47 protein-coding genes, 1 pseudogene, 1 riboswitch and 1 other annotated feature (1 of these 50 running past the window's edge) are annotated in these 57,671 nt (G+C 34.8%); of the genes and pseudogenes, 20 read left to right on the top strand and 28 right to left on the bottom strand.

The features are described 5' to 3' along the window. The 3 genes from J6D32_RS02055 to J6D32_RS02045 form a co-directional block, all read right to left on the bottom strand. Positions 1–284, bottom strand: the 5' end (the start) of a protein-coding gene (locus J6D32_RS02055; RefSeq protein WP_006784303.1) for an ABC transporter permease. 1,156 nt of this gene lie to the left of the window's left edge; only the first 284 of its 1,440 coding nucleotides appear in the window; the start codon lies at positions 282–284; its stop codon lies beyond the left edge, outside the window. Then, entirely contained in the window at positions 284–1,243 is a 960-nt protein-coding gene (locus tag J6D32_RS02050; RefSeq protein ID WP_006784302.1) for an ABC transporter permease, read from the bottom strand. Before J6D32_RS02050 ends, J6D32_RS02055 begins: the two co-directional genes overlap by 1 nt. A 297-nt stretch (positions 1,244–1,540) precedes the next feature. Beyond that, a complete protein-coding gene (locus J6D32_RS02045; protein ID WP_009606821.1) occupies positions 1,541–3,496 on the bottom strand; it encodes a peptide ABC transporter substrate-binding protein in 1,956 nt (651 codons plus the stop codon). A 288-nt stretch (positions 3,497–3,784) separates the two neighbouring features. Here J6D32_RS02045 and J6D32_RS02040 point away from each other — a divergent pair, with 288 nt between their 5' ends. Further along, on the top strand, positions 3,785–4,309 hold the full coding sequence (locus tag J6D32_RS02040; protein ID WP_006784300.1) for a DUF3899 domain-containing protein: 525 nt from the start codon (positions 3,785–3,787) through the stop codon (positions 4,307–4,309). A gap of 204 nt (positions 4,310–4,513) precedes the next feature. Here J6D32_RS02040 and J6D32_RS02035 read toward each other — a convergent pair whose 3' ends face one another. The 4 genes from J6D32_RS02035 to clpB all read right to left on the bottom strand — a co-directional run bounded on the left by J6D32_RS02035 (position 4,514) and on the right by clpB (position 11,629). After that, positions 4,514–6,319 carry an ABC transporter ATP-binding protein gene (locus J6D32_RS02035; RefSeq protein WP_006784299.1) on the bottom strand — a complete coding sequence of 602 codons (1,806 nt, stop codon included), beginning with the start codon at positions 6,317–6,319 and terminating at the stop codon, positions 4,514–4,516. Between the two features lie 2 nt (positions 6,320–6,321). Continuing rightward, positions 6,322–8,127: an ABC transporter ATP-binding protein gene (locus J6D32_RS02030; RefSeq protein WP_155234975.1), complete on the bottom strand. Its 1,806-nt coding sequence runs from the start codon at positions 8,125–8,127 to the stop codon at positions 6,322–6,324. 255 nt (positions 8,128–8,382) lie between these two features. Then, the gene (locus tag J6D32_RS02025) at positions 8,383–8,754 is read right to left on the bottom strand and encodes a hypothetical protein (RefSeq protein ID WP_155234163.1); all 372 of its coding nucleotides are present in this window, start codon (positions 8,752–8,754) and stop codon (positions 8,383–8,385) included. 289 nt (positions 8,755–9,043) lie between these two features. Further along, positions 9,044–11,629 carry an ATP-dependent chaperone ClpB gene (gene clpB, locus J6D32_RS02020; RefSeq protein WP_287467233.1) on the bottom strand — a complete coding sequence of 862 codons (2,586 nt, stop codon included), beginning with the start codon at positions 11,627–11,629 and terminating at the stop codon, positions 9,044–9,046. 232 nt (positions 11,630–11,861) lie between these two features. Between clpB and J6D32_RS02015 the strand changes: the two genes are divergently transcribed. Next, the gene (locus tag J6D32_RS02015) at positions 11,862–12,680 is read left to right on the top strand and encodes a Cof-type HAD-IIB family hydrolase (protein ID WP_006784295.1); all 819 of its coding nucleotides are present in this window, start codon (positions 11,862–11,864) and stop codon (positions 12,678–12,680) included. A gap of 176 nt (positions 12,681–12,856) precedes the next feature. On the opposite strand, the gene leuS is transcribed toward J6D32_RS02015, so the two are convergent. Then, positions 12,857–15,292, bottom strand: a complete 2,436-nt coding sequence (gene leuS / locus J6D32_RS02010) for a leucine--tRNA ligase (RefSeq protein ID WP_006783417.1) — start codon at positions 15,290–15,292, stop codon at positions 12,857–12,859. Positions 15,293–15,554: 262 nt separating this feature from the next. Further along, positions 15,555–15,769: a binding site (T-box leader), on the bottom strand. A gap of 224 nt (positions 15,770–15,993) precedes the next feature. Between leuS and mnmL the strand changes: the two genes are divergently transcribed. Beyond that, positions 15,994–16,947, top strand: a complete 954-nt coding sequence (mnmL, locus tag J6D32_RS02005; protein ID WP_006783418.1) for a tRNA modification radical SAM protein MnmL/YtqA — start codon at positions 15,994–15,996, stop codon at positions 16,945–16,947. Continuing rightward, a complete protein-coding gene (mnmM, locus tag J6D32_RS02000) occupies positions 16,947–17,510 on the top strand; it encodes a tRNA 5-(aminomethyl)-2-thiouridylate-methyltransferase MnmM (RefSeq protein WP_006783419.1) in 564 nt (187 codons plus the stop codon). The genes mnmL and mnmM overlap by 1 nt, the downstream gene beginning before the upstream one ends. A 10-nt stretch (positions 17,511–17,520) precedes the next feature. On the opposite strand, the gene J6D32_RS01995 is transcribed toward mnmM, so the two are convergent. Continuing rightward, positions 17,521–18,558 carry a DUF2600 family protein gene (locus J6D32_RS01995; RefSeq protein ID WP_129821483.1) on the bottom strand — a complete coding sequence of 346 codons (1,038 nt, stop codon included), beginning with the start codon at positions 18,556–18,558 and terminating at the stop codon, positions 17,521–17,523. A gap of 405 nt (positions 18,559–18,963) precedes the next feature. Between J6D32_RS01995 and J6D32_RS01990 the strand changes: the two genes are divergently transcribed. The 3 genes from J6D32_RS01990 (at position 18,964) to J6D32_RS01980 (ending at position 22,152) form a co-directional block, all read left to right on the top strand. Next, entirely contained in the window at positions 18,964–21,090 is a 2,127-nt protein-coding gene (locus J6D32_RS01990) for an alpha-amylase family protein (protein ID WP_006783421.1), read from the top strand. A gap of 64 nt (positions 21,091–21,154) precedes the next feature. Then, positions 21,155–21,571 carry a YrvL family regulatory protein gene (locus J6D32_RS01985; RefSeq protein ID WP_006783422.1) on the top strand — a complete coding sequence of 139 codons (417 nt, stop codon included), beginning with the start codon at positions 21,155–21,157 and terminating at the stop codon, positions 21,569–21,571. A gap of 122 nt (positions 21,572–21,693) precedes the next feature. Beyond that, the gene (locus J6D32_RS01980) at positions 21,694–22,152 is read left to right on the top strand and encodes a universal stress protein (protein ID WP_006783423.1); all 459 of its coding nucleotides are present in this window, start codon (positions 21,694–21,696) and stop codon (positions 22,150–22,152) included. 323 nt (positions 22,153–22,475) lie between these two features. Here J6D32_RS01980 and tpiA read toward each other — a convergent pair whose 3' ends face one another. The 3 genes from tpiA to J6D32_RS01965 form a co-directional block, all read right to left on the bottom strand. Continuing rightward, positions 22,476–23,228: a triose-phosphate isomerase gene (gene tpiA / locus J6D32_RS01975; RefSeq protein WP_006783424.1), complete on the bottom strand. Its 753-nt coding sequence runs from the start codon at positions 23,226–23,228 to the stop codon at positions 22,476–22,478. Positions 23,229–23,260: 32 nt separating this feature from the next. Further along, positions 23,261–24,349: a glycosyltransferase family 4 protein gene (locus tag J6D32_RS01970; protein WP_006783425.1), complete on the bottom strand. Its 1,089-nt coding sequence runs from the start codon at positions 24,347–24,349 to the stop codon at positions 23,261–23,263. A gap of 162 nt (positions 24,350–24,511) precedes the next feature. Then, complete coding sequence (locus J6D32_RS01965; protein ID WP_006783426.1) at positions 24,512–26,437, bottom strand: response regulator; 1,926 nt, start codon at positions 26,435–26,437, stop codon at positions 24,512–24,514. Positions 26,438–26,853: 416 nt separating this feature from the next. Here J6D32_RS01965 and J6D32_RS01960 point away from each other — a divergent pair, with 416 nt between their 5' ends. The 6 genes from J6D32_RS01960 (at position 26,854) to J6D32_RS01935 (ending at position 33,979) form a co-directional block, all read left to right on the top strand. Next, positions 26,854–28,383 (top strand): spore germination protein, encoded by a 1,530-nt coding sequence (locus tag J6D32_RS01960; RefSeq protein WP_006783427.1) that lies wholly within the window; start codon positions 26,854–26,856, stop codon positions 28,381–28,383. A gap of 17 nt (positions 28,384–28,400) precedes the next feature. Next, positions 28,401–29,468 carry a GerAB/ArcD/ProY family transporter gene (locus J6D32_RS01955; RefSeq protein WP_009606822.1) on the top strand — a complete coding sequence of 356 codons (1,068 nt, stop codon included), beginning with the start codon at positions 28,401–28,403 and terminating at the stop codon, positions 29,466–29,468. Beyond that, entirely contained in the window at positions 29,465–30,679 is a 1,215-nt protein-coding gene (locus J6D32_RS01950; RefSeq protein ID WP_006783429.1) for a Ger(x)C family spore germination protein, read from the top strand. Before J6D32_RS01955 ends, J6D32_RS01950 begins: the two co-directional genes overlap by 4 nt. A gap of 242 nt (positions 30,680–30,921) precedes the next feature. Then, positions 30,922–31,734 carry a hypothetical protein gene (locus J6D32_RS01945; protein ID WP_006783430.1) on the top strand — a complete coding sequence of 271 codons (813 nt, stop codon included), beginning with the start codon at positions 30,922–30,924 and terminating at the stop codon, positions 31,732–31,734. A 107-nt stretch (positions 31,735–31,841) separates the two neighbouring features. Next, on the top strand, positions 31,842–33,152 hold the full coding sequence (locus J6D32_RS01940; RefSeq protein ID WP_006783431.1) for an MATE family efflux transporter: 1,311 nt from the start codon (positions 31,842–31,844) through the stop codon (positions 33,150–33,152). A 14-nt stretch (positions 33,153–33,166) separates the two neighbouring features. Then, positions 33,167–33,979: a MerR family transcriptional regulator gene (locus J6D32_RS01935; protein WP_006783432.1), complete on the top strand. Its 813-nt coding sequence runs from the start codon at positions 33,167–33,169 to the stop codon at positions 33,977–33,979. A gap of 24 nt (positions 33,980–34,003) precedes the next feature. Here the strand turns inward: J6D32_RS01935 and J6D32_RS01930 are convergent, their stop codons facing one another. The 4 genes from J6D32_RS01930 to J6D32_RS01915 all read right to left on the bottom strand — a co-directional run bounded on the left by J6D32_RS01930 (position 34,004) and on the right by J6D32_RS01915 (position 37,792). Beyond that, a complete protein-coding gene (locus J6D32_RS01930; RefSeq protein WP_006783433.1) occupies positions 34,004–34,558 on the bottom strand; it encodes a hypothetical protein in 555 nt (184 codons plus the stop codon). Positions 34,559–34,632: 74 nt separating this feature from the next. Beyond that, positions 34,633–35,646: a sensor histidine kinase gene (locus J6D32_RS01925; RefSeq protein WP_129821488.1), complete on the bottom strand. Its 1,014-nt coding sequence runs from the start codon at positions 35,644–35,646 to the stop codon at positions 34,633–34,635. Further along, positions 35,643–36,314, bottom strand: a complete 672-nt coding sequence (locus J6D32_RS01920; protein ID WP_006783435.1) for a response regulator transcription factor — start codon at positions 36,312–36,314, stop codon at positions 35,643–35,645. The genes J6D32_RS01925 and J6D32_RS01920 overlap by 4 nt, the downstream gene beginning before the upstream one ends. 527 nt (positions 36,315–36,841) lie before the next feature. Next, complete coding sequence (locus J6D32_RS01915) at positions 36,842–37,792, bottom strand: alpha/beta hydrolase (RefSeq protein WP_009606818.1); 951 nt, start codon at positions 37,790–37,792, stop codon at positions 36,842–36,844. Between the two features lie 169 nt (positions 37,793–37,961). On the opposite strand from J6D32_RS01915, the gene J6D32_RS01910 reads away from it, so the two are divergent. Next, positions 37,962–38,123 carry a DUF1540 domain-containing protein gene (locus J6D32_RS01910; RefSeq protein WP_006783438.1) on the top strand — a complete coding sequence of 54 codons (162 nt, stop codon included), beginning with the start codon at positions 37,962–37,964 and terminating at the stop codon, positions 38,121–38,123. A gap of 247 nt (positions 38,124–38,370) precedes the next feature. Here the strand turns inward: J6D32_RS01910 and J6D32_RS01905 are convergent, their stop codons facing one another. The 6 genes from J6D32_RS01905 to rlmD form a co-directional block, all read right to left on the bottom strand. Next, on the bottom strand, positions 38,371–38,715 hold the full coding sequence (locus J6D32_RS01905; protein WP_195944722.1) for a hypothetical protein: 345 nt from the start codon (positions 38,713–38,715) through the stop codon (positions 38,371–38,373). Positions 38,716–38,759: 44 nt separating this feature from the next. Continuing rightward, entirely contained in the window at positions 38,760–40,073 is a 1,314-nt protein-coding gene (locus J6D32_RS01900; RefSeq protein ID WP_287467229.1) for a HAMP domain-containing sensor histidine kinase, read from the bottom strand. Continuing rightward, positions 40,063–40,755: a response regulator transcription factor gene (locus J6D32_RS01895; RefSeq protein ID WP_006783441.1), complete on the bottom strand. Its 693-nt coding sequence runs from the start codon at positions 40,753–40,755 to the stop codon at positions 40,063–40,065. Before J6D32_RS01895 ends, J6D32_RS01900 begins: the two co-directional genes overlap by 11 nt. A 112-nt stretch (positions 40,756–40,867) precedes the next feature. Further along, positions 40,868–41,578 (bottom strand): 5'-methylthioadenosine/S-adenosylhomocysteine nucleosidase, encoded by a 711-nt coding sequence (gene mtnN / locus J6D32_RS01890; RefSeq protein ID WP_129821490.1) that lies wholly within the window; start codon positions 41,576–41,578, stop codon positions 40,868–40,870. Between the two features lie 298 nt (positions 41,579–41,876). Next, on the bottom strand, positions 41,877–43,148 hold the full coding sequence (locus tag J6D32_RS01885) for a tetratricopeptide repeat protein (RefSeq protein ID WP_006783443.1): 1,272 nt from the start codon (positions 43,146–43,148) through the stop codon (positions 41,877–41,879). 424 nt (positions 43,149–43,572) lie between these two features. Beyond that, positions 43,573–44,979: a 23S rRNA (uracil(1939)-C(5))-methyltransferase RlmD gene (gene rlmD, locus J6D32_RS01880; protein ID WP_006783444.1), complete on the bottom strand. Its 1,407-nt coding sequence runs from the start codon at positions 44,977–44,979 to the stop codon at positions 43,573–43,575. Between the two features lie 252 nt (positions 44,980–45,231). Then, positions 45,232–45,404: riboswitch (Lysine riboswitch) on the top strand. A 157-nt stretch (positions 45,405–45,561) separates the two neighbouring features. Here rlmD and J6D32_RS01875 point away from each other — a divergent pair. Next, a complete protein-coding gene (locus tag J6D32_RS01875; RefSeq protein ID WP_006783445.1) occupies positions 45,562–47,169 on the top strand; it encodes a Na+/H+ antiporter NhaC family protein in 1,608 nt (535 codons plus the stop codon). A 423-nt stretch (positions 47,170–47,592) separates the two neighbouring features. Continuing rightward, the gene (locus tag J6D32_RS01870) at positions 47,593–47,745 is read left to right on the top strand and encodes a hypothetical protein (protein WP_006783446.1); all 153 of its coding nucleotides are present in this window, start codon (positions 47,593–47,595) and stop codon (positions 47,743–47,745) included. A 633-nt stretch (positions 47,746–48,378) separates the two neighbouring features. Here J6D32_RS01870 and pdaA read toward each other — a convergent pair. Beyond that, entirely contained in the window at positions 48,379–49,167 is a 789-nt protein-coding gene (gene pdaA / locus J6D32_RS01865) for a delta-lactam-biosynthetic de-N-acetylase (RefSeq protein ID WP_006783447.1), read from the bottom strand. A gap of 191 nt (positions 49,168–49,358) precedes the next feature. Here pdaA and J6D32_RS01860 point away from each other — a divergent pair, with 191 nt between their 5' ends. Beyond that, entirely contained in the window at positions 49,359–50,288 is a 930-nt protein-coding gene (locus J6D32_RS01860; RefSeq protein ID WP_009607265.1) for a YihY/virulence factor BrkB family protein, read from the top strand. Between the two features lie 65 nt (positions 50,289–50,353). After that, positions 50,354–50,992, top strand: a complete 639-nt coding sequence (locus tag J6D32_RS01855; RefSeq protein ID WP_006783449.1) for a hypothetical protein — start codon at positions 50,354–50,356, stop codon at positions 50,990–50,992. Between the two features lie 12 nt (positions 50,993–51,004). Here the strand turns inward: J6D32_RS01855 and J6D32_RS01850 are convergent, their stop codons facing one another. Genes J6D32_RS01850 through J6D32_RS01840 form a run of 3 tightly spaced genes read right to left on the bottom strand, consistent with a single transcriptional unit; the run spans position 51,005 to position 54,881 of the window. Continuing rightward, positions 51,005–52,123 (bottom strand): GerAB/ArcD/ProY family transporter, encoded by a 1,119-nt coding sequence (locus J6D32_RS01850; protein WP_006783450.1) that lies wholly within the window; start codon positions 52,121–52,123, stop codon positions 51,005–51,007. A gap of 15 nt (positions 52,124–52,138) precedes the next feature. Next, positions 52,139–53,302 (bottom strand): Ger(x)C family spore germination protein, encoded by a 1,164-nt coding sequence (locus J6D32_RS01845; RefSeq protein WP_006783451.1) that lies wholly within the window; start codon positions 53,300–53,302, stop codon positions 52,139–52,141. 1 nt (position 53,303) lies between these two features. Next, on the bottom strand, positions 53,304–54,881 hold the full coding sequence (locus J6D32_RS01840; protein ID WP_055164949.1) for a spore germination protein: 1,578 nt from the start codon (positions 54,879–54,881) through the stop codon (positions 53,304–53,306). A gap of 162 nt (positions 54,882–55,043) precedes the next feature. Between J6D32_RS01840 and J6D32_RS01835 the strand changes: the two genes are divergently transcribed. Further along, entirely contained in the window at positions 55,044–56,621 is a 1,578-nt protein-coding gene (locus J6D32_RS01835) for a ClC family H(+)/Cl(-) exchange transporter (RefSeq protein ID WP_287467225.1), read from the top strand. Positions 56,622–56,700: 79 nt separating this feature from the next. Then, the gene (locus tag J6D32_RS01830; protein ID WP_039930959.1) at positions 56,701–57,051 is read left to right on the top strand and encodes a DUF5658 family protein; all 351 of its coding nucleotides are present in this window, start codon (positions 56,701–56,703) and stop codon (positions 57,049–57,051) included. 81 nt (positions 57,052–57,132) lie between these two features. On the opposite strand, the gene J6D32_RS01825 is transcribed toward J6D32_RS01830, so the two are convergent. Continuing rightward, positions 57,133–57,255 carry a hypothetical protein gene (locus J6D32_RS01825; RefSeq protein WP_006783455.1) on the bottom strand — a complete coding sequence of 41 codons (123 nt, stop codon included), beginning with the start codon at positions 57,253–57,255 and terminating at the stop codon, positions 57,133–57,135. Positions 57,256–57,379: 124 nt separating this feature from the next. Continuing rightward, positions 57,380–57,671 (bottom strand): annotated as a pseudogene (locus J6D32_RS01820) (hypothetical protein); the annotation flags it as partial.

Raw genomic sequence — 57,671 nt, 5'->3', positions numbered from 1 at the left:
CCTTTTTCAATTGCAACGCCAGTCGATTCTTCAATAATGATTGGAGTTTGATCATAACGAACAGCATTTCCATTTGAGTGTTTTGGTCCAATCATTTGTGCTAAGAATGAAACAACAACTAAAAGAATAATCGCATATAAAGAAATAATTGATGGCTTATTTTGGCGTAAACGGCGGAAAGCATCTTGCCAGAAGTTTAAACTTTCTGTCTTGATTTCATCCCCTTTTGCATGATTTAACTGCGCACGCTCAAATAATTCTGGATCAAATTTCTTAGAAATCATTATTTTCCACCTCCTGCAAGACGAATACGAGGGTCAATAATTCCGTATAAAATATCGATAATTAAGATGACAACAACGTATAAGAAACTATAGAAGAAAGCAATTCCAAGTGTTAAGAAATAGTCATTCATTGTAACCGCATCTAACATTAACTTACTTAATCCTGGTACTCCAAAGAATTGTTCAATAACTAAACTTCCTGTCATAATCGAAATTAACATCGGTCCAATAACTGTAATAACCGGAATTAAGGCATTACGTAAAGCATGACGTGTAATGACTTGTGATTTTGTTAATCCTTTTGCACGTGCTAAAAGAATATAATCTGTATTTAATACTTCAATTAATTCACTTCGCATATATCGCATTAATGATGCAATAACTGGTACTGCTAACGATAAGGATGGTAAAATTAATGATTTAAATTCTGCTAAACGTGTTACCCCACGAATTGGGTCGTATGATTGGTAAAGATAAGGTAACCAACCAAGTTTATTACAAATAAAATATTGTAAGAAAGATGCTAAAACGAAGGATGGAATCGAAACCCCTAGTACAGCAATAATCGTAATTAAATGATCCCAAACCGTGTTTCGGTTCATTGCGGCAATGGCTCCAAGGATAATTCCGACTGTTACCCCAACTACTAAGGCAATAGCCCCTGGTTTAATCGTATATGGAATACGAGATAAAACTAAATCCGATACTTCTTGGTTCTGTAACTTGAATGATGTCCCAAAATCTCCTTTTAACACACCTGTCATATAGCGTGTATATTGCACTGGAACTGGATCATTTAATCCGTATTTATTTTCAAGAATTGTCTTTTGTGCATCTGATAACTTTGGATCTTCAAAAGGTCCACCAGGCATCAGCTGTAATAACAGGAAGTTAACCGTTAAAACTAAAAATAGTGTGATGACGATATAACCAATACGTTTAATAATATATTTAAACATATTTTAACTCTCCCCTTTCTTTTTTAAGTTCAATATGTCTCCCACAACTAGCTATCATAATTTTTTGATTCTTATTAAAAAATAGATTTAAAAAGATTAATACGCATTAACTTTTTTTTAAATCTATTTTTTAAGCTAATTGATTTTAAATAAGCATAAGACTAAATGATTAGCCTTATGCTTGCTATTTGCTATTGAATAAATAGAATTTTTCATTTATTCAATAGCTGTTTTCATGTTTTAAAACTTAAAATTTAATTCACTGAGCTAGAATGATGACTTTTTTAAGCGTCATTTTTACTCAGCAATATCTGTCCACTTGAAGAAGTAGTCAGGTCCTACTTGTTGTGGCCAGTAATTTAATAATTTAGGATCGCGTAATCCAACACTTCCTCGTTGATATAAAGGAATGAAGGCTTGATCTTCACCTAATAAGATTTCTTCTGCATCTGCTAATGCTTTAAAACGTGCTTCTAAATCAGTTACTAAATCACCTGTTTTAGCTGCAGCGATTAATGCATCATATTCTTCATTAGAATAACCTAATTTATTTTGACCATTTCCAGTTGTAAACATATCTAAGAATGTCATTGGATCTGCATAATCAGGAGACCATCCAGACCATACCATATGGTAATCACCTGAAGTCGAACGAGCTAACTTTTCAGCAAATGGTAAAACTGATAACTTGATTGTTAAGTTCTCGTCACCTAAATTAGCCTCTAAGTCATTTTTAATAGCTGCCCCAACTTGAGCGGCACTATCACCTTCGAAGATAATGATTTCTAATTCTAATGCTTGTGTAACCCCTGTCGCTTCACGAGCTGCTGCCCATAATTTTGCTGCTTCTTCAGGATTATAAGAGTTGTATCCATTTGCATTTTCTTCATTTACATTACGGAAATCTACACCTTCATAAGCTGTATCTGCTGGTCCGTAAACAAAGTTTTTAGGTACAAAGTAATCTGCTGGTAATGAACCATTTGCGAATACATTGTCTGTGATAAATGCTTTGTTAATTGCCATATTAATTGCTTTACGAGCATCAGTGTTAGCAAGTAATGTTTTCTCAGGAGTCATAGCACCTTTACCGTTGTTAACTTCTAAGTAGAACATTCCAGTGTCCCCATAAGCAACGGCATCTGGACGTGAACCATAAGTTTGAACGTTAGCACCTGATAAACCAATTGATTGGATTGATCCTTCTAAGTATAATCCAACCGCTGTATTGTTATCGATACCTGGTACAACACGGAAATCTACACCATCTAATGCTACATTTTCACTATCCCAGTAGTTAACATTTTTCTCAATGTAGAAACGTTCAGAAATTTTCCAATCTTTAAATACAAATGGACCATTGTAAATAAAGTTATTAACATTTGTACCAAATTTATCTTCAGTTACTTCATTAACGAACGCTTCATTTACTGGATAGAATGAAGGGAATGCCATTAATGATAAGAAGTATGGCGTTGGAGTTTCTAACTCTACTTTTAATGTGTACTCATCAACTGCCGTTACACCTAATGCATCAATTAATTCAGACATATCAGTACGTGCTGCATCAACTGATGCAAAACCTAATGCTAAAATTGCTTCTTCAGCTGAAGCCATTTTCACTTCTAAGTCAGCTTTAGCTTCATCATATTGAGCTTGTGCTGTTTGTGTATCATTATCTTTATAATCGCTTAATTTTAAAGCTTCTAAATCTGATTTATATGTATCGTAAGATACGATTGATTCTGCTAATCCTAAAGCATCATTAGCTCCTTTGATTCCTGCAGTTTGAATCATGAAGTTATATTGAGCACCACTTGTTGGGTCAATTAGTTTTTTCCAAGAATAAACAAAGTCATTTGCTGTTACAGGAGCATAAACTGATCCATCAGCTTTAACCCAATTTGAATCTTCACGTAATTTGAATGTGTAAGTTAAACCGTCTTCAGAGATTTCCCAAGACTCTGCAGCTCCCGGTTCAATTGATCCGTTTTCTCCAAATACTACTAATCCTTCTAAGATATTTCCAAGCATTAAGAATGAAGCTGAATCTGTTGCAGCCCATGGTACTAATGATGGAATGTTAGAAGTTTGTAATAGTTTTAACACTTTTTTAGACGTTGAGTCTGTTGTTTGTGATTGAGTCGTACTCTCAGTACTCGGTGTTTCAGTTGCATTTTTATCAGATGAACATGCAACTAATCCGAAGGCACAGAAAGCAGCAGCAAACACAGTTAATAATTTCTTATTCATGTTACTTCCCCCTTCAATTTTGTTTCCAAAATTGGAATATTTTGTACCATATTTTGATACTTGTTACTATTTTATAATCGACTCCCCCATTTGTAAATCCCTTTTTCTGGTTTGAAAGCGTTATTTGTTAATAAAAAATAAATATACTGTATAAATTCACTAAAAATACCCAAAATATAAGTTTAAATTTTATAAATTAAATAAAAATGTCCTGAGTTATCTTTACTTTCATACACATTACTGTAAATATCTGTTATAATAGTCTAAAAATTTCAGAGGTGATGAGCTATGACACAAAGATATTCAGTATTTTTTAAATCCATTGCATGGATGCTTGGCATAACGACCTTCTTCTTAATGACACAAAGCATCGTGCGTTTTAACATTTTGGGGGAAATTAAAAGTTTATTTAATCATTTTTCAGTAACAGACTTATCGTTAATTTTCAAACAATTTGTTAGCCACTTTTCACTAATCAATATGATTAACACATTATTCCTAGTTGCACTACTATTTTTCTGCATCTACTGCTTTAAATGGATTTTAGATCAAGGTGCTTTCTATACGTTCCAATATTCATGGCAAAAAACAAAACGTTATGTCCTCTTTTTCTTACCAAAATATTGGCCAACGAAAAAAAATATCGATAAACAAAACGACTATGATGAAGAAACGGGTGAAAAAATTTTTCATACCTTCGAAGAATTCTATGAACATAAACAGGCCTCAAAATGGGAAGACATCAATCAACTCCTTCTTTCCTCAATCGTTTTAGTTATTTTTACAACTATCATTTCATTCATGATTATCTAAAATCACCACAAATAGCGTTACAACTCGACAAAACTTTTTGTTTTAGAATAAGTTCAGATAGATTTTCATGTTTGAATAACTCTTTCTTCACATATGTCTTCAAGGATAGGAGACCCAGTATTAAATATTAAATTGATTGATATTAAAGACATTTCTATTTCCATATAAAAAAGGTGAAGCGACATTAATCGCTTCACCTTTTTACTATTTTATTTTTTCAAATTGTCCCATATAAAGTTGATAGTAATCACCTTTTTGTGCAATCAACTGTGCATGCGTTCCTTTTTCAGAAATCTCACCATTTTTAAGTAATAAGATTTCATCCGCATTGACAATCGTTGATAAACGATGGGCAATAATGAAACTTGTTCGATCTTTTAGTAAAGTCTGAATCGCATCTTGAATAAGCTTTTCTGTTTCAATATCAATTGAAGCTGTCGCCTCGTCTAAGATTAAAATGGCTGGATCAGCAATCAAGGCTCTAGCAAATGAAATTAATTGTTTTTGCCCCGTTGATAAACCTGAACCGCCCTCACCAATGACAGTGTCATAACCATCAGCTGACTCCATAATAAACTCATGTGCATTGACAAGTTTTGCTGCTTCAATGATTTCTTCATCTGTTGCATCCAGCTTTCCATAACGAATATTTTCTTTAATACTTCCACTAAATAGTTGTGGCGTTTGTAGCACATATCCTAAATGAGAATGTAGCCATTCTTGAGATCTTTCGCGATAATCGACACCATCAATTAAAATTTGACCACTCGTTGGTTCATAGAAACGGCAAATCAAGTTAACGATCGTACTTTTTCCAGCACCTGTGGGTCCAACAATCGCTACACTGCTACCAGCTTTCACCTTAAGATTCATATGTTCCATTACTGTTTCACCAGATTTATATTTAAATCCAACATCAATCAGTTCAATATCTCCGTGAAGGGGTTCCCAGTTTTCTTTTTTTAGATTTCCAATTTGCCCATATTTTTTGATAACATCAGGTCGATCAATAATATCAGAGTCCGTGTTAATTAATGAGATAACACGCTCAGCTGATGCTTGAGCATCTTGAAAACGAGTTAATAAGTTGGCAAGTGTTCGAATCGGATCATAAAACAACGTTGAGTAAGAAATAAAGATGACTAAATCTCCGTATGACAATTTTCCATTAAACACGTCGAACCCACCTTTATATAAAATCAAGGCAATTCCTACGCTACCAAGAGCCACGATAATTGGATAATAAACTGCATTAATGATTGACGCTCTAACAGAACCATCGCGCATCTCTTTTGTCAAATGACTAAACTCATCTAAGTTATCATCTTCCGTTACTAATGTTTTCGTTGTCACCGCTCCCGTAATTCCCTCATTAAACGCACCCGTAATTTTAGAGTTCATTTTACGAACACGGCGATATTGTTTTAAAATGCGTGTTTGAAAGAAGTAACTCACAAGCGCTAGAATTGGTAACACGGCAATCGTAATAAGTGCTAATTGCCAGTTCATAATAAACATCGCAATCATGACGAAAATCATGACCATAGTTCCCCAAACAGCGTCCGTTAACCCCCAAGATAAAATTCCGCCAATTCGATTTGTATCTGAAGTTAAACGAGACATCAGCCATCCCACAGATGACGTGTCATAAAATGAAAAAGATAACTCCTGTAATTTCTTAAACGCATCTTGACGAATTCGATAACTAATATGTAATTGTAATCGGTCAGATAACATAATAAATGACCAAACAATAAATCCAAATAGCATAATGACAAGTAAATATAAAATTCCAAATCCTTTTAATCCATCTAAATTCCCCGTTAAAACATATTCATCAATCACCATCCCATTTAATTGAGGAATGGTTGTATCTAAAACAGCAAGTGTAATTGCCGTGATGAATAACAAGATGACATCTCGCTTCGCATCACTCATGTATGAGAGGACCTGTTTCCACGTTTTAAAATCGGCCTTTGTATACTCAGCTTCTTCAAACTCTTTCGCCATTATTACACCCCACTTTCTTCATTCATCAAGTTCAGAACTTCAGCTTCTTTTTGATTTTGAATTTCCCAGAAAGTTTGATATAAGCCTTCTTGATGAATAAGTTCTTCATGTGTTCCTCGTTGAATAATGTGTCCCTTATCTAGCACAATAATTTGATCGGCATCTTTTACCGTGCTGACACGATGCGCAATAATAAAAGTCGTCACATCTTTTGATCGCTCATTTAAGGCGCGACGAATTTCAATATCAGTTTCGGTATCGACTGCACTTAATGAATCATCGAAGATTAAAATAGGACATTCATTAATTAAAGCACGTGCAATTCCAACACGTTGTTTTTGTCCCCCTGATAAAGTAACCCCACGCTCTCCAACGATGGTATCATATCCATTTTCAAAATCTTCAATGACGTGATGAACAGATGCCAGTTTGGCAACGGATTGAATTTCATCTTCATGTGCATCTTTTTTAGCAATGGCAATATTTTGTTTAATTGTTTTTGAATATAAGAATAACTCCTGTAAAACAGCCCCAATATGAGCACGCATCCATTTATGATCGATTTTTTTTAGTTCAACGCCATCAATTTTAATTGAACCTTCCGTATAATCATATAAGCGTAACAATAAGTTCATTAGCGTTGTTTTTCCTGAACCTGTTCGCCCAATAATCGCAATAGTCTGACCTTTTTCGACTTTAAAGCTAATATCTTTTAAAATACGGTCATGATCTTCATATTCAAATCCAACGTGATCAAATTCGATAGATCCCGTGATTTGAGGTTTTTGAAGACCTTCTTCAAATTCAATCGGCTCATTTAATACTTCATTAATCCTTTTGACCGATATCGTCGTTTTTCCAAGATCGGTTAACACGCGTCCAAGTTGTCGAACCGGCCAAATAATCATCGATTCATACGAGATAAAGGCTTGGAGTGTTCCGAGGGTAATGTCACCTTTAATGGTAATATACGCTCCGTAGATAATGACGACAGCAATTTGTAAGAAACTTAAAAAGTCTGAACTTGACCAAAAGAGTGCATTTAGTTTGGTCATGACGTAGCTTTTCTCTTTTAACTCTTGATTACGTTTTTCAAATTGTTTAATTTCATATTCTTGGTTGCAGTAAGCTCTGACCACTCGAACCCCCGTTAAGTTTTCTTGTAACGTCGTTGAAAGTCTCGCTTCCGATTCATCGGCTTCTTTAAATGATTGCTTTACTTTTTTAAAGAAGATAAAGCAAAATCCAAATAAAACTGGCGTTAAGCAGACACTGACTAACGCAAACTTGACATTTAAAGATAACATAAACGAGAAGATAATAATAAAAATTAAAACGGCATATCCCATCTCCACAAGTTGAGAGGATAAAAATAGGCGTATCGTGTCAATATCTGATGTACAACGTTGAATTAAGTCCCCTGTTTCAACGCGCTTATGATACATAAAAGATAATTGTTGGATATGATGATACATTTTATCTTTTAAATTTTTCGCTAAATTTTCTGAAGCTTCTGCTGACCATTTTGCCTTTAAAAAGTTAAATAAGGCATTAATCACTGTAAATATCATAATTAAAGCTCCACACATTAATAACTGTCCTTTAAAACTTGAGACAGATAAAACAATATCCGATATAAAGGTTGGATTCCCTTCAGTTGTTTGTTTAATAACCATGTCAATCGCTGTTTGGCTGACCAGTGGAATTAACGTTGAAAACACAATTCCAAATGCAGTTGCCATTAAGGCTCCGACTACTTTTAGTCGTTGCCCTTCCATCCATTTAAAAATACTTTTAAACTCTTGCATCTTCCTCACCTGACTTTCTTAAACTACTTATGCAAGACTCCCTCTAAACTTTTAATGTAAAACCACTTTAAAATCATTTAATTTATTCATTATGATCGCCCCTTAATTATTCAAAATAACCATCATTTACCCATTATACACACTTTACTAAAATATGGAAGATGTTAATTCAAACATTTTCATTATTTTTAAAATCACATAGATTAAACAAAAAAAAGAGGTCTCAGAAGACCTCTTTTAATCATCATTTCTATTTTATTGTTCTAACATAATATCTTGAGTTTCTACAGCGACCTCTGCTGTTTCAACTTCGTCATTTTCTACTAATGGCGTGACTTCCTCAATCAATTGTGAAGACATTGGCACCGTATTAACAAAAGCGCACACTTTTTGAATTAGAAAACCAAGTCCCCCTAGACAACTTGCGTAAAAAGCATATGGTGTGACATTTGCCATATAATAATTCACAACATCTGATAAACTATCAGATATCACAAATCCCTGCTCCACAATTGAAGCCACATAAGCATAACAAGCATACACTTGATAAGCTCCAAATCCAAGCATAATAATCGCTAATAAATATAAGACAACTGACACCTTCGAAACTTTTTTAATATTTTTCATTGTATAAAACTCCTTCTTATATTTTTGCTACCCCTTAAGACTCTATTCTATATAAGTCCAGATAAGTTTTTCACACTTGTAAAAATTTTAACTGGACTATAGTGACGCCTAAGTGTCAAAAAGACTTCAGTACTAATACTGAGACTCATTTATAATAGTGAAATACATTTCTGTTTGTATATATATAACGAACTATTTTTTAGTATACGTGATAACCCTTAAATTTATCTTAAAGTTTAAATAATGAAAAAACTCATAAAATCAATTTGATTTCATGAGTTTTTTGAATTTATTTTTCGAATTTTAAAACAATTTCTCCATCTTGTACATCAACAACCACCGTTGTATCCATTTCAATCTGACCTGCGATTAAAGCACGTGCTAATTTTGTTTCAATCGTACGTTGAATGAATCGTTTTAATGGACGTGCTCCGTACACAGAGTCAAATCCAGCACTTGCAACATACTCATGAGCAGCATCCGTTAACACGACATGAATTCGTTGCTCTGTTAAACGGGCATTTAACTGTGCAATAAATTTATCCACGATTTGATAAATAATAGATGATGATAATGGATTAAATGTAATGATTTCATCAATTCGGTTTAATAATTCTGGTTTAAAGTATTCACGTAAAACGTCAAGCACTTGTTCTTGAGCCTGTTCAAAGTCAGGATTTTCAAGCAAGATATGTGATCCAATATTTGATGTCATAATAATGATTGTATTTTTAAAGTCAACTGTTCGTCCTTGTGAGTCTGTAATACGTCCATCGTCAAGGATTTGAAGAAGAATATTGAAGACATCTGGATGTGCTTTTTCAATTTCATCAAGTAAAACAATTGAATAAGGTTTACGACGAACTGCTTCTGTTAATTGTCCACCTTCTTCATAACCAACATAACCTGGAGGAGCTCCGACTAAACGAGAGACAGCATGTTTTTCCATGTGTTCACTCATATCAATTCGCACAATATGCTCTTCACTATCAAATAAGAATTCAGCTAAAGCTTTTGCAATCTCAGTTTTACCAACCCCAGTAGGTCCAAGGAATAAGAATGAACCGATTGGACGATGTGGATCTTTGATTCCGGCACGCGCACGAATAATGGCATCTCCTACTAAATCAATCGCCGCATCTTGTCCCATAACACGACGTCTTAAATCCTCTTTTAAATTTAATAATTTTTCACGTTCTCCTTGCACAAGTTTCGCAACTGGAATACCTGTCCAACGAGAAATAATTTCACCAATCTCTTCTTCTGTGACATTTTCACGAAGTAATCGATTTTCTTTTCCAGCCTCATCTTGTTGCATGGCTTCTACTTCAGCAATTTGTTTTTCAAGTCCTGGAATTTTACCATATTGTAATTCCGCTGCTTTTTCATATTCACCACGAGCTTGAGCATCTTCTAATTGACGGCGAGCAAGTTCAAGTTCTTTTTTCAAATCGGCAACCCCATGAATCGCTTGTTTTTCTTTTTCCCATTGTAATTTTAAAACATTTAATTCATCTTTTAAGTCCGCTAATTCTTTTTGAAGGGTATGAAGACGTTGTTTACTGAATTCGTCTGTTTCTTTTTTTAACGCTGCTTCTTCAATTTCTAACTGCATGACACGACGGTTAATGCGATCAAGTTCTTCTGGTAATGAGTCAATCTCAGTACGAATTGTTGCACAAGCCTCATCAATTAAATCAATTGCTTTATCTGGTAAAAAGCGGTCAGTTATGTAACGATCTGATAGCGTAGCGGCTGCTACAATAGCACGGTCTGAAATACTCACACGATGATGTACTTCAAAACGATCTTTTAATCCACGTAAAATCGAAACAGTATCTTCAACCGTTGGTTCATTAACTTGAACTTTTTGGAATCGGCGTTCAAGTGCCGGATCTTTTTCGATGTATTCACGATATTCTTTTAATGTTGTCGCCCCAATGCAGTGTAATTCACCACGAGCAAGTAATGGTTTTAATAAATTTCCTGCATCCATTGCTCCATCTGTACGACCTGCACCGACAATGGTATGAATTTCATCAATAAATAAAATGATACGTCCATCGCTATTTTTCACTTCATTTAAGACAGCTTTTAAACGTTCCTCAAACTCACCACGGTACTTAGCTCCCGCTACTAAGGCAGCTAAATCAAGTTCAAAAATCACTTTATCTTTTAAACTTTCGGGAACATCTTGGCGAACAATACGTTGAGCTAACCCTTCAACAATCGCTGTTTTCCCAACTCCTGGTTCTCCAATTAAAACTGGGTTATTTTTAGTTTTACGAGAAAGAATACGAATCGCACGACGAATTTCTTCATCACGTCCAATAACCGGATCAATTTTTCCTGATTTCACATCTTCAACTAAATCGCGTCCGTATTTTTCTAACACTTCATAAGTTGCTTCTGGATTTTGTGTCATCACTCGTGAATTCCCCCTTATCTGTGAAATAACTTCTTTTAATTGTTTTTCATTTAAATTATATTTTTTAATGAGCTGTTTCATCTCATAATCTTTCGATTCAAGCATTGCTAGTAACACATGTTCAACTGATAAATAATCATCTTTCCATGCACGAGCATAATCATCTGCTTTTAAAAGAGCGCGATTCAAATCAGCTGATACATACGGTTCGGCTGAACTTCCTGTTACACTTGGTTTTTTATTTAAAATCTGTTTTAAATCTTTTACAATCTCTTGAACGGGATACCCTAGCTTCACAAATACACGTGAGGCTAACCCTTCAGAATCTTGTAATAAAGAACTTAGTAAATGCGCTGTATCAATCTCTTGGTGGTTTAATGAAGTTGCAAGAGACTGAGCATTAACTAAACCCTGTTGTAACTTTTCAGTCATTTTATTAATATTCATAATTCTTCACTCCATTCTTCATAGTCATTATATGCTGACATCATTATCATATCACAACTTTAGCACTCGTTCAATAAGAGTGCTAATAATTTTATGCGTTATGTTTAGGAATTTATGTATACTAAAGGATAAAACTTCATAATTTAGGAAAAGTGGCTGATGATGAAACCTACTGTCGTTTTGAAATTCGATTAATCTATGCTATTATATTAACTAAGCCGGAGGTGTTAAAATGGAGAACAAAAAATTAATCGTAACAGATTTGGATGGGACTGCTTTACAAAGCTGGGAATCACTCGATCCTAAAACAAAAGAAGCTTTAATGAAAGCTAAAGAAGAAGGTCATATCGTTGTCATTGCAACAGGACGACCAGCTCGTGCTTCATTACATTTTTATAAAGAATTAGGTCTCGATACACCTATTATTAACTTTAATGGAGCATATATACATCATCCTGAAGATGATTCATTTGAAGATATCTTAGCTCAAATTCCAACAGAAGTTATTATTACATTATTCGATTCAGAATTACAAAATTACATCGTCAATGCATTTTGTGAATACAAAGATCACTTATATGTTTTACATCAAGGTGATACAATCCGTGATTGGTTCCATATTGACACCTGTACGTCAGTTAAATTTGGACCATTTAAAGAAACATTAGATGAGCATCCAAATGGCTTCTTACTTGAAACGAAAAAAGGAATGGCAGAAGAAGTCATGGCCTTTTTACGTGAACATTACTCTGATATCATTACATGCCGTAACTGGGACGGAGACAATGATAATATTATCGAAGTCTTTAAATCAGATACGAATAAAGCAACAGCAATTGAAAAACTAGCAAAATATTATAATATTGAGCCAAAAGATATCATCGCCTTTGGAGATGGAGATAACGATATTGAAATGTTAATGTATGCCGGAGTTGGGGTTGCCATGGACAATGCCATTGACAAATTAAAAGAAGCAGCCAATACCACAACCAAATCAAACAAAGAGAGTGGTGTTGCTCACTATTTAGAACAATACATCTTAACAAAATAACAAAAAAAGCATTCTCAATTTTGATGAGAATGCTTTTTTATTATAATATCTATCTAGTTTTAATATTTTATTCAAGCTGACATACTATGCGATAATCTATCATCATTTTTGGCAACTCAAACCCAATATAAAAAATCCCTCCAACGAAATAGTCTTCAGAGGGATTTTAAATTTCATTATTTTACAACAATATTGACTAATTTTCCTGGTACCGCGATTACTTTCACGATTTCTTTTCCAGAAATAAAGTTTTGAACATTTTCGTTTGCCATTGCTACTTCTTGCATTTCTTCTTTAGAAATCGTAGCCGGCACTTCGATACGTCCACGTAATTTACCGTTAACTTGCGCGATAATTGTAATCGTATCAGAAACTAATTTTGCTTCGTCATATGTTGGCCATGCTTCATATGTCATTGTCTCTTCATGTCCTAAAACTGACCAGATTTCTTCTGTCATATGCGGAGCGATTGGATTTAATAATTTGACGAATCCTTCTACATATTCACGAGGAATACTTGTTGCTTTATATGATTCGTTAATGAAGATCATCATTTGAGCGATAGCCGTATTGAAGCTTAATTTTTCATAATCTTCTGTGACTTTCTTAACTGTTTCATTGTAAACTTTATCTAATTTACCATCATTTTCAGCCACTACTTTTTCAGCTAATGTGTGCTCAGGAGTCACGAATAAACGCCAAACTCGATCTAAGAATCGACGGCTTCCATCTAACCCTTCTGTTGACCAGGCAATCGCAGCATCAAGTGGTCCCATGAACATTTCATATAAACGTAATGTATCTGCACCATGTGATTCTACGATATCATCTGGGTTTACAACGTTTCCTTTAGATTTAGACATTTTTTCATTATTTTCACCTAAAATCATTCCTTGGTTGAATAAACGTTGGAATGGTTCTTTCGTTTCAACAATTCCTAAATCGTATAATACTTTATGCCAGAAACGTGCGTATAATAAGTGTAAAACGGCATGCTCTGCTCCACCAATGTATAAATCAACTGGTAACCATTCTTTTAATAATTGTTTTGCTTCTTCTGTATTTAATCCCACATAGTCATTTTCTTGTTTTAAGATATATCCGATGTAGTACCAGCAGCTTCCTGCCCATTGTGGCATAGTATTTGTTTCACGACGACCTTTAACTCCGTCTTCACGTACAACTTCTAACCATCCTTTCGCATTTGCAAGTGGAGATTCTCCAGTTCCAGATGGTTTAATGTTATCCATAACCGGTAACTCGAGTGGTAATTGGTCTGCCTCTAAAACTGACATTGTTCCATCTTCCCACATAATAACTGGGAATGGTTCTCCCCAATAACGTTGACGAGAGAATAACCAGTCACGTAATTTATAGTTAACTTTACGAGATCCTTTTTGATTTTCTTCTAACCAATTAATGACAGCAGCTTTTGCATCTGTATTGTTCATTCCATTGATAAAGTCAGAATTAATGTGTGCAGCATCTCCTGTGAAGGCACCTTCTGTCATATCACCTTCTAAAACAGCTTTCATTGGTAAATCATATTTTTTAGCAAATTCAAAATCACGTTCATCATGTGCAGGGACCGCCATAACAGCTCCTGTACCGTAGCTTGCTAATACGTAATCTCCAATCCAGATTGGAACTAAATCTCCTGTGATTGGGTGAATCGCATAAGCACCTGTTGCAACACCTGATTTTTCTTTATTTAATTCTGTACGCTCTAAATCTGATTTTGCTTTAGATGCTTCTTGGTACGCTTCAACTGATGCACGGCACTCATCGCTTGTAATCACTGATACTAATGGATGTTCTGGTGCTAATACCACATAAGTCACACCAAATACTGTATCCGGGCGAGTTGTAAATACATCGAATGATTCTTCGTGACCCTCAATTTTAAAGTTAATTAAAGCCCCTTCACTTTTCCCGATCCAGTTGCGTTGCATATCTTTAATGCTTTCAGTCCAATCAAGACCATCTAAATCTTCAAGTAAACGCTCAGCGTAGTGTGTAATTTTAAGAACCCATTGTTTCATAGGCTTTTTGATGACTGGATGCTCTCCACGTTCAGACACCATTTTACCATCGACATTTAAAACTTCTTCATTTGCTAAAACAGTTCCTAACCCTTCACACCAGTTAACTTCGATATCTTTAATCTCAGCTAATCCCATATTATATAATTGAGTAAAAATCCATTGTGTCCATTTGTAGTATTTTGGATCTGTTGTATTTAACTCTTTATCCCAATCATATGAGAAGCCTAATGATTGAATTTGGTTACGGAATGTATTGATATTGATATCTGTAAATTCACGAGGATCATTTCCTGTGTTTAATGCATATTGCTCAGCAGGTAAACCGAATGCATCCCATCCCATTGGATGTAAAACGCGGTATCCTTGCATACGTTTCATACGAGATACGATATCAGTCGCTGTATATCCTTCAGGGTGACCAACATGTAACCCTGCTCCTGATGGATATGGGAACATATCTAATGCATAAAATTTAGGTTTTGACTTGTCTTCAGACGTTTTGAATGTCTTATTTTCAAGCCAATAGTTTTGCCACTTTTTCTCGATTTGTTTGTGTTCAAATGCCATGACGAATTCCTCCTGTGGGCTCATCCGTTGAAAAAAGATTCTCTTCTTTAAAGACTTTCTCCAGTTTTTGAGCAAATTTTTATTGTAGTCTAAATTTGACTTTTTAAAAGCAAATTCAGATGAACGATAACCTGTTCAATGCATAACTTATAATCCCAATTATTAGAAATAACTCCTAATAATTTGTGTCTATTACTTTTTTTTATACCTTAATAAAGGAAAGGTCTTCATTTTAAGGCATAAAAAAAAGTACCCTGAAAGTTCTAAGGACGTCATAAACGCGGTACCACCTTAGTTGTAAGACAAAAAACCAGTCTTACCTCTCCATTCTTTTAACGCAAGAAATACGGCAGCCATTACTAAAGTTTCACAACTGCAACTCCAAGGTGAGTTCACAAGTGTTCTGTGCGAATTTCCACCAACCATTCGCTCTCTAAAACAGACATCCTTACTACTAGTCCTCTTCATAGCTTTATAAGTTATTATAAGAAAGATTATATCAAAACTTTCATAAAATACAACATTTTTTAATAATTCTACGATAAAAACCGTGTTAAATTTCAAAGATTTTGTTCAGTATGATAAAATAATGAAAGAGAGATGACTAAATGCCTAATAAATCTGATCCTTCACTCTAGATTGACTTAGGCTAAGATTCATAAACATACGACGATATATTAGATTAGATAGGAGACGTTATCATGGATAATCCTTTTCAATATTCTTATTCAGACAAACGATATCACACGTTAAATTATCATTTACGTGAAAAATATAATCAAAAAATCTTTAAGGTTATGATCAATGCTGGATTTACATGTCCGAATATTGATGGTACTGTCAAGTACGGTGGATGTACGTTTTGTAGTACAAAAGGAAGTGGAGACTTCGCCGGAAAACCTGAAGATGATTTAAAAACACAATTTAATTCAGTGCGCGAAATGATGCATCAAAAATGGCCTGAAGCGGGATATATCGCCTACTTCCAAGCTTTTACCAATACTCATGCTCCCGTTGAGGTGTTAAAACGAAAATACGAAGCCGTTTTAGAATGTGATCCGAATATTGTCGGACTTTCAATCGGAACGCGTCCAGATTGTTTACCAGATGATGTGGTTGAGTATCTAGGTGAGTTAAATCAACGCGTGAATTTATGGGTTGAACTGGGGCTTCAAACGATGCACGATCAAACTGGAAAATTAATTAATCGCGGGCATGATTTTAAAACGCTTGTCGAGGGAGTTGAAAAACTTCGCAAACATAACATCGATGTGATTATCCATATTATTAATGGATTACCAGGAGAAACACGTGAAATGATGCTTGAAACAGCAAAAGCTGTTGCGAAACTTGACGTTCAAGGAATTAAGATTCACTTACTCCATGTCATCGATGGAACACCAATGCACAAAATGCTTGATAAAGGAATGCTTCAATTGATGGATAAAGATGAATACATCGATTTAGTCGTCGATCAATTAGAAATTCTACCACCTGAAATGGTCATTCATCGCTTAACGGGCGATGCCGTACGTGAAGAATTAATTGGTCCAATGTGGAGTTTAAAAAAATGGGAAGTCTTAAATGCGATTGATGCTCGTTTGAAAGAACGTCATACATACCAAGGACGTCTGTATAAGAAGGAGGAAGTGTAATGGCTCTAACACTTGAACGCGTCTTACCTTTCTCAAAGTCTCTATTGGAAAAAATTGTCTCTGCCGGAGAAACAGTAATCGACGCCACAGCTGGTAATGGATACGACACCTTATTTTTGGCAAAACTTGTTGGGGAGTCTGGTAAAGTATTTAGTTTTGATGTCCAACAAGAGGCCATCGATAGTACGAAGGCAAAACTTGAGGAAGCAAAACTTGAGAATGTTTCATTAATCCTTGATGGGCATCAACATGTTTTAAATTATGTCACGGAAGAAATCAGTGCAGCCATCTTCAACTTAGGGTATTTACCTGGTAGCGATCAATCGATTACAACGACTGGTGAAACAACGTGGAAAGCTGTGACTGATATGTTATCGCTACTTAAGAAAAATGGACTGATTATTTTAGTGATTTATCACGGACATGAAGAAGGAAAAGTTGAACGTCATTTTTTAGAAGACTGCTTAGCCACACTTGATTCAGGAACGACACAAGTTTTACAGTATCAGTTTGTCAATCGCCCTACTGCCCCATTTATTGTAGCCATTGAAAAAGTGCGATAAAGTCATTGCTTTATCGCACAAATTTAGATGCTTGATAATATAAAAACTTTCCTCTAAACCCAAGAGGCTTTAATAATTGTTTTTGAACCGACTGTAGTTTCGGTTCTTTTTTTATACCTTCTGCTAAGTATAAGGCGAAAAGACCATCGTTAATCGTCTGATGAAACTTAACCTCTGGTAAAGCTTTAACACTTCTTTGAGCACTCTGATACGTTTTTAAAAGGGTGTCTATTCCTTCTTCATATGTATCATAGTAGGAGAAGAAATTGAGTTCTCCGTCTCGGATATCTTCATTTAAATCGATCAAATAATCCATCATGATGTGTAATTGTTGAACGTATGGAAAACTACAATTGAAAATCACCTCAGGACGAACGTTGTATTTTGACTGATTCATTGCATAAGCAACCATCGTAAAAATCCCAAGTGTTGAGCCACAAGCCGCACTAAATTCATACCAAGTTAGATCCCCTCTTAATCTCTTTTGTGTCGCAACAAGTTGTTTAAGCTTGATTTCACGCTCATTGACATGTAGGTGTTTGTAAACTTGTAAATCAACATAAAGAGCAGCTAATTTAGTTAACCAAGCTGCATATAGGTCATAGTGAGGAATTTGATGCAAACATTTGCGACACATTCGAACGAGTCCAATAAGATATCCTCCATCGAGTTGTTGCGTTTGATATTGATAATAATTTAGTGTTGGTTCACTTATTTTAAACACATCTATCAAGGCTTGATGTAATCGTCTAAAGTTCGTTTCATTAATGAGTTTCGTTTGATCGACGAGGTTATCAAGATAATCACAGATTGTCTGATAGGCAGTCATAAATTTTAAATATTCAAATTGAGATTCAGTTGAAACTAAAGAGGCATAAAAAGAAGCCCCATAACAATGAAATGCTTTACTCTCTAAACTAGCCAGTGCCTCTTTTTTTAAGGTTGGATCGGTAATCTGTTCCGCCTGTTTTTTATAAAATTCTAATAGTTGTTTCGTCTTGGGTTGATAGCTTTTAAAAAATCTTGAAATCAAGATTGGATAGATCATCTAACTCACCTCACCATCAAAAATGATTCTTTCTATATAAATAAACGTGATTTTTGTATTTTAAAATCAATTCCGTACTCTAGCTTTTGGATCCAAAGAGATTTCAGGTTCAAAAGCAAAAGTTTTCCAAGTTTGAAAAACTAATCTAGACTTATATAGTTTAGGACGATTGCTAACATTTCAAACAAGAAAATTAGACATTTTCTTAAAACCTTCATTATATTTTACATATTCTGATGTTTCCTTACAAAAGACTACAGTTTCAACTCTTCCAATTCAAACTCAATCGTTTCACTTCAAATGGGTAATCGGTTACAAGATTGTTTGAAATCGCTTATATTTATACTTTTTTTTACATGTAGATGCTATAATGAGACGTATAAATGGAGACAAGGAGGAATAGTAATGGCGCAACCAGCAAAAGAGGGAAGCAAATTAAAACAATTACTCGATATTCTAAAAAATCAAATAAACAATGTATCAGTTTATAATTATGTGGTTCCAGATTTATGGAATGCATGGAATTATGATGGGGACGAAGTGGTGCGCACAAGTTGGGGGGAAATTATGGTTAATCCATATAATTTCTATAGTCGCGTCATTGAATCATATATCTTACCAAAAGCTGAAGAAGGCGTTAATTATAATCAATCATTAAGCCAATTACATCATTCTTTCGTAGATAAACCAGGATATTTAGGTGGAGATTGGATTAAAAAAGCAACTGTTTATTCGATGATGGTTCGTACTTCAACATCATGGGATCATGATCGCAGTGGTGATTTAGAAAGTCAAAACATTTATGGATTAAAAGAGACAGGTACATTCGTTAAATCATTAGCCCTTTTACCACTACTTAAAAAAATGGGTGTTAATACAGTTTATATGTTACCTATTTCAAAATTCTCTTTAAAAGATAAAAAAGGTGAACTGGGTTCTCCTTATGGGGTATGTAACTTCTTTGAACTAGATCCTAGTTTAAAAGATCCAATGACAGGTTCAAATATGACAGTCGAAGAAGAATTCCAAGCTTTCGTTGAAGCTTGCCATATCTTAGATATGAAAGTCATGATTGATATTATTCCACGTACTAACTCGGTTGAAAGTGACTTAATTGTTGAACATCCAGATTGGTTCTATTGGGTATACACGGATACATTCCATGAGTATTATCCACCTTACGTACCAGGTCTTGGAGATACGTTAACACCAAAACCAGAATTTTTACCATATGTTTATCAATCAGAACAAGTATGGAATCATATTCGCAAATTCTCATACGCTCCAAATATAATCGATTCAGAGAAATGGGATCGTTTAGTTGAAGAATACAAACAAACAGAAGGTGCTTCTATTTTAGACCTAGTTAAACGTGACTTCGGATTAACAGTGGCTCCAGCCTTCTCAGATCATATCAATGACGTTCAACCACCATGGACTGATGTTACATTCTTCCGTATGTATATGGATCATCCAGTTGAAAGTCAAAAATATTTAGGTGGTGCAAATCCTGCTCCATACATTTTATTCGATACAATCAAATCAAACCTTTATAAAGGAAATGTGATTAATGAAGGCTTATGGGCAACATTATCAAACGTGATTCCATTCTATCAACAACAATACGGAATTGATGGAGCACGTATCGATATGGGACATGCTTTACCATCAGAACTTGTTGATCGTATTATTTCAAATGCTCGTGCAAATGATAAAGACTTCTGCTTCATTGCTGAAGAATTACAAGATGAAAATGCTTGGACATCTCGTAACATCGGTTATAACATGATCATCGGTTACGGATTCTACCAAGAACCACGTGTCAGAGAACACCGTACTCATAACTTTATGTATGAATCTCGTCACTTACCTTGCCCAGTATTCGCAGGTGGTGAAACACATGATACTCCACGTCTTGCAGCACGCGAAGGTGGACGTACATTATCTAAAATGTTAACGATTATGAATATGTTTATGCCGAATGGAGTTCCTTTTATCAACTCTGGTCAAGAGGTTTATGAAACACAACCTATGAACACTGGACTCGATTGTCGTGATAATGAGCAATACATGTTACCAGCAGGAGACCGTTACTTCGGTAAATTAGCCTTATTTGATAAATTTGCACTTCATTACTTAAATCATATGCGTTGGGATATTCCTGATACATTAGACGCTATCTCAAAAATCCGTAATGAGCATTTAGAAACCTTCACTAATGTTGAAAACTTCATTGGACTTGGATTTGATCGTCTGTCTGATCCTGCTATTGGATTCGGTTATATCGAAGACGGAAAACGTGGACACTTCAACAATAATCTTTTCATTATTGTCGCTAGTACAAACATGTACTCTCCAATCGATGTAACCGTTCATATTGAAGATTTACGTTATCAATCAGGTAACAACTGGTTAACAGGACGTTTACTGTATTCAACACATGAATGGGGACGCGAAGTTCATGAATTTGATTTAAATGGAAATTTAAGAGTTCATTTACAACCAGGTGAAGTTAAAATTATCAAACTATAAGAATCATGCTATAATTAAAGGTAACATCAACAGATGTTACCTTTTTTATATGGAGGAGTATGAAGTGAAAATCTTAAAAAATATTCTGGGCTATAGTGCTGGAATTTTGCTCTTAGGGGCTGCCATGGTTCTTCCGATTCTTGGACTGTTATGGTTTTCTGGTATCAAATATAATTCTATCTGGGCATTATTTTCTTATTTAGCTCTTATTATGTTATTAAGCTTTCCAATCGAAGCTCTCGAAAAATTTGTAACCCATGCACTCAGTACTGGACTGAATCTCTCAAAACAAAATATGATGCGTTTGGATCGTACACTTGATTTCTTGACATCACTTTGGATCATTCATTTTGTAGATGAATGGATGCCTCATGTGGTTATTTCAACAACTGGAGAAATTATTTTTGCGGTGTTATTGATTTTATTCACGATTTTTTTGGAGAAGAAAAACAAGGAATTAGACGAATCATTGAATGAATAATCCTCCTAATAAGGAATATACTAGTTATATACCATATATAGGTAAATAATGATAGCGTTTTACTTTATTTTGGTGTATAATAATAGTAGATTAGGAAGTTCCTATCGAAAGGAGGATACAGCATGTATCGTAATATCTTAGTGGCCGTTGATGATAGTGAAAAGTCAAAATTAGCCCTCAACTCTGCTATACATTCTGCTGTTGTATTTAATTCAAAATTGACGATTTGTCATATTAAAAAAAATACCATTATCTATACTCCAATTGATCCAACTGGAATGTTATCAACCACTCATATTTTCAAACAAGATTTCTCAAATTACATGGATGAAGAATTAGAGAAATACAAAGAAATGGCTTTGAATCAAGGCGTTAAAGAGGTTGAGATTGTCCAAACGTATAGTTCATCACCAGGGCTTGCAATTGCTGAAGTTATTGCTCCGGGATATGAGGTAGACTTAATTGTATGTGGAGCAAGTAATAAATCTGGATTTGACCGTTTCTTACTTGGAAGCGTCTCATTCGATATTGTAAAGCATGCAAAATGCGATGTTAACATCATTCGTAATCACGAAAAATAATAAATAAAAAGATGCCATTTCTAACTAGAGGCATCTTTTTTATTTTTCATCTCTTGTTTTCTTAAATTCCCATCGTCATTTTATCATCATTTATACCATCTATTCTGTTATAACAGGACGTATTAATGCCTATCAATCAACCGGTAACAACTATCTAAGCATAAGTTATGTTAATCCACTCTACTAGGCTACAATACTCATCCAAAAAAATATAATATCTTTGAAAACCTTAAATGATTGGCATTGAAGGTGTTTTTCTTCTCTTTTAAATACATAGCTCATTAAAGAAAAAGACGTTAGGCCTACCACCTAACGTCTTTTGTTTATCCTTGATAATTAACTAAAGCTAAGAATGATTGAGGATCAAGTGATGCTCCACCAACTAATGCTCCATCAATATGTTCTTGAGCCATTAACTCTTTAATATTTGATGGATTAACTGATCCACCATATTGAATGCGTACAGCTTCAGAAACTTCTGTTCCATATACTCGTTCAACAACTGAGCGAATATAACCAATGGTTTCATTTGCTTGTGCAGCTGTTGCAGTACGCCCCGTTCCAATAGCCCAAATTGGTTCATAAGCAATGATAACATTTTTTACTTGTTCTGGCGTTAATCCTTCTAAAGCTTTCACCGTTTGAGTATCGACAACTTCATTTGTTGTCCCACCTTCACGGTCCGCTAAAGATTCACCGACACACACAATCGGAATTAAATGATTCGCGAAAGCAGCATGAACTTTTTTATTAACTGTTTCATCTGTCTCATTAAACATTTCACGGCGCTCGCTGTGACCAAGCACAACATAAGAGACACCAATTCCTTTTAACATATCCGGAGCAACTTCACCTGTATAAGCACCATTTTCTTCAAAGTGCATATTTTGTGCTCCAATACGAAGTGCATTTCCTTGACGTTTCACTAAACAACGTAAATATGGAAATGGTGCACAAATAACTGATTCAACAGTTTCTGATGATACAACGTTATCTTTAACCGCATAAATAAACTGTAACGCCTCATCTCGTGTTTTATTCATTTTCCAGTTTCCAGCAATAATTGGTTTTCTCATTTTTCTCCACCTCTAAGTTATCATGATTTCTATTATTCAACAGAAGAGGTCGTTCCCTCAACTTTCTCCTCTGCCTTCTTCTTATTTTTTGATTTTGATCTAAATAACCCCGTTGTGTTAAAGACTAACTCAACAACAACAATCGCAATCACTAACATAACTAATCCATAGAATTTCGATGAAACAGTATATAAAATAGCTGTTAACGAGAATAATAAAGCAATTCCATATAACACTAAAACACTTTTAACATGCCCTAAATTACGATCTAGTAATTGATGATGAACATGTCCACGGTCTGGTGCAAACGGTGATTGACCATTTAATGTACGTCTAATAATGGCCCATAGCGTATCGAAAATTGGAATCGATAAAACGATAATTGGAACAATGAATGAGACGAATGCTGCATTTTTATATCCAAGTAAAGAAAAGACAGAAACTGAGAATCCTAAAAATAATGATCCTGTATCTCCCATAAACACTTTAGCTGGATGGAAATTATGCACTAAGAATCCAAGAGTTGATCCTAGTAATAAACAACACATCGTTGCAACAAAAAGTTCTCCTTGAAAAGCTGCTAAAAACGCCATGGTTCCAAATGAAATCGCAGAAATTCCAGAAGACAACCCATCTAATCCATCAATCAAGTTAATCGAGTTGGTCACCCCAACAATCCAAACAACTGTGACGATTCCGCCTAACCAGCCTAAATCAATAACAGGAATAAACGGCAAGTAGATTTTATCAATCATAAAATGACCGTATGAGACCATAATGAGTGCTGCAACTAGTTGAGCCAATGCTTTCGGTTTAGCTGGAAGTTCAAACATATCATCGAGCATTCCTGTGACGATAATGACAAATGAGGCAATAAAGTAGGCATCAATAAATGCAATCTCACTCGCATCCAGTGCCTTTCCCTTTACATTGAATACCATGTATCCAATTAAAAAGGCAATGTAAATAGCGAGTCCTCCCATTCGTGGCATCACTTTACTGTGAACTTTTCGTTGATTTGGTTGGTCAACTGCATTCGTAAAATGAGCCAATTTAATCACATACGGCGTAATTACTACCGCTAAAATAAAGCAAAAGCTTATGACTAATAGGTAAATCATAATGACACCTCAATATTTAATTTTTTCTGTTATTATACCACAAATTTCATCTGTTTAGAATAATAGCTCAAAAAAGAACTTCACAAACCCTTAAAATTTCAAATAAAATCCACATATTATCCATGTATAACCAAAAATAAAAGGTAGTATAAACTCTACCCTTTATCGTTTAATTTGGTCTTCAATACGCCCTAGTTCATCTGTTACTTCCATGAACTCTTCGAGGAAGATACTTAAAATATCTTCAAATCCCGCTTCAGCTTTTAAAGCAGATTCTAATTCACGACTATATTCGTATAACTCATCTGCTCCTAGTTGTGCGGATAACCCTTTAATCGTATGAACCGTTCGAATAGCATCTTCTAAGTTCGATTCAATCAACTGAGGTAGATGTTCTACAATCATATAGAAATGTTTTCTAAAATTATGAGCGATGCGTAAATATAACCTAACGTTTCCTGCAATGCGTTCTAAAGCATATGAAATATTTAAAGACATTGATAACTCAATTAACTGTTCTGCTTTAATTGGTTTAACATCGAATGGTTTAGGGTTGATAACACTATAAACACCACTTGATAACGTATAGTGGTCTACCGGTTTTGGAACATATGCATCTACTCCATGACGTAAAATGAAATCTAACTCAAAACGATCACTAACTCCCGTTAATAAAATAACTTTAGCATCCGGATTAATGAGCTTAATCGCTTTAAAAGCTTCCACGCCACTTAAACCAGGCATGATAACATCGAGCAAGATACAATCATATTGATTTGCTGCTTTAGCATAATGTTTAACGGCTTGTTTTGGATCTGAAAAAGCAACCACACTATATCCAAAACTCTCAAGTAACGCCTCCGTAATTTCAAGATTTGATAGTTCATCATCAATTAATAAAATCTTCCCCGCACCCCGTGGAATAGATTCTTCGTTAATGACTTCTTCAATTCCATGATTGATTGGAAGATACAGTGTAAATGTTGTTCCTTTCCCAACGACTGACTCTAATGTAAGTGCTCCATTATGTGAGCGAATCGCATCGACAACTCCTGCAAGTCCCATTCCGGTTCCTTTTCCTACTTCTTTTGTTGTAAAGAATGGTTTGAAGATTTTATGTTGTAAACGTTCTTCAATTCCACAACCGGTATCTGTGATTTTTAAAATAGCATAGTCATTAGGCGTAATATTTGTATTCAAAAGATTTCCAGGAATGCTCTCCATTTGAGCATGTGTTAAAACTAATTCAATTCTCCCCTGACCTTTAATAGCATCTCGAGCGTTAATACATAAATTTAAAATCGCATTATTAAGCTGCGAAGAATCCCCTAAAATAAAATATTCATCTGGTTCAATTTGTAAATCGATACAAATTCGACGATCAATCGTATGTTTTAACATATTAACTGTATCTTTTACGATGGGAACTAAATCGATATTCATTCGTTTACTTTCCGGTTTATGTGAAAAAGCTAATAGCTGACGCGTTAATTCAGTTGAATGACGAACTGATCGCTCAATCCCATCCATATAACGAAGCAATGTTTCATCTTCTGTCATCGTTTTCATGAGCGCTACATAACCTAAAATCCCATTTAACTGATTATTAAAGTCGTGACTAACCCCACTAGTTAATTGACCAAGTGCCTGTAATTTTTCTAACTGCCCATCGATGACATCATGGCGCTTTTTATTGGTGACATCAATAATCATCCCCTGAACAACTAACACTTTGTCATCATCAAACACTTTTGCACATTTTATCATTAACGTTTCCCATGGCTCATGTTTATGACGAAGTAATAAATCCTGAGTCAGAATAACCTCTGGACTCAATAAAAAACTTTCAATGATTTCATTGATTGATTCATTTTCAAATAAACTTTGAGATTTAGAATGACGATTTGAATGCCCCTCAACATCTAAAAGTTGTTTCACTTTTTCCGTTACGTACCAAGTATTTTCATTCACTTTATATTCAAAAAAACCGCAAGCCAACTCTAATAAATTAGTATACCACGAGGGACTCCCCACTGTATCAACTTCATCATAAATTTTAACTAACCTATCCATTTCAATAATTCTCATAAAATCACCTGTTAAGTTCTAACAGAAACCCCACTTTCTACTTAAAGATTTCGATACTAATAGGTATCCCCAATACCATTTAAGTATATACATTCTTTTTCAAATTATTTCCTTTTATATCACTCCTATTATAAAGGTTTTCATAAATAGATTCAATGAATTCGCTAATTTAAATGTAGAAATACTTGGAATGTCGTAAATATCATGTTAAAAACATATTTTTTTATTCAAGAAATTTAAACAATTAAAATCCCGTTTATCTGTTGAAGCAAGAGAAATCGAATCTTTCATTATTGTCACATGACACAAATTTAAAGAAAATTTTATGGTAATTCATATCTTCTATTGTCTTTTTTAGAATAGATTTCTAAATAATTCAAAAAATATATAGACAAAAAATGAAAATAGGTGACGATATGTTCAAATTTATCCGAAGTAAACTATCTTATTTGAAGAACCCCTCACTTTATCAATATAAACCCGCTCATTCAAGTACTAACGCTGAACTACTTTCAAAGAATTTAACTGAAACGCTCCAAAGATTAAAAGAAAAATATCATGATTCGGCTGATTTAGTTATAAAAGAGACGACGATTAAAGGACGAAAGATTGCATTTATTACAATAGAATCTATGGTCGATATGACTCAGCTATCTGAAATGGTTCTAGCCCCAATGATGAACTTAGAATTAAACGACATAAAAAAAACAAATCTAAGTTCATTTATTAAAGATCACCTCGCGATGGGAGTTGATATTAAGGAGATTTCAACTTATGAGGAAATCTTTCATATGATTATGTCCGGATCAGTCACCATTCTAATTGATGGATATCAAGAAGCCATTGCATTCTCTATGGTCGGCTATGCATTTAGATCCCCCGATGAACCGTCAGGTGAAACTAATATACGTGGTTCTAGGGAGGGATTTTGTGAAGTCATTCGAATTAACATGACAATGGTTAGACGACGATTAAAATCTAATCATTTAAAATTTGAATTACTACAAGTCGGAAAAAAGAGCAACACAGATGTTTGTCTGATGTATTTAACCGATAAAGCAGATCCTGAATTATTAGCTTATATTAAGGATAGGCTAAATAAAATCAATTTAGACGTTATTCTGGATACAGGTTACCTGATTCCCTTTTTAGAAGGTAAACCCTTTTCAATCTTTTCAGACATCGGTACAACCGAAAGACCAGATTTTGTTTGTTCTAAACTTTCAGAAGGAAGAATTGTGCTTCTAGTAGATGGGTCACCCTTCGCTATTTTCTTACCTTTCTTTTTTTCTGATCATTTTCAAAATCTTGACGATTATACGACTCAACCTGTTTACGTATCATTTCTACGTATCATTAAATATATTGCCTTTATCCTCACTACCTTACTACCTGGGCTCTATGTTGCACTTGGAAATCATCATCCCGAACTACTGCCTGAAATCTTACTCTACAGAATTGCTACTTCAGAGCAAACAACTGCTTTTCCTTTAATCTATCAAGCTTTAATCATTGCCTTAATCTACGAGATTATGCGTGAAGCTGGACTGCGTCTACCTCGGCCAGTTGGGACCGCAGTTAGTATTATTGGTGCTTTGGTAATAGGTGATGCTGCTGTTCAAGCTGGACTTGTCGGTACACCAATGGTCATGATTATTGCACTAACAGCCATTTCAGAATTTGTTATCCCTTCATTACATGTTCCATCCTCTTTTTTAAGAATGACTTTTATTTTATTAGGAGCTGCTCTTGGTTTATACGGGATTGCACTCGGTATATGCGGACTATTCATCAATTTATGCGCTCTCCATAATACAGGTTATTCTTATATGACTCCATTAAGTCCATTAAAATTTAAAGCCCTAAAAGATACAATATTGAGGTTTAGTCTTAAGCACACGAATTCTTCGATGGATAATGTTAACCATTCATCTAATGAAGACTAAAGATAAGGATGATATCCATGAAAAAACCATTGAGTACCGCCCAATTAGTCATATTATTATTCTTCTGTCGACACTACTCACTTTTAACCTATACCAATAGTGAACAAGCACTAGAAGCCAGTTTATACGCCATTGTAATAGCTGATATAATCAACCTACTATTTTTAATTCCTGTATTTTTATTGTTAAAAAAAAATCATTCACGTAACCTTATGGCAATCGCTCAAGATATTTCTCCATTTTTAAATAAGCTGATTTATCTTGTACTTTTTGTCTTTTTTATTCTCACTACCTTTATTTCATTAACCGAGTTTGGAACCTTTATGACAACTACTATTTTTCCAACTACTAGTTCGGCAATTATTCTGTTTAGCATGTTAATTTTTTGCATGTATGCTGCCATAAATGGACTAGAAACAATCGCCAAAACAGCTTCACTCCTTTTACCCATGATTATTATAGGGATTCTTCTTATTACCTTCTTTTCCATGTCTAATATTGATTTTGATAATTTTAGACCCATTTTAGAAAATCCAATCTTAACCATCATAAAACGTGCATGGACCATCTCAATTAGAAATATCGAATTAGTTGCGCTTATTTATTTACTGCCGTTTTTTAATGGAAGTAATAAAAAAGTGGTTGGTGGATTCTTAGGATCTTACACCGTGTCACACGCACTCTTAATCTTCATGACAATTGCTGTTCTTGGCGAATACGCCTATGTCCAACAATATCCCTCCTACTCTATTGCAACTGTCGCTAAATTTTCAATTTTCCAAAGACTTGATTCCTTATATATGGGGATTTGGGTCTTTACCGGATTTATTAGAATCTCTTTAAATCTGTGGTTATCTATCCATCTCTTAAAATATTTAGTTCCTGCTAAATATCATAAATTTCTTCTTTTAATGACTTCAATCATTTTATTTATTGTCAGCCTATATCGTAATTATTTCTTTAATATTTCATTAGCAGAATCTATTTTTCTTATTCATACGGTCCTATTTATCACTTGTCTCATCTTTTTCCCTCTACTATTGCTTATCATCCAAAAAATTTTTAAAAAGGAATCTTACTCATGATAAAAAAACTAATCTTCTCTTCTTTTATCTTCTGTTTTTTAACAGCCTGCACCAATATAAAACCTCTGAGTGAGAGATTAATTGTAGAGGTTATAGGAATAGATTATGATGCCCAAAATGGTGAATACAATTTGTCTATTCAACTATTTACACCACAGGGAGGAAGTAGTCCCACTACCATTGATCCTACTCAATCCAATACCAAACTAGTAAATGCTACAGGGGAAAGTATGTATGAAGCCTTACAAAATGCAACATTATCGATTGGTAATAGTTTCTTTTATGGAGATACACGTATTATTATTTTAGGAGAATCTGCTTCAAAAAACTGTTTCCAAGAAATCATGGATTTTTTAAGTAACTTTAGCGAAACGAGTGCTAATCTAATGATTGTCACAACTAAAGGCCCCGCTTCCGAATTATTAAAGTTAAATATCACAGAAGGGATTACTCCTGCTGTCGGGATTACTAATTTATTAAAAAACTCTCGACTTACAGGGGAAGGGATAGAACTCTCTTACCTCGAAGCGATGCAAGGATATCTTAGCAAAACCCTTTCTCCTATTTTACCAGTTGTTTCTTTAACACAAGAGAAATCTAGTAGCGAGACTGCTGTCAATGGAAGTTCTAGTGAAAAAAATGATAGTCATTCATCTTCCGAAATTTCAAATACTGCTCCAATTAAACTTGATGGCACGGCATTATTTCTCAATAAAAAATTGATTGGCTATCTTAATCAAAATGAAACAAAGGGTCTGGCTATAATTAGAAATAAGCTTGATTCAACTCATTACACGGCAAAGATAGAAAAACTTAAATATGCTAATGTATCACTCTACAACTTAAAATCAACTATTAAAGTTGAACAAGAAGGAGATCAATTTAGTTTAAAAATAATCATTAAAACCCAAGGAGATATCAAAGCCTTTACGTTTGCCGATAACGTAAATAGCTTAAATGATGACGATATCCGGCAATTAGAAAAAGAAATTGAAAATCAAATTAAATTTGACTGTGAGCAAACCATCACCAAGTCAATGAAAGAATTTAATGTTGATTTATTTAGGATAGGTGATAAAGTTTGGAAAAAAGATGCTAAAGCATATCCAAAAATTAGAGATAACTATGCCGATTTTATAAAAAACTTAGATGTCACACTCGATATCCATGTGAATATTAATCGAATTGGATTAGAAAATATCTTAAAATAATGAAATTTAAATCGTTACTCAAACAAGATAAAAATCATTGATAGATAGGACAGCATTTCCTAATGATCTAGTCTTATTGCTATATCATATCTTCATTTTCTTTAGGACTAAAAAAGGCACTGATTAGTGCTTTTTTTAATCCGTTAAAATCACTTTTATAAAAACTTGGAAGACATGTTAAGACTATTAGGCATATGATATAAGTGAATTAGTTTGAATTTTTATGAAAAGAGGGGATGAGCGTGAAAGAGAGTCAATTAAAACAATTTCGTTCAAAATTAAATAAGACCGTAGAAGAAATTCCTGAATCTACACCCGAAGAAGAAATGACCCATCAACTGATTGAAGCCTTATCAGATAAAATCGATGATATGAATTTATTTATTTCACAAACACAAGCACTGCTTTCCCAATCATCCCTTCAAAATAAATCTGATGTTCGCTCTTGTTCAACTGAATCCTCTACGTCTAACGGTAACTCTAACACCTCTACTTCATCTGATGCCTCTTCAAATCAGACTGCTTCATCTTGTGATTGTTCAACTAATACGACTTCGGCTAGTACTAATTCAGCTAATACGACTTCATCCAATGATACTGATGAGCGAATTGGAATTGTAGGCAGTGGCATTGGAGGAACAGCAGGTTCAAAAAAAATAAGCCCTGATACTTTTCTTTTAGGATCTAGTAATTATGAATACTACTCACCAGATAAAACAAACTATCTCTATGGATTTACCAACTCTGAATTTTTTGCTTTTATTGGGGCATTAGACCCTATTGAATATATTCTTGTCATTACTGTCATTTCTATTTTAATCGCAACTCAATTAAATACTAATGAGCAACAACTTGTGGGAGGTGCCTTAATCGACATTGGAGTCACCATTGGGAATATTGTCGAACAAACCCTATTCCAACAAGCGCGTCAAAATGAAATCAATACTAAAAAACGTCAAGCGGCCTTTCAAACCGATATCAGTAATATTTACAACAGCCTTGTCACCTTACAAGAAGAAATTAATGCCTTAAGAGATGAGCTTAATCTAGATTAATTGACCTGCAAAAGCACTCCGTCCTTTTGCTTTTTTAAAAAAGTCATTGACTCTCCACTTACTATACAGTTTACAATAAAACATGATAGAAAAGGAGAGTTGATAAAATGACTAAAAAGTTTTTAAGCTATGCCATTCCCTCAGCACTAGCCATGTTCGTAGCTTCCCTATACACCGTCATTGACGGAATCTTCATCGGAGCTGGAGTTGGAGACACAGCCCTGGCTGCCATTAATCTTGTCATTCCTCTAACCATCATGTTATTTGGAATGGCAACTATGTTTGCTGTTGGTGGTGGCGCTTTAATTTCCAAAAATCTCGGAAACAATGACCCCCAAAAAGCTAACCACCTGTTTAGGCAAGTCTTTAAATTTTTACTCATCATTAGCTTGGTGATTAGTTTTATTTGTGTTATCTTCACAGGTCCTATTGTCAAAGGACTTGGTGCAACCCCTGATTTAATGAGCGATGCTAAAACATACCTCAGATTCTATTCACTATTTTGCATTCCAAACATCATTGGAATTGCCTTAAATAGTTTTATCCGAAATGACAGTCGTCCAAAACTAGCGATGATAGCAACCATCCTTGGAGCCATCACTAACATCACCCTTGATTATCTCTTCATTTTCCCGCTTCAAATGGGATTACGTGGTGCTGCCATCGCAACAGGGCTTGGACAAATCGTAACCGTAGCAATTCTACTTCCACACTTCATCAAAAAACGTGGATCGCTAAGCTTTGGAAACGTCAAATTAGACTTTACCGTCATCAAAGAATTTTCAAGTATTGGATTCCCATCCTTCTTTGCTGAAGCCGCCTTTTCCATTATTATCTTTCTGACAAACATCGCCCTAATCCAAACCGTTGGTGAACAAGCCATCACCTCATACAGCATCACCAACTACCTGACCACTCCAATCTACATGCTATTACTTGGTTTAGCATTCGGAGCACAACCTCTTTTAAGCTACCATTTTGGAGCCAAAGAACCTCACACCATGTTAAAATACTATCGATTAACCATTATCACATCTTGTATCATTAATCTCATCTTTATTGGGCTCTGTTTCTTCTTAGGACGTCAAATGATCAGTATTTTCACCCAAGATGCACAAATTATTAATATGACCTATATCGGGCTTAATATCGTCAACCTTGCCTTCACCGTAATTGGCATCAATTTAGCGACTACCATCTATTATCAAGCGATTGAACAACCAAAATACTCAAACTGGATTTGTGCTTGTCGCTGTATCATCTTTTTACCCGTTGTCCTACTCATCCTGTCATTCCTTTTTGGCATTCATGGTATTTGGGCAAGTCTACTCGTCTCAGAACTTTTCACGATGCTGACCTTCTATTTCAGAACCAATATGACTCAACTAACAACTAACGCTATCGAAACTTATGCCTAAGGAGTTGAAGAGACATGTCTACCTATTTTACAATTGGTGAAATTGCGAACATGTACAACCTTTCCATCCAAACATTAAGACATTACGATAAAATTGGACTTCTAAGTCCTGCTTATACTAACCCTAAAACGGGATATCGCTACTACTCGATTCAGCAATTCGTTAAAATTGACTTCATCAAACATGGAAAAGCACTTGGCATGACACTAGATGAAATTAAAGTATTAATAAAAAAAGACCTCGACTTATTCGCTTTAACAGACGTTTTAAATAAGCAAAAACTTCAAATCAAACAAAAAATAATTGAACTTCAAGAAATTGAACAACACATCAACAATCTACAGGCAAGGTTATCTGAAGTTGAAACCTTTGGCCTAAATAAACCCTTTTTAAAAAGCGAAGACAGTCGTCACTTTATTCGCTACAACTACGTTTCAAAAAATGAAATTGAAGTTGAAATCAACATCCGAAATGTCGTACTTGATATGGAAACTAAATATGGTCGTCATAACTCTGAACTCGTACTGGAAGCCAACTATGAGATTTTAAAATCAGAAAATCGTGTTCAGTACGATCAAATGCTCATTAAACTATTAGATTCTACCTCTTCAAACACAACATTAGAAGCGGGAACCTATGCGACATTATTTTATGACGATCATTATGGAAACAATAAAATCTATTATAGTCAACTAGAAGAGTTTATCTCTAAACAACGACTAACCCCACTTAGCGATGTTTATGAATTTGTGATTATGCCTCGTATTGATCAAAATGGGATTGAAAAATCCATCACCCAACTTCAAGTCCTAGTCAAAAAATCCTGAATGCACATGCACTCAGGATTTTTTTTATAAATCAGCCCCATCATTTAATAAAAATCCAACAACTTGACGAATATCTTCATTCACATAAACTTTAATGATGCGTTGATTTAAATCTTCAAATCGGTAAATGACGTCATTTCCATCTTTTGATGAATCGAGCAACGATACGGTATCTGCTAACTGATGCTCACTTAAAAAGCTCACGGCTAATTGTTCTAAGCTTTGTTCGTGATACTCACTATCTTTTGTATTAATATCAAAACGAATTCCAATCAATTGTCCCTCAATATATTCACCGACAATGCGATTCACATCATTTTCTTTTGGTTCACGATCTAGCACTAACCCAACACGGTCACCCTTATAATTGACCTGTGTGTCTTCTTCAGCTAAATCAGTTGATTCATAAACACCTACAGAATAATCATTTAAATCAATGCTTTGATGAAAATATAATTGATAATCCTCTACTAATTGATTAACCAGCGTTTTAACTTCTTCTGAGGGGACTTCATTCGCACACCCTGATAATATCAAAACTCCTACCGATAGAAATAAAACTAGCCTCAACCACTTCATCGATGCACTTCCTCCTTAAAAAACAACCTAAAATGCAACTTTAATAGTTACAGTATGGCAATTTTTAGAGGAAATTATTTAAAAATTAATAAATTTCCTTGTGGAAAAATCAATTTAACAGTCGTTCCTTTGTTCACTTCCGAATCGAGATGAATCCCAATACTTAACTTATGACACAGTTTTTGGCACAAATAAAGTCCCATTCCCGTCGACTTACCAAAAATACGACCATTTTCACCTGTAAATCCTTTATCAAAAACACGTCCTAAATCTTTCTCACTAATGCCTACCCCATTATCCTCAATCCTTAAAATAATTTGCTGATTATGCACGTTTGATGAAATCTTAACCACAGCATTCTCAGGTTTTGAATACTTAATGGCATTCACCACTAATTGATTAATAATAAATTCAACCCACTTTAGATCACTCAATAAGCAACCCTCAATTTCACCTAAATCGACGGAAACTTTCTTTAAAATAAAGTCTCGTGAATTTTGACGAATCACCTTCATCACAACAGATTTCAACTCAAACTCTTTAATCACATAATCTTTACTGACATCATTGCTTCTCGCATAATAGAGTGCCTGTTCAATAAAAGCTTCCACCTTTTTCACTTCATCCTCAACACGACGTGCCACGTCACTTTCATTATTTTCAAGAATCAATTTCAAAGAAGCAATCGGCGTTTTAATTTCATGAACCCATGTCTCAATATATTCCCGATATTCCGTTTCAAGTTCTTCGTATTTATTGACATTTTCATGCATCGATTTCGTAATATCATACAATAAACTGTGAAAAAGTTGGCCTTCTAAAAATTCTGGCTCTTCAACCACCTCTGCCACTAAATATTTCTCCTCAAGTTCTTCTAAGACCGACTCCAATTGATTAAAGTAACGTCGCCACTTAAAGTATTCAATCAGCATATAAGAGATAACTGGAATAAACCATAAACATCCAACTAAAAAAATAACGACTCCGCTCACTTTAGCAATAAGCATAAACATTAAAATAACTAAAAAAACTAACATTTGAATGACTAAAAAGGTAACATGATTCTTTACATAATCAACGAATCTCATGGCATGATGTACCCTAGCCCACGACGCGTTTCAATCGCATCCTTAAGACCAATTTCCTCTAGTTTTTTTCGAAGACGTGTCACATTCACCGACAACGTATTATCGTCAACAAATAAATCTGATTTCCATAAATGCTCCATCAAAACATCCCTCGAGACAATTTGGCCCTGATTTTTAATGAGACATCCTAAAATTTTCAGTTCATTCTTTGTAAGCTCCATCGTCTTTTGTTCATAAGTGATACTTCCATTCGACAAATTCAGCGTCAGACCTTTATAACAAAGCGTCTCACTTGCCGACAAAGAACCATACGTTCGTTTTAAAATGGATGAGATGCGCGCTAATAAAATTTGCGTATTATACGGTTTGGTAATAAAATCATCAGCGCCTAAATTCATACTCATTAACTCATCTAGCTCACTATCTCGACTCGTTACGACAATAATTGGAACATCAGATGATTTTCGCACTTCTTTACAAATATAATATCCATCAAAAACAGGTAAATTAATATCTAATAAAATTAATTGTGGCTTGATCGTTTCTACCTGTTCTACAATATTTGAAAAATCCGTTGGTGCTTCAACCTCATAACCATAACGGCTTAAAAAAATTTGAAGCTCTTCACGAATCACTTCTGCATCTTCAATAATCATAATTTTTTGCAAAATGATACCTCCACTTCTAAATCCAACTACTCTTATTATACCCTAGCGTCTGGTATAATTATCCTTACAATTTTGTCACAAAAAAAAGAGTTCATCTATCTGAACTCAAGTTTACTCTGCTACATATAACTCATTAACAGTCTCTTCTTTTACCCCGATTACTAAGACTAATACGATGACTTTTAAAATTTCCATTACTGCTCTTAGCATGATTATCTCTCCCATCTTCCTTTAATTAAACTGATGTATTTAAAATGCTACTTGCACCACTCATTCACATGCTCTTCTTTAATCCCTACTATTAAGACTAAACCAATTACGTTTAAGATTTCGATTACAAATTTCATCTCCATCATCTCCTCAAAAAGTTTTGTTAAAACTCACTGACAGATACATTATATCTCCTGCCCTAATCTTATAACATCGAACTAGATGACAGAAATCTTTCATTTTTGTCATATAAAAAAATCATCCCAATTCGCCTAAACGAAATGAGATGATCCCTGGTCTTCATATTGTCATTCAACTTATCTAACATATTTCTCGATAAATTGATAAATTCCACTAAAATACTCCTTCTCCATTAAGTCATCCGCTTCACAATGACCGAGTCCCTCTATGTACCAAAGTTCTTTTTGTTCATGTGGAATCGCATCATAAATATACTGGCTACTCTCTGGTGGGGTAACCTTATCTTCTGTTCCATGAATTAATAACACGGGAACCGTAATATTCGAAACAGCTTTAACAGGTTGAATATCATCATAAACTAGATTTTCTTTAAGTTTTAACACGACATTCCCAGCCCATTTAGCATAACTCACCGGTAAAAATGGAATATTTTCAGCGATAATTCCAAGTTCAACGGCACTCTCCATCGTATGATATGGCGCGTCTAACACATAAAAATCAGCATATTTACTTTCTTCATTTAACTCAGTATGCATCGTTGCTGTGGCAGCTCCCATCGAAAATCCGTGAATTCCTAAAATTCCATTTGGATATAACTCACGAGCAAATCCTGCAACAGCATCTAAATCAAATCGCTCATATAATCCAAACGTATAATTTTCACCACCTGTTAATCCGGTATGACGTTGATGGTAAACAACCACATTATAACCATTTTCTAAATAATTAAATGCTGAATTTAAGACCTCATGATAATTGCTTCCGATTCCGTGAACAATTACCATCACATCATTTGTTGGCGTATTCGCCTTAATATCTAAAACTTCAACCTCATAGCCATTTATAGGACTCTGTACAAAGGTTGTAGCATGTTCATATTTATCTAATGTGTCTAACACTTTATCTTCACGCTCTGTGTAAAAAACAGTCATATCTTCTGCACTAACTGACGGATTCTTTCCAACTGTTCCATCATAAACCATATTCCCAATAATCCAAGTTGCTAACGCAAAAATAGATCCTGCACCAACCGTTGAACCGATAATGACCTTTTTCTTTTTTTTCATTCTAAATCACCTCTTTTTGGAATTCAGTCATTGCTTTTTATTTATTATATCAAAATTATTTTGTTTTTCAAATTATTTGATTTGTAAACATTTAACATTCATAACTTTACTCCTAAATTCTCATACTATAATTGTTGTTTAACAACAAATTTATTGGAGGATGATCACAATGCATGATAAAAATCCAGGTGTCAAATGTACAGTAAGTAGTTGTAAATTTAATAACAATCAAAAACATTTCTGTCAATTAAATCAAATCACAGTGGGAACACATGAAAAGAACCCAGTCCAATGTGAATGTACTGACTGTCAGTCATTTGAATTAAAATAATCACACGTTGTCTCCATCCTAATATCTTCTAAAGCTAGGGCTACCCTAGCTTTTAAAATTTCCCAGGAAAACTATATTTAATTCATTATATTCAGCAATTCCCTAAAATAAGACAACTGATTTAATAAAAAAGGATTTTTTTTACTTCCTATCTGATCATCATGTCTGTTTTCTTATATGCCCCTTAATTGAGTTAATAAACTGATAGAAAATAAAAAAAGCAAACATCGAGCGTTTGCTTTTTAAATTAGAATAAAAATAATTGAACAATGTTTGCAACAATGGAAAAAATAACAAATCCTTTTGCCCATCCCGTACGATGTCGATAATATAAAATAAGTCCAACTAATGCACTTGTACCAATCAAAATTCCAATTCCTTGTTCTAAATAAAAATTCGTCGGCAATGAAGTGACATTTATCCAGGCTAACCAAAAACTATAAACAGCTGAAATCCAAATCATAGCATGTGTTAGTTTAGACTTTTTAACGCTTATCAAAAGAACAACGATTAAAAATGCTAAAATAAATAAAATAACAAATAACAAAAACAAATAACCAAGTGCCATTTCATTCCCTCCTTTTTCTAACATCTGTATTATAGCATCCAAATCTTTAAAATTTATGTTGAAAAATCTTAACAATTCTGTAGGATTGGTAACTCACACTCAAAAATAAACTGATCTGCTTCTTGATAAACTTCTAGTTTTCCTCCAACACTCTCAATCAGCATACGACAACTTTGCAGTCCTACCCCATGACTTTCAATCTCATCACTAATTTGAAGTAAAACTTTATTACAAACCTTGATAACTAAAACATCTTCTAATTCGCAAATTCTAAACTTAATCGGATGTGAAGCATCCGCATATTTTAATAAATTTGAACAAATATTATCAATTAAACGGTAAAAATCATGACGTTCCATCTGTAAACTAAATGAATTCTCGATTTCAACCTCTACCAAAGCCTCAAACCCTTCACTTTCCAGTGAAGAAACGACTTCATGTAAACACTGTTCAATCATCTCATCTGCATTTAGCGTCATAACTGGCGCTTTTTTTTCTTCTACAACACACTGACGAAACAACTGATCAATTAAATATTTGATCTGAAATGCCTTGCTAGACACAATCTCTAGATATTTCGTCTGTTCTCCCTTATCTTTTTCCTGCTTGATGATATCTAAATAAGAGATAACAGCGGTTAAGGGGGTTCTTAAGTCATGAGATAGTGATCTAATCATTTGAATGTTTTGCTGTTTTAATTCTTTCTCAAGTTCTATTTGTTGTTCTAAAGTTTTAGCCATGTCATTAATGTCTGCTGCTAACTGAGAGATTTCATGCTGACCTCTCACTTCAATTTGAGTCGATAACTGACCATTTTTCATTCGTTCAACGGCATGGCTAATTTCTAAGATATAAGTAATCTGTCGATGCAACAAGGTCATAAAGGTAATCATAAAAATCACCATCGAAGCTATGACACACAATACTCGTCCCCACAAATAAAAATTAAGATTAAAAAACGGATAAATATCTATCCAAGCCGTCCCGTCACTAAATTGGAGTGCATAAGTTTTTGGAATGTACATGATATCAGATTCTTGATACCCATAAGAGATTAAGCTTGAATCATAATAAAGTTCATCTCCTTGGTAAATCAAAATTAGCAAATCATCATGTGCTCGATGCCATTCTTCTAGTTGCTTAGCATTTTCTAAAGATAATTGATGATTCGTAATGTACGCCTGAATATCTCGATTGATTCGATCCATTTCGTCTGCATAACTGGGAGACTGATTCGCAACTTTACTCGTTAACGAATAAAGTGATTCCTCTAAAATAACATAACTTATAAAAGATAGTAATAATGAAATGACCACATATCCTGTAATCACTAAGCTCCACTTTGGTAACCCTACCTTTTCAAGAAATCGATTAATCCACATAATACCCTTTTCCCCAAGCCGTCTTAATATAGACTGGATTTTTTGAATCCTTCTCAATTTTCTTTCTCAAATTTCGCACGTGAACCATGACGGCATTGTCGCCAATCACTTGCCCTGAATCATTCCAAATACTTTGATAAATTTGTTCCATCGAAAATATTTTTTTACGATGAGTAATCAATAGTCGTAAAATCTCATATTCTGTCGTGGTCAAGGAAACCTCTTTTCCCTCTAAAATCACACGCGTCGAATTCAAATCCACCACTAAATCACCAATCGTAATCGTCGGTTCTACCTTTACCTGAGTCGTTGAATGATACTGATACGCTCGTCTTAATAATGCTTTAACACGGATCAATAAATCACTATTTGAAAAAGGTTTCGTGATATAATCATCGCCACCCGCTGAAAATCCCATCGTTTTATCCGATTCTTGGCCATAGGCCGTTAAAAATAAAATCGGAACAAAAGACTTCTGACGTATTTCAGAGCAGACAACAATCCCAGACTTCTTTGGCATCTCGACATCTAAAATCACAAGTCCAATACTCTCATCCATTAATTCAATGGCTTCCTCACCATTACAAGCCGTCACAACCTCGTACCCATCACCTGTTAATAAGATTTGAAGAATTTGACGAATATCTTGATTATCATCAGCGACTAAAATTCTATTTTTCATCTACTTCATCCCACCTTAAAAAAAATTAACTTATCTCAGTTATATCATAAATTAAATAAAATTCATCAAAAAAAGACAACTATAGGTTGTCTTTTTCAATTATTTTATATTCCTAACAATAAACACCTTTTCGCGTCATGGCTTCAAGCATCGTATAAACAACATCACTTGATCGTTCATTAGCAGCTTGAAACGCCTGTTTAAAGGTTTGAAAAGCGTCATCATCTCCATAATGAGAGATTGCTTTAACACAAATAAATGGGAGATGATGACGATAAGCGACTTGACCTAAAACAGCTGCCTCAACATCTATAAACTCAATGCGATAACTTTGATTTAAATGTTCGGAAATAATGCTACTATTAATAAAACGATCTGCTGTTCCAAAAAGTCCAACCTGGCCCTTATAATCTAAATACTTACAAGCCATTAAAGCAAATTGCTTTAAATGTAAGTCACTTGGGAAAACAACTTGATTCGTTCCAGGAATTTCAAATAATCGATAATGATTGGCTTGAAAATCGACATCATATTGGAAAACCATATCTGAAATGGCAATATCTCCAAGATCTTTTTTTTGCTTTCCGATATATCCGCAATTTCCAAATCCAATAACCGCGGTAATCGGATACTTCTCTGTAATCACACCCATTGCATAAGCAAAATTAACTTTTCCCTCTCCTGCTTGAACCAAAATGATATCTTTCCCATTCAATTTTATTTCATAAATGTTGAAGAGATAATCTGTGACGATTTTATAATCATTCAATTTAGCTAATAATTGTTGCGCTTCAAACTTAGATTCGCAAAAAATACACAACATGTTCATCACCCTTTATCCAATTCAGGATCAATTTTATCTGACTCATTTCTACCTATCTTACTATATGCAATAGTTAATAGACGAGAACCTATTGAAGGGATTTCATACAAAAACTCGCTCCAATTATTGAAGCGAGTTTAATTAAAGTGATGATCATTCGACTTAAACACGAATATCTGGGGTCGTTTCCCAACCATGTTCTGTAGTGTGATCATAAGCTAAAACTTCAAAATTGAATAAATTACTATGGATGAAGACCCCCATCATCACGAATAACCTTAATCATTTTCTCTTCATTTTAATCCCTTCCTAAACATTCGACATGAAACATCCATAATTTGAACTGTCTTTCATCAATTTTATTATGATAAAATTGATCAAACAAATAAGATTTGACATGATGAAAAATAGCGGGTGATAAATACTTCTGACCAACATACTCATTTATTTCATCAAAGAAGTTAATCATCTGTGATTCAACTCCTTTTAAAATGTACATATCAATTAAAGAACTCGTGACAGCTTTCGCTTGTTCGAATATCCCATATTTTAAAATTTTTTCTTTTGATTGATTTAAGTAATCCTCTGCCAGTTCATAATCACCTAACTCGTAATAAATAGTCCCCATTAATCCAAGTGCTAAATGCTTTTTTACTTCATCGGTCACAACCTGAACTAAATGATTTAAAACCTCCAATGCCTCTTCAAATCTCCCTTGAGATTTGTATAAATAACTTAAATTTTGATAAACTTCGGTGACAAATGGCGGATAGCATGGATTTTCAATAAAAGCAACTTGCACGTCTATGGCCTCTTGAATTCGACCACATTTGCGCAAAACAATCCCTTTAAGAATAATGTGAGCTGCCCGAGTTAGAGGTTGGGGCGTCTCTCCCTCTCTTAGTGCTAAGTCAATATGATTTAACGCTAAATCAAGTTGGTCGACCTGAAAATATCCTTTGGCTAAATTATAAAGAATTTTATAACGATACTCCGTCATATCTGGGCTTAGTGAATGAAGGCTCATCTTCAAATAAGAAATGCTCTCTTCATACATTCCCATTTTCTCCATATTTAAACCAATCCCACGGTACAATAACGTTGGATTTTGATGACTTAAAGAAGCGTAGGAAATCGCCAACGAAAAGTGTTGATTCGATTCAATCCATTGACTTTTTTGTTGATAATCAACGGCAATTAATTCTTCTAACTTTAGGCCTTCTTCATATAGTTCATACTGTGCCACGACTTTTTTAAATTTTTCATATTCAGTTGATAAGGTTTCCAATCGACAGCGCTCAGACACCCAATCCTTTGCCTGTTCAACGGCCGATTTTTTAAATGATTCTAGTGTAAACTCTTCTTGTAAAGCCCCATCTGATAACTCCAAAAGAATGCTATAAATCAACTCAACTGTTTCATTAGGAATAATGCGGCGTCCATTTTCTGCCATACTAATATAACTACGAGAAATACCATACGCCTGAAAAGCCTCTTGCTTAATATGATATTGACGTCGACACCATTTGATTTTTTCTGATACTTCTAAAAACAATTGCTTCAACTCCATCCAATCTAAATCATCCTGAGAATTTAAGTCTTTTTGAGACTAAGACATCCTATAAGTATCTATTCTCAACTCCACGAGTATCGCTAAAAATTTTCCAAGTATGAAAAACTTATTTTAAATGATAGATATAACCTAACTCTATTTTACAACAAAAAACATCATTTTTCTTGGTTTTAATGATAGAAAATAAACTTCTCATCCTCTTAATATTCTAATTCATGATTCATCTCTTCTAAACCTGTCATTTTATGCATTTAAATTTCACTCATCTAAATCATCTAACAACAAAAAAAGTCAAGAACATTACAATTTAAGTAATCTTCTTGACTTTAATTCTAGTCGCAAGGTCTATGCCTTTAACCTTATAAAATTATCTTTTATGACGCTTAAGATAAAATTTATGATGTCGATTCAGTCTCCTAAATTAACGACGTGAATCTTTTTTTACTTTTTCTGATTTATCCATACGAGTTAAACGAACAACCGCTTCAACATGAGATGTTTGAGGGAACATATCAATCGGTTGAATATAATCTACTCGGTATTTTTTTGTTAACTCTTTTAAGTTTTTAGCTAACGTTGATGGATTACATGATACGTAGACAATACGTTTTGGTTGGACACGTTTTAACATCTCAATTAACTCAGGCCCCATTCCCGTACGAGGTGGATCGACGATAACCACATCTGGTTTGAACCCTTCATTTGCCCATTTTGGCACGATTGACTCTGCTTTACCAACCGCATAATACGTATTATCAATGTTATTTAATTTTGCATTTGCTTTCGCATCAATGATAGCCGCACGAGTAATATCCACCCCACGTACTTCACTTGCCTGATCAGCCACCCATTGACCAATCGTTCCAACTCCACAGTAAGCATCTACCACTTTTTCAGTTCCTGTTAAAGAAGCAGCATACTTCACTTGATTATATAACTTCACTGTTTGTTCTGGATTTAATTGATAGAAAGCGCGTGGTGATAAATTAAATTTAAATTTACCTAAACGATCTGTAATGAAATCTTCTCCCGCTACTTTAATCATATCTGGTCCAAAGATTTCATGCGTGTCATCAGAATTATAGTTGACATAAACTGACTTCACTTCAGGACAATACTTCATTAAATCAAGCGCTAAAGAATACATCTTCTTGAAGTCTTTATTCGCTAATACAAACGTCACTTGAATCTCACCTGTTCGATATCCACGACGAACGACAATGTGACGAGCTGTTCCTTTTTTCGTTTTGGGTGCATACGCAAAAACTTTATAATCATCTAATAAATCAACCGCGTGATTCACGACTTTGTTGATTTCTTCGTATTGAACCTCACAATCTGTGACATTTACTAACTCTCGTGAGTTCATGCTATAGAATCCGACCATCACACCATCTTCATCATACCCAACTGGCATTTGAGCACGGTTACGATAATTATATGGATTATCCATTCCCATCGTTGGACGGATATCTAATTCTTCAGGATCTAAATTGGTGTAACGTTCAACCGCTTGCCAAATGGCATCGCGTTTAATACGCAATTGTTCCGGGTAGGTCATATGTTGTAATTGACATCCACCACATTGTCCATAAACCTCACAAGCTGGTTGACAACGATGTCTTGATTTTTTCTTAACGCGTACTAATTCTGCTTCTGCATAACCACCTGCTACACGTGTACAAGTTGCCACAACTTCTTCCCCAACTAATGTTCCTGGGATGAACACCGCTTGTTTTTTATAATAACCGATTCCCTCACCGTTAATCCCGATGCGTTTAATCGTCACTAAAAATTCTTGACCAACCTTTAAAGGTGACATATTCATAAAAAAAACCTCCAATGCTTTTAAGCTACCCTTTATCTTACCACATTCGTGATTATTTTACATATCTTATTCGCAGATAGTTGACAAAATCCTCTCTTATTCGCAATAAATACACTGAGATGATGATCTTTCATTTATTATGTTGCAATGATACGTAATTTTATACCATTTTTACTTATTTATAACAATTCATATTGACTCTACAATAAAAGATGCTACAATAGGGATAATTGAATACGTCTCTGTTCTCTTTGATGAGTTAGAGGTGCATGGCTAAAGAGTAGGAATTTCGAGAGTGACGTCTAAGACAAATTCTAAAAGGTATCCATGCCGAAGTGAAAATAGTGTCCGCTATTTTTTGCTGGGGTTAGATTGAAGAAGTCTAACACTGTCACTGCCTATGGTAGTGGAGAACTAATGATCGGAGAGTTAAATAATACGTGTATCACTAAGGGATCTTTTTTTAGCTACCCCATTATTGAGCAATGTATGAGTTTAACTCTGCATTGCTCTTTTTTTTATAACTTTCAGAGCCGGACGAGATGATTCAATCAAAGTTCAATATAAAAGGAGAGAATGAAAATGGTTGGAACCATCTATGCCTTAATTCCGGCAATCCTCACAATTCTTTTGGTTATCATCACACGTCGCGTTATCTTATCACTAGGAGTCGGTGTCATCTGTGCTGCTTTAATTTTATCAGCATTTAGCATCGGAGATACCATCTCAACCCTACTCATCACTTTTAGTTCTCTAGTCATTGAAGAGGATGGACTTTACGGATTCTTAAATGAGTGGAATATGTCCATCATCTTCTTTTTAATCGCCCTAGGTATTATTACAGGCTATATCGTCTTATCAGGAGGGGCCACTGCTTTTACAAAAGCCATTATTCGTCGCGTTCAAACACGCGAAGGGGTACAATATACCGCTGCTATTTTAGGAATTCTGATTTTTGTTGATGACTACTTCAACGCTTTAGTCGTTGGAAATGTCTCAAAACCATTAGCCGAAGCACAAAAAGTATCGCGAGCTCGTCTCGCTTATATCGTTGATTCAACGTCAGCACCTATTTGTGTCATTTCCCCCATTTCAAGTTGGGCAACTGGAATCATGGGTTCTATGGCTGTCATCTTAGCAGGAGCAGGCATTTCTTACAGTGCCTTCTCAGCCTTCTTAATGACCATTCCTTATCATTTTTATGTCATCACAACCCTCATCATGGTCTTCGTTGTCATTCGCTTTAACTTAAATCTTGGATTAATGAAAAAATACGAAGCCGACACGTTACAAGGAAGCGACAGCTCAATTGTAGGCAGCGAACTATCGAATCCTCATGAAAAAGATGTTGAATCTTCAAAAGGAACGATTTGGGACTTAATTCTTCCTATTCTAACCTTAATTATTGTCACGGTTGGAACAATGGCTATCACCGGAATTCAAGGGGCACAATCAGTCACTGATCCTGAGTTTAACTTCTTCTTCACCGTCCTTGACAACATCGCTCTCTCTAAAGCACTTCGTTATGGAGGAATGGCTGGATTAATCGTTTCAATGGGACTGGCTTATCGTCATGTTTTAAACAAAGAAGTCACACTACCTGATTTTTTAAAAGCTTTTATGATAGGAGCTCGCTCTATGTTTGGAGCGATTGGAATTTTATTATTAGCTTGGGCGATTTGTGAACTAGTTGGAGCCTTAGATGCTGGAGGCTATTTAGCTTCAGTGATTACAAGCACCAATATTAATCCAAACTTTATTCCAGTTGTCATGTTTATAGTCGCAAGTTTTATGGCTTTCTCAACCGGAACATCTTGGGGATCATTCGGAATCTTACTTCCAATTGCGGGAAGTGTTGCCGCAGCCATCGACTTAAATCTGATGATACCGGTTATGGCTGCTGTCTTATCGGGTGCAATTTTTGGAGATCACGCGTCACCGATTTCAGATACAACCCTTCTATCAGCCACTGGGTCAGGTTGTGACCTCGGAGCTCACTTCAACTCCCAACTCCCTTACGCTCTATTATCAGCAGGTATCGCTGCCTTAGGCTATATGGCGTTTGGGGTGACAGGGACTTTAATGACGTCTTACATCGTCATGGCTTTAGGATTTGCTTTGGTAATTTTCTATGCTCGACGTCAAAACGTTAAGAAAGTTGAAAACCTACACTTAATGCCAAATGAATAAGAAATCAAAACGGGAGAATATGACATAAATTTAAAAGGAGTCAATGAACAGGGGGGAAACTGATTCAATGACTCCTTTTTATTATATTTCTAAGAGAGGTTGAGAATTGGAGAAAAGATTTATCATCTTGTACTAAACATAACATAGGGGGAGAGTTACGTCTCATACAAGTACATTATGGGAACACTTTTCAAATCTTAAACAAAATAAACAAACTTTTTTAAAATTTTATTTTCTTCCTTTTATAGGATTTAATGTTTCAGATGTTGCAAAATCTGAAGAGGAAACTGAGGGCTTTATCATCACAATGATAAACTTTAAAATTCAACGAAAATCGTCATAAATTTTAAAATAACTAATAAAGTATAATAGGAAACAAATTACCTATACTAATAGTATTTCGAATAAAAGGAGAGACTCTTCATGGAAAAAACAAAAACTTTCCAACTTACCGAAAGTCAATACAATCTAGTCGAAGAATTACTCGAAATCGCACCCGGTCATACCGAAGCTGAAAAACTCATTTCTGCTCTTGAACTTGCCGTCGAAGTCGGGGCTCACACCGATATGTTTTAACATAAAAAGGTCCCAATAGAAGCGGGACCTTTTTATGTTAAATAATAAAATTCTTTTATAAAAATGAGATGGGTCACCTAGCATCTTATCCTCCGCTACTAGGCAATGGGTTACCTAGCGATTGGGACTAGCAATCTTATCCTCTGCTACTAGGGAATGGGCTCACACCTAGCGTATTTGCCACCCCATTAGTGGAGAAAACCACTTCGTGGATGGGGTCCCCCTTGTTAGGATAACTCGGCCTGATGCCGAGTACACCACAGGTGTATAGTTGTTCTATCCTTCACTTCGTTTAGGAAGAACAGCTAACATAGTAGCGCTAATCCATCATTCTGCTAAAATCTACACCTTCTATAAAAAAAGAGATAGACTCACGTCTATCTCAGCACTTGCATGGATAACTCCGCCAAAGGCGGAGTATAGTCCAACTAATTTTCGTAAAACGAAAATAGTTGGGCTAACAAATAAACGGCCTGTGGGGGAACACAGACCGTTTAGGGAGTGAGAAAACATAATGAATAAGAAAATCAAAGGGGGAGAAAATTTTTTATCATTTTCATCCGTTTATATTATGACATATATTTATGTACGAATAATGAAAAGAGTATGTCTTTTTTGTGTTTTTTCGGGTTTTTATTCAATAGGTTCAGGCATATCACGTGTCAATAAATATTGCACAGATCTAAACTCATATCCTTCTTCTCGGAGTTTTGGAATTAGGCGATCAAGGCATTCTGCGTTGTCCTTTGAAATACTGTGCATTAAAATAATCGCACCGGGATGAATGCGAGCCAAAATCTGATCATAGGCATACTGCCAACCACGTTGTTGATCGACGTGCCAATCCATATAGGCTAAAGACCAGAATAGATTATAGTATCCACGCTCTTTTGACCAATCTAGAACTTGTTGATTAAAATGCCCTTCGGGTGGTCTTAAAAAGCGCACCATTTCTTTTCCTGTAATTTCTGTATATTTATTTTCAATTAATGTTAATTCTTCGTTAAATTTTTCCTTGCTGACTTTTGTTAAATCGGGATGATGATACGTATGGTTCCCGATAATATGACCGTCATCCACCATTCGTTGTACTAATTCAGGATTTTGTTCCATAAAATGACCTGTAACAAAGAAAATGGCTGGAACATCATATTTTTTTAATACATCCAAGATTAATGGGGTATTTCCATTCTCGTAACCACAATCAAATGTTAAATATAAATCCATCTGATCAGCTGGTGCAATATAAAATGCATCATTATTTCGAACGATATCATCATATTCTTGGCCTGGCCAAGGTTGTTGATGATTTTCACCTTTAGGAATTCCCCAACCAATATTCTTTGCTGAAGCCGTAAAAAATGACCCTAAACAAAGTAATAATGTTAACATTATTGTTCCAAAGTTGAACTTTCTTTTCATTTTTATCACCTCTCATTATCAAAAAGAATTCTATAATAATTTGTCGAATTTCTGCACAATATATACATAAACAACTGATAAATTTTAGCGATAAATTTGATTCATTTATGATGATTCATTTACTATAATGGAATTAAATGTTAAAATCTAATAGTTTTTTAATCAGAAATTATAAACAGGAGGCACACCCGATGGAGCATATCTTTTCTCTCGAATTTCTTAAAAAGCTAAGTGAACAACTCAAAAAACGGGAAATCAAAGGATTACCCGAGCAAATTGCTTTTAACCTCGTGATGGCCATTGTTCCTCTTCTTGTTGTAATTGTTCAACTTGGAACCTATTTATCTTTGAATACAGATTTAGTCGAGTATTTAATCATGGCTTATGCACCCAATGAGTTAAAACTACTTTTAATGAATCTTTTTTCAACAACGTCGACCCCTTCTGGAAATATCTTTTTTCTTATTACAACGGGTATTTCGTTTATGTGGTTAATCTCTAAAGGATTCTACGGAATTGCCGCCGCTGCCAATACCACTTATCAAGTTCCTTATATGAAATTTGCCTATTTAGAACGTATTTTTTCTTTCCTTATTGTTATTTTCATGATTTTATCACTTGCCTTAGTCACAGTATTCGCTTTATTTGGTCAAGGCCTTATCATTTTAATTTTTAAACTTTTAAATATCCATATCCAATCTCATTTACTGCTGATTTTTAATATCATTAAATCACTGATTAGCTTCTTAGGTTATTTTAGCTTCTTTTTATCGCTATTCTATTTAGCACCAAGTATCAAAATGAGAGTGGGTGAAATCATTCCGGGAGCTCTTGTCACCTCAATTGGATGGAGTGTGTCATCAATTGGATTCACCTTCTATGCCAACCATATTGCAAACTATAATAAATTTTATGGGAGCCTATCCGTGATCATCATGCTACTGTTTTGGCTCTTTATTCTCGGATATACCATTATGATTGGCCTGCAAGTGAATTACATTCTTAAACGTGATTACTTCGGTGGCGTTTCCTACGAACAAAAACTTGGAATTTTCAATCGTTTTCGCTATCTATCAAAATGGACAAAATTTGCTCCTACAGAAATATCAGATTCAAAATAATCGCATATCTTTAGCACCTCATGAATAGAATTTAGCAAGACTATTTTGATTACTGAGGTGAAATCATGAAAAAATATTGCCTATCCTTCGCCATGCTCACGCTACTTTTAAGTGCATGCTCACAGGATTCAACGTTATCTAAAGTCTCAACGCCTCAAACCGTCGAGAACTTTATAACCAGTAACACCCTAACCACCACTGACACACCAACAAAAGAGACGACGACTACCACCGAAACACCTGAAGTTTCAACTCCTCAAGAAGAAGTGGCTTTAACATTCGCCACTCAACAAGACTTTGTTGATTACATGTATAAAAAAATTGTGGCCCTCGAAGACACCATTGCACTACTCGATTCTAATCTTTCACAACTATTTGCCGTGAGTACCTCAGAAGATACTTCTGGTTACCAAAGCATTCGTCAAAATTTATTTGATCAAGCCACAAATGAAATGGATAACATGGCGACTTTAACCTTACCTAACACTGAGGTAAAAACGCTACATGATTATGTGCAAAAAGCATATCAATATACCATTAAATCCAAACAAGCAGAATATGATATTTTCAATTCTGAATCACTTGATGCACGCCAACAACTATTAGAAGCTAATTCTGAAAACGAACGCTTAAGTGCCCATTATATTCAATTATCATGGGACGAAATCGATCGCTTATCAACCACAACCATTTATCGTAAATAGAAAAAAGTGAGACTAATTTGTCTCACTTTTTTCTATAGGATGCTTATGATATTTAATCTCACTAATAATCCAAACTAAAACAGGAATGGCTAATTCAAAGATTGGTAAGAGGTAAGTTGGATTTACATTTAAAATCTGATTTAAATTTTCAACTTGGCTTTCTTGGAAATGTGCCCCACATAGACACATTACTACAAGAATAGGCAAAGAAATAATTTTATGATTTATTTTTTTAAAGACTCCATTAATTAAGCTAGTACCGGCATAAAAATAAACACAAATCTTAAAGAAACAAGTGGTCATTAAAATAATAATGGCAAGAGGATCAAGACGTTCAAAAAAGATATTGACTCCGACCATCTTCATCGAGTTAAAGAAGGGATAAACAAAGTTATAAACTAAATCCTCACCTAATATTCCAATATTAAAAATATCTACCATTAAAAGCAAAATGGTTCCGCAAATTAAGGCTGCAAATCCAACCTTTAAAATTTTTGGACTCTGAGCTTTAGGCACTAAAGGGAAAATGACTAAAAAGGCAATCAATTCACCGTAAGGAAAAACAGTGGTTTTATAAATTTCTGGGATTACTTCTTTGAACCCATGTTCTAAAATCGGAAAAAAATGATCAAAATTAAAGATACCTGATGTAAACACCCCTAAAACAAGTGGAATGAAACTGATTAATACCAAATAAAATAACAATTCAGATGCTCGTCCAATCGTATTAAATCCTAACATCATTCCATACCAAATCACTAACGCTAACAATCCAAGAATTAAAAACATGCTAGCGCCTTCCATGACAGTAAATTGAATCATATTACCAGTACTAATCACAATTCGATATCCCATATAAAGAAAATATCCTGAGTAGACTAGCACAACTAGGCTTCCTAAAACCTTTCCAAATACATCTTGAAGAATTAGCGTTAAGGACTGATATCCATGTAAGTAACTAATTCGATGATAAATAACAAATAAAATACTACCCAAAACAGCCGCAATTAACATCACAATCCAAATATTTGGTCCAGATAATCGTCCAACATTACTTAGGGTTGCACTTGCGGTTAAGTATAGAATTAATAGGGTAAACATCTGATTTAAACTAATCCGTGATGTTTTCACACGACTAACCTCCCTTTATTTTTGTTGTAGATTTTGAATATCTCCAACGGATATAATATTAGCTTCTACTTCAACATCAAAGGTCAATGTCGGATAAATGTCTGACCAATACCCTTGCAACTCATGCCATTTTTTTGGATCTTTCATATAAATTTTTGATCCTACTCCAATAATATCACTCTTAAATTCAGTTTGAGTTTTCGTAATGACTTGAATTAAATTTTCCTTCATTGCTTGTGCGATATAGGTTTCAACCGTTGTCAGATTCTCAGGTTTACTTAAGTCAATTGGATATTGATTTTCCATAATATAACCTGATACTTCACATTTAACGGATACCTTATTTTCATCCATATTTGGCTTAATGTCCGTTTTAGTCCCTCGTGCTTCAAACGTAATATTATAGTCATCAACAACGGCATTCACGACATAACGTTCGGCATTATCCATCAAAACATTATAGAACTCTGCCTCATGACTATTTAAATAGCCAACAAACTTATCTTGCTTAAAAGCCGCTAAATAATTAACCTCAAATTGACTAGGGGAATTAACCTCTAAAATATTATCAACATTTTCCCCAGCACTTGGGTCATTACTTTTAATTTCAACACTATTTAAAACGAGCTCTACTCCTCTAGCATTTACCATATTAATCGCATCATATAAGTTATAACTGACTTGTCTTCCGGTACACACATGACACATGTTCGTTAAAGAATTTAACTGATTAATCGGAATCGTCTCGTTTGGAGCTAACGTTGATAAAACCGTTGCAGCCATGGTTTCTTTTGCGACGACTAAGGAAATATTAGGACGAATTTTAACATTGCGAAGAGCAGCATCTAATACATCATTAATGCCATCTTTGGCAATGTTTTCATCAATGACAATCACGCTTAGATGAGGCAAATATAGCACTTTAGAAGTCAAATTTGATAATCGACGATACGACTCAAATATCGTACTCCCCTCAGCTTGAATCGTTACGATTGGAAGTGTATTTTGATGATTACCGGCAATCGAAGTTGGATTAACAACTTGAGCTGTCATCAAATATCCCGTTGATGTTTTATCAATTCCAAGCCCTGCCACAAGTCCAATATTGCTCATTTCAATTTTATGGGCGCATCCGGTTAAACAAAAACACATCATAACTAAGATAAACAACCGTTTCATCTTATACCTCCTCTTCTCGTTTTGGATTTTCTAGATTGTGTTGGACACGATCTGGAGAGTTAAAAATTTTCGGTCTATATTTCATCCAAGAAAGCGGTAAACGAATAAATTGATCTTCTTGATCATGTAAATTAAAAGGCGCAATCGGTGCCATAAAAGGTTGATTAAAGGTCGTTAGACTACATAAATGCAGAATCAGAGCAAGGAATCCAAGGGTAATCCCATATAAACCAAATGCTGCACCGAGTAACATGAACACAAAGCTTAAAATTCGAACCGCATTATTTAAACGAATATTTGATAAAATAAAAGAAGAAATAGCCGTTAATGAACCAATAATAATCACCATCGAGGAAACAAGTCCTGCTTGAACTAACGTTTGTCCGATAATTAATGAACCCACAATGGTCATCGAATCCCCAATGGCTTTTGGTTTACGAACGGAAGCTTCCCGTAAAATTTCAAATAAGGTCATAATGATTAACGTTTCAACAATGGTAGGGAATGGATTGGCACTCCGTTGATCGATAATCGTCACCAGTAAAACGGTTGGAATCATTTCTTGATGATACGTTGAAATCGCGATATAAAGACCTGGAATCAAAATAACAATCATAAACGCTAAGTAACGAAGTAACCGTTCAAATGTTGCAATAACCGGACGATTATAGTAATCATCGGCTGTTTGAAACATCATTGGAAAATAAGAGGGGGCAATGATTTGAAATGGTGTATTATCGACCATAATGGCAATCGCACCATGTACAACAGCGGCCGTTACCTTATCAGGACGTTCGGTTTCAATCAAACGTGGAAAAACGGTCCAATGATGATCTTCAATTAATTGCATCAACTGGCTACTATCCGTGATACAGCTAATATCAATCGCTTCAATTCGTTGCTTTGCAATCTGAACGAATTCTTTATTTACTACCCCTTCAAGATAAACGACAAAGACATCTGTTTGAGAACTTCTTCCGACTTTATACGTGTCAAATCGAAGACGTGGGTCCTTAATATGACGGCGAATAAGCGCTGTATTCACGCGAATAGTCTCAACAAAAGAATCTTTTGGTCCGCGTGTGGCAATCTCTGTTTCAGGTGCTGTAATGGAGCGCATTTGCCACCCTTTACAGTCAAAAGCCATAAACTGAGCAACCCCATCTAAGATGACAATAATTTGTCCTGTCAATAATTTATCGTATAGATCAGTATAATCTTCGCCACAACTTGCCGACATCATACTGATACGTGATTGATAAATCGTTTTAAAGGTTTGTAACGGTCGATCTTTTTCTCCACTATCACCTACTAGAGATAAATCAATCATTAAAACACGAACAATAAAATCCTCGGCTTGATTACTATCAATTAACCCATCAATTCCAAGAACAATTCCTTTTAAGCCTGATACGCCTTTTAATTCAAATTCCCGAACAATTAAATCATTAGCATTTCCTAAATCCTGTTTAATTTTTTCTGTATTTTTATCTATCTGCTTAAATAAAGGAATCTTTTTTGGCTGATGCTCAGGGGCTTTTGTATTTTTCTTTCCTTTAAAAACGCGAAAGATATCCATAAAGTTCACCTACTTTTTACATTTAGTCTTATTATTTGAGAATGTAAACCAGTTATACAAAATTAACTTCATAATCACATTTACCTATTTTTGTAAAACTCCTTGAATTTCATTTCACGAGGAACTATAATAAAGACGAAAATCTTAGGAAGGGGGCCTATTATGAATGATAGAATTTCGATAAGGGGGCTCATCACGCAGTTTGACCATTTAAAATTAAAACTAGCTATGCAAGGCATTTTAGTTGGGATAGCTTCGGGATTCATGGTTGTTTTTTATCGAATGATCTTAGAAAAAGCTGAGCATATTAGACAGCTCATCACCTTAAATCAACCATTATGGATGATTGGAGGATGGTTTATTTTATTAGTTCTCGCTGCCCTTTTCGTGGGACGGCTCATGATTAAAGATCCCATGATTTGCGGGTCTGGAATTCCACAAGTGGAAGGGGTGCTTGCTAATAAACTGAATATGAATCCAGTGTCTGTATTAATTCGTAAATTTATCGGTGGAACCCTTTGTATAGGAGCCGGGTTATCTGTTGGAAGGGAGGGGCCTTCTATTCAACTCGGAGCTGCAACTGCACAGTGGATTAGCCGCCTATTTAAACGCCCAAATATCGAGGAAAAATACCTGATCACAAGTGGTGCTAGTGCAGGACTTGCTGCCGCTTTTAATGCCCCTCTTGCGGGTGTCATGTTTTCACTAGAAGAAGTTCACAAACATTTCTCACCACTCATTCTAGTGTCCGCCATGTCTGCATCACTAACCGCTGACTTTATTTCTAAACACTTTTTTGGATTAAAACCTGTCTTTCAGTTTAATCGACTTGAAGCCATTCCACTGACATCTTATGGACTTATCGTTATCCTTGGAATCATAACCGGCTTATGTGGGGTCTTTTATAATAAAATAACGGAAAAAACATTAGATACTTACGACTCTATGACGTGGCTAAAAAAACAATATCGCCCCATCATTCCCTTTTTAATGGCCGGCGTTTTACTATTTATGTTGCCTGAAGTTTTAGGAGGGGGGCACTCACTGGTTGAAAGTTTGACGGAAGGAAATTTTACAATTGCCTTTATTTTGATTTTGTTGATGAGTAAGTTTATTTTTTCAATGATTAGCTTTGGCTCTTCAGTACCAGGAGGCATCTTCTTCCCATTACTCGTGCTCGGAGCTTTAACTGGTGCGCTTTTTGGAAATGTCTTATCTGCTTATTTTAGAATCGATGAACAGTTTATTCAAAACTTTATCATTCTCGCGATGGCCGGTTATTTTACAGCGATTGTCAGAGCCCCTATGACTGGGATTATTTTAATTACTGAGATGACTGGCTCATTTTCACATTTACTGTCACTGTCTTTAATCTCACTCATTTCTTATACAGTAGCTGAATTATTTAGAAGTGAGCCTATTTATGAAACACTTCTGCATCGTATTTTAAAAAGCAGTCAAACAGATTCAAATGATGCCCTGTGTGAAACCAAAACCTTGCTCGAAGTCCCTATTTTCTTCGATTCTTTTATTGATGGCAAATGTGTGAAGGATTTGGCGTTGCCTGAAAATTGTTTGCTAGTCAGTGTGAAGCGAGGAAATGAGGAGATTATTCCAAGGGGAAATACGCTGCTCCATTCTGGCGATATTTTAATTGTCTTGGTAAGTGAATCGGTAGCGGGAACGATTAGAGATGACCTTCTCACCTACTGTGATTCCACTCATATTAAAACGGCGTGAAAAATTTTCACGCCGTTTTGATTAATTTTCATAAAATCATCCATAACAAACTCACAAACTAAAAAAGGAGTGAGTTATGATGATTCTTTACTTAAAAAACTATGAATTCAAAACAATTGCTCACAAGCTTGGGCTCATATACATCCTAAATATTATCGATTTAATGCTTGGGATGATTTTATTTAACGCTAACTTTAAGCCTGCTACGAACGGATTCAACGCCATTTTATTCGGAAATCCTTTCGGTATTATCTTTCTTAAAATCCTTCTACCTATTGCACTCCTTGGATACCTCCTCTATCGTATCCAACAAATCGATGATCGCCGGATTCTGCGCCTCATCAATTTGACCATTAGTTTAATTCTAATCTTCTTCTTAATCACAAACCTCGTTCATCTAAGTAACTGGATTAATACGTCATTCATCTAAATGATGGCTTGAGTCGTCCTGATCTTTTACTAAATCGTAACAAGACGATAAAAAAAGTCGCTCAAACTTTGAGCGACTTTTTTAATTTGAACTACGTTTTCTTAACTTATTGAATCTTTCCTCTAAATGAACAGCATTTAACGTTAATAAAACGGTCAATACTAACATAAGCATACATAAACCTAAACCAATTAATAGGTACATCGTTCTCCCCCACTTTCCTACGACAAATTATACCAAAATCATTTTTATTTTTCAAAAATAATTGATGGCTAAATATCTGCTCAAAGTGTTTCAAAAAAAACTCGTAAGCTTTTGCTCACGAGTTCTATTGACTCATATAATTTTCTATTTCAAGCCACGACGCCGCGTTCCAATCTTTATTAGCAATCGCATCCTTATCAAAACTTAATAACATGACTTCTCCAACTGGATTTTCAATACTTGTAAAACGATTGTCAAGGTAGAGAATATCTAGCTGTTTAAGCTCACTGACATGCTCCATCTTTGAAATATCACGTAACAACTTTAACGTTTGTTTGTAAATTCGGCTTGTCATTTCATTTCTTGGATAATAATTCAACGCCATCTTAGGAATGACCTCAAACGTTAAACTCGCG

Origin of the sequence: Turicibacter sp. (assembly GCF_017941855.1) — a bacterium.
Lineage (GTDB): Bacteria > Bacillota_I > Bacilli_A > MOL361 > Turicibacteraceae > Turicibacter > Turicibacter sanguinis.
Note: the sequence above shows the minus strand (reverse complement) of the source record. Positions and strands in the feature narration are given on the sequence as shown.

Coding starts and splice junctions, on each gene's coding strand:
- J6D32_RS02050 (WP_006784302.1), bottom strand. CDS start 1,243: ATGTTTAAATATATTATTAAACGTATTGGTTATATCGTCATCACACTA.
- J6D32_RS02045 (WP_009606821.1), bottom strand. CDS start 3,496: ATGAATAAGAAATTATTAACTGTGTTTGCTGCTGCTTTCTGTGCCTTC.
- J6D32_RS02040 (WP_006784300.1), top strand. CDS start 3,785: ATGACACAAAGATATTCAGTATTTTTTAAATCCATTGCATGGATGCTT.
- J6D32_RS02035 (WP_006784299.1), bottom strand. CDS start 6,319: ATGGCGAAAGAGTTTGAAGAAGCTGAGTATACAAAGGCCGATTTTAAA.
- J6D32_RS02030 (WP_155234975.1), bottom strand. CDS start 8,127: ATGCAAGAGTTTAAAAGTATTTTTAAATGGATGGAAGGGCAACGACTA.
- J6D32_RS02025 (WP_155234163.1), bottom strand. CDS start 8,754: ATGAAAAATATTAAAAAAGTTTCGAAGGTGTCAGTTGTCTTATATTTA.
- clpB (WP_287467233.1), bottom strand. CDS start 11,629: ATGAATATTAATAAAATGACTGAAAAGTTACAACAGGGTTTAGTTAAT.
- J6D32_RS02015 (WP_006784295.1), top strand. CDS start 11,862: ATGGAGAACAAAAAATTAATCGTAACAGATTTGGATGGGACTGCTTTA.
- leuS (WP_006783417.1), bottom strand. CDS start 15,292: ATGGCATTTGAACACAAACAAATCGAGAAAAAGTGGCAAAACTATTGG.
- mnmL (WP_006783418.1), top strand. CDS start 15,994: ATGGATAATCCTTTTCAATATTCTTATTCAGACAAACGATATCACACG.
- mnmM (WP_006783419.1), top strand. CDS start 16,947: ATGGCTCTAACACTTGAACGCGTCTTACCTTTCTCAAAGTCTCTATTG.
- J6D32_RS01995 (WP_129821483.1), bottom strand. CDS start 18,558: ATGATCTATCCAATCTTGATTTCAAGATTTTTTAAAAGCTATCAACCC.
- J6D32_RS01990 (WP_006783421.1), top strand. CDS start 18,964: ATGGCGCAACCAGCAAAAGAGGGAAGCAAATTAAAACAATTACTCGAT.
- J6D32_RS01980 (WP_006783423.1), top strand. CDS start 21,694: ATGTATCGTAATATCTTAGTGGCCGTTGATGATAGTGAAAAGTCAAAA.
- tpiA (WP_006783424.1), bottom strand. CDS start 23,228: ATGAGAAAACCAATTATTGCTGGAAACTGGAAAATGAATAAAACACGA.
- J6D32_RS01970 (WP_006783425.1), bottom strand. CDS start 24,349: ATGATTTACCTATTAGTCATAAGCTTTTGCTTTATTTTAGCGGTAGTA.
- J6D32_RS01965 (WP_006783426.1), bottom strand. CDS start 26,437: ATGAGAATTATTGAAATGGATAGGTTAGTTAAAATTTATGATGAAGTT.
- J6D32_RS01960 (WP_006783427.1), top strand. CDS start 26,854: ATGTTCAAATTTATCCGAAGTAAACTATCTTATTTGAAGAACCCCTCA.
- J6D32_RS01955 (WP_009606822.1), top strand. CDS start 28,401: ATGAAAAAACCATTGAGTACCGCCCAATTAGTCATATTATTATTCTTC.
- J6D32_RS01950 (WP_006783429.1), top strand. CDS start 29,465: ATGATAAAAAAACTAATCTTCTCTTCTTTTATCTTCTGTTTTTTAACA.
- J6D32_RS01940 (WP_006783431.1), top strand. CDS start 31,842: ATGACTAAAAAGTTTTTAAGCTATGCCATTCCCTCAGCACTAGCCATG.
- J6D32_RS01935 (WP_006783432.1), top strand. CDS start 33,167: ATGTCTACCTATTTTACAATTGGTGAAATTGCGAACATGTACAACCTT.
- J6D32_RS01930 (WP_006783433.1), bottom strand. CDS start 34,558: ATGAAGTGGTTGAGGCTAGTTTTATTTCTATCGGTAGGAGTTTTGATA.
- J6D32_RS01925 (WP_129821488.1), bottom strand. CDS start 35,646: ATGAGATTCGTTGATTATGTAAAGAATCATGTTACCTTTTTAGTCATT.
- J6D32_RS01915 (WP_009606818.1), bottom strand. CDS start 37,792: ATGAAAAAAAAGAAAAAGGTCATTATCGGTTCAACGGTTGGTGCAGGA.
- J6D32_RS01910 (WP_006783438.1), top strand. CDS start 37,962: ATGCATGATAAAAATCCAGGTGTCAAATGTACAGTAAGTAGTTGTAAA.
- J6D32_RS01905 (WP_195944722.1), bottom strand. CDS start 38,715: ATGTTAGAAAAAGGAGGGAATGAAATGGCACTTGGTTATTTGTTTTTG.
- J6D32_RS01900 (WP_287467229.1), bottom strand. CDS start 40,073: ATGTGGATTAATCGATTTCTTGAAAAGGTAGGGTTACCAAAGTGGAGC.
- J6D32_RS01895 (WP_006783441.1), bottom strand. CDS start 40,755: ATGAAAAATAGAATTTTAGTCGCTGATGATAATCAAGATATTCGTCAA.
- mtnN (WP_129821490.1), bottom strand. CDS start 41,578: ATGTTGTGTATTTTTTGCGAATCTAAGTTTGAAGCGCAACAATTATTA.
- J6D32_RS01885 (WP_006783443.1), bottom strand. CDS start 43,148: ATGGAGTTGAAGCAATTGTTTTTAGAAGTATCAGAAAAAATCAAATGG.
- rlmD (WP_006783444.1), bottom strand. CDS start 44,979: ATGAATATGTCACCTTTAAAGGTTGGTCAAGAATTTTTAGTGACGATT.
- J6D32_RS01875 (WP_006783445.1), top strand. CDS start 45,562: ATGGTTGGAACCATCTATGCCTTAATTCCGGCAATCCTCACAATTCTT.
- J6D32_RS01870 (WP_006783446.1), top strand. CDS start 47,593: ATGGAAAAAACAAAAACTTTCCAACTTACCGAAAGTCAATACAATCTA.
- pdaA (WP_006783447.1), bottom strand. CDS start 49,167: ATGAAAAGAAAGTTCAACTTTGGAACAATAATGTTAACATTATTACTT.
- J6D32_RS01860 (WP_009607265.1), top strand. CDS start 49,359: ATGGAGCATATCTTTTCTCTCGAATTTCTTAAAAAGCTAAGTGAACAA.
- J6D32_RS01855 (WP_006783449.1), top strand. CDS start 50,354: ATGAAAAAATATTGCCTATCCTTCGCCATGCTCACGCTACTTTTAAGT.
- J6D32_RS01845 (WP_006783451.1), bottom strand. CDS start 53,302: ATGAAACGGTTGTTTATCTTAGTTATGATGTGTTTTTGTTTAACCGGA.
- J6D32_RS01840 (WP_055164949.1), bottom strand. CDS start 54,881: ATGGATATCTTTCGCGTTTTTAAAGGAAAGAAAAATACAAAAGCCCCT.
- J6D32_RS01835 (WP_287467225.1), top strand. CDS start 55,044: ATGAATGATAGAATTTCGATAAGGGGGCTCATCACGCAGTTTGACCAT.
- J6D32_RS01830 (WP_039930959.1), top strand. CDS start 56,701: ATGATTCTTTACTTAAAAAACTATGAATTCAAAACAATTGCTCACAAG.
- J6D32_RS01825 (WP_006783455.1), bottom strand. CDS start 57,255: ATGTACCTATTAATTGGTTTAGGTTTATGTATGCTTATGTTAGTATTG.